This is a genomic window from Haloferula sp. A504, assembly GCF_044385805.1.
Lineage (GTDB): Bacteria > Verrucomicrobiota > Verrucomicrobiia > Verrucomicrobiales > Akkermansiaceae > Haloferula.
This window is the reverse complement of record NZ_JBISBU010000005.1, coordinates 1-54,869: the sequence shown is the minus strand read 5'-3', so window position 1 is coordinate 54,869 and position 54,869 is coordinate 1. Positions and strand designations below refer to the sequence as shown.

At 65.5% G+C, this 54,869-nt stretch carries 56 protein-coding genes and 1 tRNA gene (1 of these 57 running past the window's edge); 20 read left to right on the top strand and 37 right to left on the bottom strand.

What is annotated here, in order from left to right; translation table 11 throughout:
• Positions 1 to 956 carry the 3' portion of an NADH-quinone oxidoreductase subunit N gene (locus tag ACG2LG_RS03990; protein WP_396256522.1) on the top strand. Its footprint begins 529 nt before the window's first position, so the window shows 956 of its 1,485 coding nt (coding positions 530-1,485); its start codon lies beyond the left edge, outside the window; its stop codon occupies positions 954 to 956.
• A 22-nt stretch (positions 957 to 978) separates the two neighbouring features.
• Here the strand turns inward: ACG2LG_RS03990 and trpD are convergent, their stop codons facing one another.
• Positions 979 to 2,022 (bottom strand): anthranilate phosphoribosyltransferase, encoded by a 1,044-nt coding sequence (gene trpD, locus ACG2LG_RS03985; protein WP_396256521.1) that lies wholly within the window; start codon positions 2,020 to 2,022, stop codon positions 979 to 981.
• Positions 2,023 to 2,099: 77 nt separating this feature from the next.
• The gene (locus ACG2LG_RS03980) at positions 2,100 to 2,678 is read right to left on the bottom strand and encodes a thioredoxin family protein (RefSeq protein ID WP_396256519.1); all 579 of its coding nucleotides are present in this window, start codon (positions 2,676 to 2,678) and stop codon (positions 2,100 to 2,102) included.
• 83 nt (positions 2,679 to 2,761) lie between these two features.
• Between ACG2LG_RS03980 and moeB the strand changes: the two genes are divergently transcribed.
• On the top strand, positions 2,762 to 3,871 hold the full coding sequence (gene moeB, locus ACG2LG_RS03975) for a molybdopterin-synthase adenylyltransferase MoeB (protein WP_396256517.1): 1,110 nt from the start codon (positions 2,762 to 2,764) through the stop codon (positions 3,869 to 3,871).
• Positions 3,872 to 3,890: 19 nt separating this feature from the next.
• Here the strand turns inward: moeB and ACG2LG_RS03970 are convergent, their stop codons facing one another.
• From ACG2LG_RS03970 to ACG2LG_RS03950, 5 genes are read right to left on the bottom strand one after another with little or no spacing between them, the layout of a single operon-like run.
• Positions 3,891 to 4,877: a S1C family serine protease gene (locus ACG2LG_RS03970; RefSeq protein WP_396256515.1), complete on the bottom strand. Its 987-nt coding sequence runs from the start codon at positions 4,875 to 4,877 to the stop codon at positions 3,891 to 3,893.
• A gap of 7 nt (positions 4,878 to 4,884) precedes the next feature.
• Entirely contained in the window at positions 4,885 to 5,868 is a 984-nt protein-coding gene (locus ACG2LG_RS03965) for a S1C family serine protease (protein ID WP_396256513.1), read from the bottom strand.
• A gap of 57 nt (positions 5,869 to 5,925) precedes the next feature.
• The gene (locus ACG2LG_RS03960) at positions 5,926 to 6,531 is read right to left on the bottom strand and encodes a methyltransferase domain-containing protein (RefSeq protein ID WP_396256511.1); all 606 of its coding nucleotides are present in this window, start codon (positions 6,529 to 6,531) and stop codon (positions 5,926 to 5,928) included.
• A 24-nt stretch (positions 6,532 to 6,555) separates the two neighbouring features.
• Positions 6,556 to 7,416, bottom strand: coding sequence for a hypothetical protein (locus tag ACG2LG_RS03955; protein WP_396256509.1), 861 nt, complete (start codon positions 7,414 to 7,416; stop codon positions 6,556 to 6,558).
• A complete protein-coding gene (locus tag ACG2LG_RS03950; protein WP_396256507.1) occupies positions 7,413 to 7,955 on the bottom strand; it encodes a hypothetical protein in 543 nt (180 codons plus the stop codon). Before ACG2LG_RS03950 ends, ACG2LG_RS03955 begins: the two co-directional genes overlap by 4 nt.
• 196 nt (positions 7,956 to 8,151) lie before the next feature.
• Here ACG2LG_RS03950 and rpsP point away from each other — a divergent pair, with 196 nt between their 5' ends.
• From rpsP to ACG2LG_RS03925, 5 genes are all read left to right on the top strand, one after another.
• Entirely contained in the window at positions 8,152 to 8,406 is a 255-nt protein-coding gene (gene rpsP, locus ACG2LG_RS03945; protein ID WP_396256506.1) for a 30S ribosomal protein S16, read from the top strand.
• A 108-nt stretch (positions 8,407 to 8,514) separates the two neighbouring features.
• Positions 8,515 to 9,591: a peptide chain release factor 1 gene (prfA, locus tag ACG2LG_RS03940; RefSeq protein ID WP_396256504.1), complete on the top strand. Its 1,077-nt coding sequence runs from the start codon at positions 8,515 to 8,517 to the stop codon at positions 9,589 to 9,591.
• 94 nt (positions 9,592 to 9,685) lie between these two features.
• A complete protein-coding gene (locus ACG2LG_RS03935) occupies positions 9,686 to 9,934 on the top strand; it encodes a FitA-like ribbon-helix-helix domain-containing protein (protein ID WP_396256502.1) in 249 nt (82 codons plus the stop codon).
• Positions 9,931 to 10,356 carry a type II toxin-antitoxin system VapC family toxin gene (locus ACG2LG_RS03930; protein WP_396256501.1) on the top strand — a complete coding sequence of 142 codons (426 nt, stop codon included), beginning with the start codon at positions 9,931 to 9,933 and terminating at the stop codon, positions 10,354 to 10,356. Before ACG2LG_RS03935 ends, ACG2LG_RS03930 begins: the two co-directional genes overlap by 4 nt.
• A gap of 93 nt (positions 10,357 to 10,449) precedes the next feature.
• Positions 10,450 to 12,597, top strand: coding sequence for an AMP-binding protein (locus ACG2LG_RS03925; protein ID WP_396256499.1), 2,148 nt, complete (start codon positions 10,450 to 10,452; stop codon positions 12,595 to 12,597).
• Between the two features lie 20 nt (positions 12,598 to 12,617).
• On the opposite strand, the gene ACG2LG_RS03920 is transcribed toward ACG2LG_RS03925, so the two are convergent.
• Genes ACG2LG_RS03920 through ACG2LG_RS03910 form a run of 3 tightly spaced genes read right to left on the bottom strand, consistent with a single transcriptional unit; the run spans position 12,618 to position 16,022 of the window.
• Entirely contained in the window at positions 12,618 to 12,989 is a 372-nt protein-coding gene (locus ACG2LG_RS03920) for a hypothetical protein (protein ID WP_396256498.1), read from the bottom strand.
• 48 nt (positions 12,990 to 13,037) lie between these two features.
• The gene (locus ACG2LG_RS03915; protein WP_396256496.1) at positions 13,038 to 14,306 is read right to left on the bottom strand and encodes a type II secretion system F family protein; all 1,269 of its coding nucleotides are present in this window, start codon (positions 14,304 to 14,306) and stop codon (positions 13,038 to 13,040) included.
• A 6-nt stretch (positions 14,307 to 14,312) separates the two neighbouring features.
• Positions 14,313 to 16,022 (bottom strand): GspE/PulE family protein, encoded by a 1,710-nt coding sequence (locus tag ACG2LG_RS03910; protein ID WP_396256494.1) that lies wholly within the window; start codon positions 16,020 to 16,022, stop codon positions 14,313 to 14,315.
• 153 nt (positions 16,023 to 16,175) lie between these two features.
• On the opposite strand from ACG2LG_RS03910, the gene ACG2LG_RS03905 reads away from it, so the two are divergent.
• Positions 16,176 to 17,090 (top strand): hypothetical protein, encoded by a 915-nt coding sequence (locus tag ACG2LG_RS03905; RefSeq protein WP_396256493.1) that lies wholly within the window; start codon positions 16,176 to 16,178, stop codon positions 17,088 to 17,090.
• A 283-nt stretch (positions 17,091 to 17,373) separates the two neighbouring features.
• Here ACG2LG_RS03905 and ACG2LG_RS03900 read toward each other — a convergent pair whose 3' ends face one another.
• The 19 genes from ACG2LG_RS03900 to ACG2LG_RS03810 all read right to left on the bottom strand — a co-directional run bounded on the left by ACG2LG_RS03900 (position 17,374) and on the right by ACG2LG_RS03810 (position 35,012).
• On the bottom strand, positions 17,374 to 17,724 hold the full coding sequence (locus ACG2LG_RS03900; protein WP_396256491.1) for a nucleotide pyrophosphohydrolase: 351 nt from the start codon (positions 17,722 to 17,724) through the stop codon (positions 17,374 to 17,376).
• A gap of 56 nt (positions 17,725 to 17,780) precedes the next feature.
• Entirely contained in the window at positions 17,781 to 19,016 is a 1,236-nt protein-coding gene (locus ACG2LG_RS03895; RefSeq protein ID WP_396256489.1) for a von Willebrand factor type A domain-containing protein, read from the bottom strand.
• Positions 19,017 to 19,018: 2 nt separating this feature from the next.
• Positions 19,019 to 19,624: an RNA polymerase sigma factor gene (locus ACG2LG_RS03890; protein WP_396256487.1), complete on the bottom strand. Its 606-nt coding sequence runs from the start codon at positions 19,622 to 19,624 to the stop codon at positions 19,019 to 19,021.
• Positions 19,621 to 20,247 carry a redox-sensing transcriptional repressor Rex gene (locus ACG2LG_RS03885; protein WP_396256485.1) on the bottom strand — a complete coding sequence of 209 codons (627 nt, stop codon included), beginning with the start codon at positions 20,245 to 20,247 and terminating at the stop codon, positions 19,621 to 19,623. The genes ACG2LG_RS03890 and ACG2LG_RS03885 overlap by 4 nt, the downstream gene beginning before the upstream one ends.
• 152 nt (positions 20,248 to 20,399) lie before the next feature.
• Positions 20,400 to 21,314 (bottom strand): phytoene/squalene synthase family protein, encoded by a 915-nt coding sequence (locus ACG2LG_RS03880; protein ID WP_396256483.1) that lies wholly within the window; start codon positions 21,312 to 21,314, stop codon positions 20,400 to 20,402.
• The gene (locus tag ACG2LG_RS03875) at positions 21,314 to 23,842 is read right to left on the bottom strand and encodes a hypothetical protein (RefSeq protein WP_396256481.1); all 2,529 of its coding nucleotides are present in this window, start codon (positions 23,840 to 23,842) and stop codon (positions 21,314 to 21,316) included. Before ACG2LG_RS03875 ends, ACG2LG_RS03880 begins: the two co-directional genes overlap by 1 nt.
• Positions 23,843 to 24,075: 233 nt before the next feature.
• Positions 24,076 to 24,151: transfer RNA gene (locus ACG2LG_RS03870), tRNA-Ala, on the bottom strand.
• A 75-nt stretch (positions 24,152 to 24,226) separates the two neighbouring features.
• Positions 24,227 to 25,129 (bottom strand): M28 family peptidase, encoded by a 903-nt coding sequence (locus tag ACG2LG_RS03865; protein ID WP_396256723.1) that lies wholly within the window; start codon positions 25,127 to 25,129, stop codon positions 24,227 to 24,229.
• Positions 25,130 to 25,217: 88 nt separating this feature from the next.
• Positions 25,218 to 26,462 carry a tetratricopeptide repeat protein gene (locus ACG2LG_RS03860; protein ID WP_396256479.1) on the bottom strand — a complete coding sequence of 415 codons (1,245 nt, stop codon included), beginning with the start codon at positions 26,460 to 26,462 and terminating at the stop codon, positions 25,218 to 25,220.
• 107 nt (positions 26,463 to 26,569) lie between these two features.
• A complete protein-coding gene (locus ACG2LG_RS03855; RefSeq protein ID WP_396256477.1) occupies positions 26,570 to 26,944 on the bottom strand; it encodes a four helix bundle protein in 375 nt (124 codons plus the stop codon).
• Positions 26,945 to 26,982: 38 nt separating this feature from the next.
• Positions 26,983 to 27,678 carry an energy transducer TonB gene (locus ACG2LG_RS03850; RefSeq protein WP_396256475.1) on the bottom strand — a complete coding sequence of 232 codons (696 nt, stop codon included), beginning with the start codon at positions 27,676 to 27,678 and terminating at the stop codon, positions 26,983 to 26,985.
• Complete coding sequence (locus ACG2LG_RS03845; RefSeq protein ID WP_396256473.1) at positions 27,675 to 28,079, bottom strand: ExbD/TolR family protein; 405 nt, start codon at positions 28,077 to 28,079, stop codon at positions 27,675 to 27,677. Before ACG2LG_RS03845 ends, ACG2LG_RS03850 begins: the two co-directional genes overlap by 4 nt.
• Positions 28,076 to 28,591 carry a MotA/TolQ/ExbB proton channel family protein gene (locus ACG2LG_RS03840; protein WP_396256471.1) on the bottom strand — a complete coding sequence of 172 codons (516 nt, stop codon included), beginning with the start codon at positions 28,589 to 28,591 and terminating at the stop codon, positions 28,076 to 28,078. The genes ACG2LG_RS03845 and ACG2LG_RS03840 overlap by 4 nt, the downstream gene beginning before the upstream one ends.
• Positions 28,588 to 29,907 (bottom strand): MotA/TolQ/ExbB proton channel family protein, encoded by a 1,320-nt coding sequence (locus ACG2LG_RS03835; protein WP_396256469.1) that lies wholly within the window; start codon positions 29,905 to 29,907, stop codon positions 28,588 to 28,590. The genes ACG2LG_RS03840 and ACG2LG_RS03835 overlap by 4 nt, the downstream gene beginning before the upstream one ends.
• Positions 29,908 to 29,921: 14 nt before the next feature.
• Entirely contained in the window at positions 29,922 to 30,677 is a 756-nt protein-coding gene (locus tag ACG2LG_RS03830) for a DUF3450 family protein (RefSeq protein ID WP_396256467.1), read from the bottom strand.
• A gap of 163 nt (positions 30,678 to 30,840) precedes the next feature.
• The gene (locus ACG2LG_RS03825; protein ID WP_396256465.1) at positions 30,841 to 31,767 is read right to left on the bottom strand and encodes a metal ABC transporter permease; all 927 of its coding nucleotides are present in this window, start codon (positions 31,765 to 31,767) and stop codon (positions 30,841 to 30,843) included.
• 14 nt (positions 31,768 to 31,781) lie between these two features.
• Positions 31,782 to 33,146: an iron chelate uptake ABC transporter family permease subunit gene (locus tag ACG2LG_RS03820; protein ID WP_396256463.1), complete on the bottom strand. Its 1,365-nt coding sequence runs from the start codon at positions 33,144 to 33,146 to the stop codon at positions 31,782 to 31,784.
• Between the two features lie 28 nt (positions 33,147 to 33,174).
• Positions 33,175 to 33,981, bottom strand: coding sequence for a metal ABC transporter ATP-binding protein (locus ACG2LG_RS03815; protein WP_396256721.1), 807 nt, complete (start codon positions 33,979 to 33,981; stop codon positions 33,175 to 33,177).
• A gap of 32 nt (positions 33,982 to 34,013) precedes the next feature.
• A complete protein-coding gene (locus tag ACG2LG_RS03810) occupies positions 34,014 to 35,012 on the bottom strand; it encodes a metal ABC transporter solute-binding protein, Zn/Mn family (protein WP_396256461.1) in 999 nt (332 codons plus the stop codon).
• Positions 35,013 to 35,115: 103 nt separating this feature from the next.
• Here ACG2LG_RS03810 and mntR point away from each other — a divergent pair, with 103 nt between their 5' ends.
• The 3 genes from mntR (at position 35,116) to ACG2LG_RS03795 (ending at position 38,247) form a co-directional block, all read left to right on the top strand.
• Positions 35,116 to 35,544 (top strand): transcriptional regulator MntR, encoded by a 429-nt coding sequence (gene mntR, locus ACG2LG_RS03805; RefSeq protein ID WP_396256460.1) that lies wholly within the window; start codon positions 35,116 to 35,118, stop codon positions 35,542 to 35,544.
• A 102-nt stretch (positions 35,545 to 35,646) separates the two neighbouring features.
• The gene (locus tag ACG2LG_RS03800) at positions 35,647 to 36,966 is read left to right on the top strand and encodes an NAD(P)/FAD-dependent oxidoreductase (RefSeq protein WP_396256458.1); all 1,320 of its coding nucleotides are present in this window, start codon (positions 35,647 to 35,649) and stop codon (positions 36,964 to 36,966) included.
• Positions 36,967 to 36,978: 12 nt separating this feature from the next.
• Positions 36,979 to 38,247, top strand: a complete 1,269-nt coding sequence (locus ACG2LG_RS03795) for a hypothetical protein (protein WP_396256456.1) — start codon at positions 36,979 to 36,981, stop codon at positions 38,245 to 38,247.
• 12 nt (positions 38,248 to 38,259) lie between these two features.
• On the opposite strand, the gene ACG2LG_RS03790 is transcribed toward ACG2LG_RS03795, so the two are convergent.
• Entirely contained in the window at positions 38,260 to 39,489 is a 1,230-nt protein-coding gene (locus tag ACG2LG_RS03790) for an MFS transporter (RefSeq protein ID WP_396256454.1), read from the bottom strand.
• A 226-nt stretch (positions 39,490 to 39,715) separates the two neighbouring features.
• Here ACG2LG_RS03790 and ACG2LG_RS03785 point away from each other — a divergent pair, with 226 nt between their 5' ends.
• The 4 genes from ACG2LG_RS03785 to ACG2LG_RS03770 all read left to right on the top strand — a co-directional run bounded on the left by ACG2LG_RS03785 (position 39,716) and on the right by ACG2LG_RS03770 (position 42,014).
• Positions 39,716 to 40,072, top strand: coding sequence for an Hsp20/alpha crystallin family protein (locus ACG2LG_RS03785; RefSeq protein WP_396256453.1), 357 nt, complete (start codon positions 39,716 to 39,718; stop codon positions 40,070 to 40,072).
• Positions 40,073 to 40,085: 13 nt separating this feature from the next.
• Positions 40,086 to 40,484 carry an Hsp20/alpha crystallin family protein gene (locus ACG2LG_RS03780; protein ID WP_396256451.1) on the top strand — a complete coding sequence of 133 codons (399 nt, stop codon included), beginning with the start codon at positions 40,086 to 40,088 and terminating at the stop codon, positions 40,482 to 40,484.
• A 249-nt stretch (positions 40,485 to 40,733) separates the two neighbouring features.
• On the top strand, positions 40,734 to 41,033 hold the full coding sequence (locus ACG2LG_RS03775; protein WP_396256449.1) for a KH domain-containing protein: 300 nt from the start codon (positions 40,734 to 40,736) through the stop codon (positions 41,031 to 41,033).
• 3 nt (positions 41,034 to 41,036) lie between these two features.
• A complete protein-coding gene (locus ACG2LG_RS03770; RefSeq protein WP_396256448.1) occupies positions 41,037 to 42,014 on the top strand; it encodes a glycoside hydrolase family 3 N-terminal domain-containing protein in 978 nt (325 codons plus the stop codon).
• 98 nt (positions 42,015 to 42,112) lie between these two features.
• Here ACG2LG_RS03770 and ACG2LG_RS03765 read toward each other — a convergent pair whose 3' ends face one another.
• Genes ACG2LG_RS03765 through ACG2LG_RS03750 form a run of 4 tightly spaced genes read right to left on the bottom strand, consistent with a single transcriptional unit; the run spans position 42,113 to position 44,107 of the window.
• A complete protein-coding gene (locus ACG2LG_RS03765; protein ID WP_396256446.1) occupies positions 42,113 to 42,460 on the bottom strand; it encodes a dihydroneopterin aldolase in 348 nt (115 codons plus the stop codon).
• A complete protein-coding gene (locus ACG2LG_RS03760) occupies positions 42,457 to 43,497 on the bottom strand; it encodes an HAD hydrolase-like protein (protein WP_396256445.1) in 1,041 nt (346 codons plus the stop codon). Before ACG2LG_RS03760 ends, ACG2LG_RS03765 begins: the two co-directional genes overlap by 4 nt.
• On the bottom strand, positions 43,497 to 43,868 hold the full coding sequence (locus ACG2LG_RS03755) for a DUF721 domain-containing protein (protein WP_396256443.1): 372 nt from the start codon (positions 43,866 to 43,868) through the stop codon (positions 43,497 to 43,499). Before ACG2LG_RS03755 ends, ACG2LG_RS03760 begins: the two co-directional genes overlap by 1 nt.
• A 2-nt stretch (positions 43,869 to 43,870) precedes the next feature.
• Positions 43,871 to 44,107, bottom strand: a complete 237-nt coding sequence (locus ACG2LG_RS03750; RefSeq protein ID WP_396256442.1) for a ferredoxin — start codon at positions 44,105 to 44,107, stop codon at positions 43,871 to 43,873.
• 130 nt (positions 44,108 to 44,237) lie between these two features.
• Between ACG2LG_RS03750 and ACG2LG_RS03745 the strand changes: the two genes are divergently transcribed.
• The gene (locus tag ACG2LG_RS03745; RefSeq protein WP_396256440.1) at positions 44,238 to 45,164 is read left to right on the top strand and encodes a hypothetical protein; all 927 of its coding nucleotides are present in this window, start codon (positions 44,238 to 44,240) and stop codon (positions 45,162 to 45,164) included.
• A 9-nt stretch (positions 45,165 to 45,173) separates the two neighbouring features.
• Positions 45,174 to 46,004 carry a hydrogen peroxide-dependent heme synthase gene (gene hemQ, locus ACG2LG_RS03740; protein ID WP_396256438.1) on the top strand — a complete coding sequence of 277 codons (831 nt, stop codon included), beginning with the start codon at positions 45,174 to 45,176 and terminating at the stop codon, positions 46,002 to 46,004.
• A gap of 2 nt (positions 46,005 to 46,006) precedes the next feature.
• On the opposite strand, the gene ACG2LG_RS03735 is transcribed toward hemQ, so the two are convergent.
• Together ACG2LG_RS03735 and ACG2LG_RS03730 are read right to left on the bottom strand one after the other, a co-directional pair.
• A complete protein-coding gene (locus tag ACG2LG_RS03735) occupies positions 46,007 to 47,191 on the bottom strand; it encodes a PDZ domain-containing protein (RefSeq protein WP_396256437.1) in 1,185 nt (394 codons plus the stop codon).
• Complete coding sequence (locus ACG2LG_RS03730) at positions 47,188 to 48,186, bottom strand: S1C family serine protease (protein ID WP_396256435.1); 999 nt, start codon at positions 48,184 to 48,186, stop codon at positions 47,188 to 47,190. Before ACG2LG_RS03730 ends, ACG2LG_RS03735 begins: the two co-directional genes overlap by 4 nt.
• Positions 48,187 to 48,287: 101 nt before the next feature.
• Here ACG2LG_RS03730 and ACG2LG_RS03725 point away from each other — a divergent pair, with 101 nt between their 5' ends.
• Together ACG2LG_RS03725 and ACG2LG_RS03720 are read left to right on the top strand one after the other, a co-directional pair.
• Positions 48,288 to 50,681: a transglycosylase domain-containing protein gene (locus ACG2LG_RS03725; protein WP_396256433.1), complete on the top strand. Its 2,394-nt coding sequence runs from the start codon at positions 48,288 to 48,290 to the stop codon at positions 50,679 to 50,681.
• A gap of 22 nt (positions 50,682 to 50,703) precedes the next feature.
• The gene (locus ACG2LG_RS03720; RefSeq protein ID WP_396256431.1) at positions 50,704 to 52,413 is read left to right on the top strand and encodes a transglycosylase domain-containing protein; all 1,710 of its coding nucleotides are present in this window, start codon (positions 50,704 to 50,706) and stop codon (positions 52,411 to 52,413) included.
• A 179-nt stretch (positions 52,414 to 52,592) separates the two neighbouring features.
• On the opposite strand, the gene ACG2LG_RS03715 is transcribed toward ACG2LG_RS03720, so the two are convergent.
• On the bottom strand, positions 52,593 to 53,666 hold the full coding sequence (locus ACG2LG_RS03715) for an integron integrase (protein WP_396256429.1): 1,074 nt from the start codon (positions 53,664 to 53,666) through the stop codon (positions 52,593 to 52,595).
• Positions 53,667 to 54,060: 394 nt separating this feature from the next.
• On the opposite strand from ACG2LG_RS03715, the gene ACG2LG_RS03710 reads away from it, so the two are divergent.
• Entirely contained in the window at positions 54,061 to 54,651 is a 591-nt protein-coding gene (locus tag ACG2LG_RS03710) for a hypothetical protein (RefSeq protein ID WP_396256427.1), read from the top strand.
• Positions 54,652 to 54,869 lie beyond the last annotated feature (218 nt).

Genomic DNA, 54,869 nt, shown 5'->3' with positions numbered 1-54,869 from the left:
GTGCCTTGAGCACCGGATTCCTCGTCTATGGCATCGCCTGGGTTTACGGCATGACCGGGACGATGAGCTTCGAGCAGATCGCCAGCGACGCCCCTACCATGGGGCGGTCCTTCGGCCTCCTTTTCGGCATCGGCCTCGTGTTGGTCGGCCTGGCATTCAAGATCGGCGCGGTGCCGATGCAGATGTGGATTCCCGATGTCTATCAGGGCGCGCCCACACCCACGACCGCCTTCCTTTCGGTGGGTTCCAAGGCGGCCGGCTTCGTCCTCCTGATCCGCTTCCTCGAGCCCTTCATGCAGGCGGAGGCACTCAAGGGCCACATCCTCGGCCTGCTGCTGATCATGGCGGTGGCCACCCTGCTCTTCGGGAATCTCGCGGCGCTCGGCCAGACCAACTTCAAGCGGTTGCTCGCCTACTCCTCCATCGCCAATGCCGGCTTCATCCTGCTGGCGCTGGCGGCGTGGAGCGAGCCCGCATCCGCCACCGATCCCGGCTCGAAGGGCACCGTGGGCTTCTATCTGGCGACCTACCTGGTGATGACGCTGGCGGCCTTCTTCATTCTCGGGCAGGTGCGCATCGCGCGGGACTCCGAAGACATCGATGCCTTCGATGGCCTCGGCAAGCGATCGCCCCAGCTTGCGGGAATGATGACCGTGATCATGGCATCGCTGGTCGGCATCCCCCTCACGGCCGGCTTCGTCGGCAAGTTCTTCGTCTTTTCGGTGGCCGTCCGACAGGGCCTGTGGTGGGGCGTCGGCGTCGCGTTCATCGGTGCCGCCGCGGGTTTCTACTACTACTTCAAGGTGATCCGCGCGATGTGGTGGGACGACGGTCCCAGCGATGCTCCGGCAATCGAGCTCCCGCAGATCTCCCGCATCAGCGTCTATGCGCTGACCGGCGCCATCCTTCTCCTCGGTGTCTGGCCGCAGCCGATCCTGTGGGTGATGGGCGGATAGGAGGCGGCGGGCGAATCACCCTCTAGGCCGAAGCCGCCTGGAGCTTCCGCAGCCGGTCGAGCGCCGATCCATCGTCGATCACCTCGCGGGCCAAATCGATGCCGCCGCCCACGTCGTCGGCGAGGCCGCAGCAGGCCAGCGCGGCCCCCGCATTCAGCAGCACCATGTCACGCCTGGGCCCGGTCTCGCGTCCGTCGAGGATGGCCTCGAGGATGGCGGCATTGGTCTTCGCGTCGCCCCCTTCCAGATCGTTCACCTCGGCATGCTTCATGTCGAAGTCGCGCGGCCGGATTTCCTCATCCTCCATCTCCTGCATGCTGCCCGCCTTGAAGATGCGCGTGGAGCCCATCAGGCTGACCTCGTCCACCGAGCGGCCGTCGCCCGTCGTGCCGTGCACCACCCAGGCACTCTCGCGACCGAGTCGCTGGAGGATTTCGGCGAAGGCCGGGCACCATTCCCGGGAAAACACCCCCACCAGCTGGCACTGCGGACGGGCGGGGTTGAGCAGAGGGCCGATGAGGTTGAAGATGGTGCGGACACCCTTGGCGGCGAGTTGCTTGCGCACCCCGACCACGGCCTTGAATGCCGGGTGGTAGGCGGGCGCGAACAGGAATCCGACTCCCGCCTCCTCGAGACAGCGCCGAAAGCCCTCGGCCGGCAGATCGATGCGGACCCCAAGAGCCTCCAGGACGTCCGCGCCCCCGCTCTTCGAGGTGATGCCGCGGTTGCCGTGCTTGACCACCACGCCGCCCGCCGCCGCCACCGGGAACATGGCCGTGGTCGAGACGTTGAAGAGGTTCAACTGGTCGCCGCCGGTACCGCAGACATCGATGGTCGGGCCATCGACCTCCGCGAGGCCTGCATGCGGATCCACCGCATGCTCGAGGAAGGCTTGAACAAACTCGGCAATCTCCTGCGCCGTCTCGCCCTTACGGGAAAGCGACTCGAGGAACCGGAACTTGGTTGAGTCCGGGGCCGATTCATTGAGAAGCAGCTCCGCCCCCGCCCTGACCTCCCGGTCGGTGAGGTCCTCCCCTGCATCGAGTTTCTGAATCAGCGCGTCCATTGACCAGAGCCTATGCCGGAGGCCGCCTGTCGGGCAACGCCGGATGTCCGCAATCAGTCGACCCGGAAGGCCGGCAATCAGCCGAAATAGGGAGGAGCCCCGCCCGGCTTCCACTTGATGTTGCAGCCGGTGCTCGGCAGCGCGGCGGGCGCTGGATTACCCTGAAGCAGAGCCTCGACGGCGGCGGCGAGGCTCGATCCATCCGCCGACTGCCCGTTGCGGGGCCGGGAATCGTCGAATTGTCCGGCGTAGAAGAGTTTCAGTTCCGCATTGAAGAGGAAAAAGTCCGGGGTGCAGGCAGCTCCGTAAGCCTTGGCCACCTCCTGCGACTCGTCGTAGAGGTAGGGGAAATCCCAGCCATACCTCGTGGCGAACTCCGCCATCAGGTCCGGCGCGTCCTGCGGGTAGTTCTCCACGTCGTTGGAGGAAATGGCCACGGTGGCGATGCCTTGCTCCTTCCACTGGGCGGCCAGTTCACCGAGCTGGTCCGCCAGATGGATCACGTAGGGGCAGTGATTGCAGGCGAAGACGACCAGCAACCCCTTGGGACCTGCGAGGGAGGCCAGGGCATGATCCCGCCCGGACGGATCGGGCAATCGGAACGCCGGCGCAAGGTCGCCCGGCTTCAGCATGAAGGTGGAGGGGGTTTCAGCCATGCCCATCCCATCCGCCCGCACGACGATGGCGTCAAGACGCGATTCCGTTGCCAATCTCGGGCGGGCCGGTAGGCTCGCGCCCGATGCCAGCCTTGTCCGATGCCGAACGCGAGCGCTACGCCCGCCACCTGGAAATCCCGGGAGTGGGCGAGGAGGGACAGCGCCGCCTGCGCGACAGTTCGGTGCTCCTGATCGGCACCGGGGGTCTCGGCTCCCCGGCCGCCATGTATCTCGCGGCCGCCGGCGTGGGCCGCATCGGCCTCGTCGACGACGATCGTGTTGAACGCTCGAACCTGCAGCGGCAGATCCTTCACGGCGAGTCCTCCGTCGGGCAGCCGAAACTCGACAGTGCGATCCGCACGCTGCGGGAGATCAACCCCCATGTCGACTACGTCGGCCACCCGGTGCGCTTCACTCCTGAAAATGCGGCCGGCTTGGTCGCGGACTACGACCTGGTGGTCGACGGCTCCGACAATTTTCCGACACGGTTCCTGAGCAATGACGCCTGCTATTTCGCGGGGAAGCCACTGGTTTACGGGTCGATCTTCCGCTTCGAGGGCCAGGTCGGGGTGTTTGCGCCGCATCGGGGCGGACCCTGCTACCGCTGCATGCTTCCCGAGTTGCCACCCCCGGGCGCGGCACCAAGTTGCGCCGAGGCCGGGGTGCTGGGCGTCCTGCCGGGGGTGATCGGTTCGCTCCAGGCGATGGAGGCGATCAAGCTGCTGGCGGGCCTGGGAAGCCCTCCGCTGGGAAAGCTCGTTTGCTACGACGCACTTCGTACTTCGTTCCGCGACGTGAGGATCGACCGCGATCCCCGCTGCCGGCTGTGCGGCGACCCGGCCAGCATCCGTTCCCTTTCGAATCCGGAAACCGGGGCGCCGCAGGGATGCGGGCTGGAGTGTCCGTCCGTTTCCGTCGCCGAACTCCGCGCGATCCTTTCGGCGAATCCCGCGACCGTCCTCGTCGACGTCCGCCAGCCCGAGGAGCACGCCCGTGCGGCGATTCCCGGAAGCCGCCTGATCCCCCTCGCCGAACTCCCCGCCAGACTTCGCGAGCTTCCCGGCGACGGTCCCGTCTATCTCCATTGCAAGTCGGGCAGGCGGTCGGCCCAGGCGGTCGAATTTCTCCGACGCCAGGGCATCGATCAGGCCGTCAATGTCGCTGGCGGCATCGATGCCTGGCTGGCCGAATGACGGCACGGATCCCCGCCGGTCATTCCTTCACTTCCTGCGCCATCATGTCCTGCGCCAACTGCCGGAGTTCGGCGGCGGGGATGGCGTAGGTCTCACAGCGACTGAAGCGGGCGATGTTCATGCCGACGCAATGGCCGTCGAGGTCGAAGACCGGACCGCCCATGAAGTGGCGGTTGCCCATGATGTCGTGCTGCATGATCCGGGGAAAGCCCGTGCGACGCTCGGAATACTCACCGCTCATCGCATCGTTGCGGGTGGTTTCCTCGCCGAAGACGTCCACCCGGCCGGAAAGCTCGACCTCGACCTCCAGGGTTTCGTCGCCGCGCCTGATCCCGATCTTCACCACTTCGCCCACGCGGCGTTTCTTGAGCAACTCGAGCAGGGCCTCACGCTTGGAGACCTCCTCGCCATCGAAGGAAACGATGCGGTCGCCTTCTTCGAGGCCGGCCTTCGCGGCCCCCGTGCCCTCCTCCACGGCATCCACGATGATCGCCTCGTCGTCATTCTTCAAGGCGACCCCGAGCACCGTTCCTCCCTTCGAGAAGACTTCACGGGAATTCGCGGCGACGACCCCGACCTGGACCCGCCGCTTGCTCCGGGTGGTGGCCCCGTTGGCCACCACCCAGGTGCCGTGTGCAGGATCGGTCGCCTCCGACAGATCCACCGGAACCAGCCCCTCGGCCTCGATCTTCACCAGCGCGAGGTCCCAGGTCGGATCCTCGGCGATCAGAACCGGATCGTCGTAGCTCTCCCGGTCCACCGTCACGGTCAGATCCGAGAGGTCGCCCAGCTCACTGGCCTTGGTCAGGATGTGACCCTCGGGCGAGACCACCGTGCCGAAAATGATCTCGGTCCGTCCGCGCCGAAAGACGGCGCTGCTGGCTTGCAGGAACTCGCGGGCATCCTCGAAGGCGGCATGAACCGCCGGCCCCGCCGTCCGGTAGGTGGTCTCGAGTGAATTCGCGGCCGGTGCCGCCGGGGCGGCTGCCAGCAGCAGGCAGAACATGGAAAATCTAGCTGTCACGGTCTCCGAGATTAAACGTGATCGTCTCCGGCTTTCCATCACGGAGGATGTCGAACGCGACCTCGTCGTCCGGAGCCAGCTCCTTGAGAAGCTCTTTGATGTCATCGAAGCTGGAGAGGTCGGTTCCGTTCATCTTCAGCAGCACATCGCCCTTGCGGATGCCGGCGACCTCGGCGGGAGACTCCCTGCCCACCTTTTTGACCAGCACCCCATCGCCCTCATGCTCCTCGGCGAGCAGTCCGAGGAAGCCCTTCCCCTTCCTCGGCTTCTTGGCAAAGGGACCTTCGCCGATGAACTCCTTTCCCATCATGTCATCCCAGCTCTCCAGGAACGCACTTATCGGGACGTGCATGTTCTCCGGCAGGCGCTGACCCACCCGGGAATGGATCCCGATCAATGTCCCCGTCAGGTCGAAGAGCGGCCCGCCCGAATCGCCGCCGATCAGATTGCAGTCGGACTGGTAGGTGGAATCGGAAATGCGCACCAAGCGGCCGAGCCGCACGACGCTTCCGCGGTCCTTGTCGAATCCCCCGGAGTGCCCGAGGGCGAACACCCAGTCGGCCAACCGGGTCCGATCCTCGCGATCAATCGGCACGAAGGGATAGGTCCCCTCATCGATGATTTTCGCGATGGCCGCGTCGTTCTCCGAGTTCAACCCGAGGGACTCCGCCTCGACCTTCCGGCCATCTTCGAATCGCACGGTGAACTTCTTCCCCACACCGCCGGTCACGTGCGCGGCGGTCAGGATCAGTCCCTCCTTGCTGATCACGACCCCGCTTCCCGAGCCCTGGCCGAGCTCGATGCAGACGGTGGCGGCCCGCGCCGCCGGCAAGGCCGACCGCAGCAGGCCCTGGATCTTCTCGAGATCCTCTCGGCCGACAGGTGCCCTCTTGTCGTTGATCGCTGGCCGCTCCGCATGCAGCGGGAGCAGACTCAAGAGCGCTGCGAGGCAGGTCGGGAACCATTTCTTCATCATTTCAACAGGTGGAAATTACCCACGAGAGCGCGGGTCCGCAACCCTGTGGTGAGTTCAGCCGTGCCGAACAAATTGGGCCAGCCATTCCCGCCCCAGTCTCGAGGGGAAGGCCCGGTCCGGCACCTTTCCCCTTTCTAGCGAAAACGATGGTGCCAAATGTCTCTCGATCTCCGCCTTGCTGCTCGGGTGGGGCGGACTGCCGTCGGGGTTGTCCGGATCCAGGTAAAAAACTCCGATCAGGCGTCCGCCGGGCCTGATCCAGCGGGCGACCGCCTCGGCATAACGCGAACGGTCTTCCGGCTCGATGGCGCAGAAACAGGTGTGCTCCCACACGGCGTCGAAGCTGGAGTCGTCCGACCAGTCGAAGAGATCCCCTTGCACGTATGCCTCGCCGTTGATGGCGGGGTGCGAGCGCGCGACCTCGACGGCAGTCGGCGAGAGGTCGAGGCCCGTGACCCGCGCCCCCGCCGCCGCCAGCGCCCGGACGTCGTGACCGGATCCACACCCCGGCACGAGGATTCTCGCGCCGTCGACAAAGCCGTCGTCCCACTCGTCCAGATACTCAAGCAAGGGCGGGGCCGCCTCGCCCTTGTCCCACGGGGTGTCGCCCGCCATCCAGTGGTCTTCCCAATTCCGGCTCACGGCACAGCAGTCGTTCACACTCTCCCGCGAGGCAAGCCGCGATCACAGCCCGCCAAGCGAGTCGTTGGGGTCCCCCTTCTGCCGCGAAGGCGATTGGGTGCTGCTCCGAAAATCGATCACCGCCCCCACCCCGGCCCCGCATTTACCCCCCAGTCGGGGTGGCGGGAGTCTTTCGGGAAAGCGGTATCGGGCGCGCCGACGGAGCACGAAAGTTGCGAGCGAGGCGGCGAGAATGCCACCGGCGACGACTCCGATCGGCACGCCCCAGTCGGTGACCCACTGATCGAGAAGCGCCATGAGGCTGTTCTCCGGCTGCCGCCCCGGCGTCCCGTCGCCCCGTTTCTCGCCCGGCCCGGCACCCGAGGGCCCGCCTTCCAGACCCGCCTCCTGCTCGATCCAGAAAATGCCGATCGCGAGCTGAATGCAGAACTCCTCGAGTTGCTCGGCGGCGACCGTCTTCGCCTCCGCCGCCTGGACCGCCTGGCGTCGCAAGCGCTCAAGTTCGGCGGGTTGGAGCACCTCGGCAATCCGCGGGCTGAGGATGAGTTTCACGCGATCCGGCTGGCCGAGGAAATACAGTGCGATCAGCGACGGCCGGCCTTCGCCGAAGAACCGCTCACCGAGTTCCTCGACCCGGACGTCGGGGGGAATCGTCTGTTCCTTGTCAAACAGCAGAAGATAAAAATCGATCTCCGAGTCCTCGGAATGATAGGCGAGGAATTCCTCCCGCTGCCGCCGGTCGCTGTTGGAAAGCAGCCGCTGGGGATCCGCGAGGAAGGTGTCCGGCTTGCGCCCGAAGTAGGTTTCCAGGTGCTGGTCGGGCACCATGAGATCCACCTGGGCCGGCGCGGTTTGCGCCGCCAGCCATCCGAGGGCGATCGAAACCAGCAGCGCCCCTCTCACGCGCCTCCCCCTTTCCGCTCGAGGCGGCGTGCCTTCCTCGATCGCCGGACCAGCACGAAGGCCAGCTGCTCGATCACCCGCTCGACCCCCTCGCCGTAGCGCTCCTCGACCCAGTAGGCATGCGCCCGGCTGAGGATCTGAAACGTGTCGGACTCGGAGAGATGGCCGTCGATCCGGTAGCCCCAGCAAAGCGTCGCCATGTGGGCATCGGCATCAATCGCGAGCAGCACCAGCCCCGAAGCGTCCCGATCCTCCGGCAAATCCTCGAAACTGGCCCGGTTGATGAGCCAGAAGCCGAACTCCCGAAGATCCTTCCCCGCGCCACTGCCGGTGTGCAGGGCGAACGACAGTTGGGGGAAGCGGGCGGAAAAGCCGGACATCAACCGCATCACCCGCTTGCGCTCCGCACTCCGGATCAAGCCCGCCCGGTCCTCCAGCAGGCGGCACGACCGGGGAAAATCGCTGAAACGCTCGTCCGATCGCGCGAGGTCGAATCCGCAATGCGGGCATGACGACGCCCCCGCATGGATCGCTTGCACGCAACTCGGACACCTCATCACTGCCGTCAACGCTAGAAAGCGTCGATTTCCCGGTCAAAGCCAATCCCTCACCCCGTCCGCCCGAATGTTTCAGGATCCCGATATTTGTGAGGATTCTGCTTGGCAAGCGGGGTCGTCCCATGCATTTTCCGCGCCCGCCGTCGGCCTGACGGTCCGGTCCAATTCCAGATTCGCTATGGTTTCTCTCCGTCTCAACCGCAAGGGCACGAAAGATCGTCCCTACTACAAGATCGTTGCTGTCGACAGCCGCAAGCGCCGTGACGGCCGCTACATCGAGCAATTCGGCACCTACGATCCGATGCAGGACGGCGAGAACTACACCATCGACCTGGAGAAGGCCGACAAGTGGCTCGCCGTGGGCGCCAAGCCCTCCGACACGGTCAAGAGCATCATCCGCAAGGCGCGCACCGCGGCCAAGGCGGAGGCCTGATCCGGGTCCCACGCATTCTTTCGATCGGCCGCGCTCCCTCCGGGTCCGCGGCCGATTTCTTTTCCGGGATTGCGGGTTGGATCCGCGCTCCGCAAGCTCCTCCCGTCCATGGATTTCGCCGCGCTCATCGAACAACGCCGACGCCGCTTCGCCGAGCTTTCGGAAGCGATCGAGGACCCTTCCCTTTTCGCCGATTCGAAACGCGCGGGTGAGGTAATGCGCGAACACCGCCGCGTAAAGGAATCGCTCGACCTGTGGGAGGAATTCAACCGCGTGAAGGAGGAACTCGCCGACCATCAGGAAGTCGCCCGGGGCGAGGATGAGGAACTGGCGGAACTCGCGCGCGAGGAGATCCCGGAGCTGGAAACGAGAGTGCCGCAGCTCGAAGAAAAGCTCCAGTATGCCCTGCTGCCGGCGGATCCCGACGAAGACCGCGACGCCATCGTCGAGATCCGTGCCGGGGCCGGAGGTGACGAGGCCTCCCTCTTCGCCGCCGAACTCATGCGGATGTACCAGCGCCATGCCGAGAACCGCGGCTGGAAGGCCGAGCATCTTGGCAGCAGCCCGTCCGAAGTCGGAGGATTCAAGGAGGTCGCCCTGCGCGTCAGCGGCGAGGAGGTCTTCCGCTTCCTCAAGTACGAGAGTGGCGTGCACCGGGTGCAACGGGTCCCGGCGACCGAGACCCAGGGCCGCATTCACACCTCGACGGTGACGGTCGCGGTCCTCCCCGAGGCCGAGGAGGTCGACGTGCATATCCGTCCGGATGAACTCCGCATCGAGGTCTGCCGTGCCGGTGGCGCCGGCGGCCAGCACGTCAACCGGACCGAATCCGCCGTCCAAGTCTTCCACCTTCCCACCGGAATCATGATCCGCTGCGAGGACGGCCGCTCGCAGACGCAGAACAAGGAGCGGGCACTCCAGATCCTGCGCAGCCGGCTCTACGAGCAAAAGGTCCGCGAGGAGCAGGAAAAATACTCGGCCGAGCGCCGCAAGCTGATCGGATCCGGAGACCGCTCGGAAAAGATCCGCACCTACAATTTTCCGCAGAGCCGCATCACCGACCACCGGATCGGGCTCACGACCCACAACCTCGACGGCATCCTCGATGGTGCCCTCGAGGAGATCACCGAGGCGCTCCAGCGTGCGGAAATGGCGGAGCGCCTCGCCGAGGCCGGAAGCCGCTGAAGGCCCCGGCCTCTCAGAGCAACCCGTGGCGAAATGGTCGGCTGGCGGAAATTTGACATCATTGATTGCATCCACTAATCTCCGGCAGATCACCATGGCCAGCATCACCATCCGCGACCTGCCCGACAGCACCAAGGAAGGGCTCCGCCGCCGAGCCGCCCAAGCGGGGATTTCGCTCGAAGCCTACGCGCGGCAAATCCTCCGAGCGGCCTCCACGGCAAGTGTCGCCCCGTCATCCACTCTGGCGGACATCAGCCGGGAGTGCTTCGGCCCGGACCACGGGGTGGACCTGGAAATGGCCCCTCGCGCGACCAAGCGCCCGCCGGTTGATTTCGCGCCATGATCGTGCTCGACACGAACGTCATTTCCGAAGCGATGCGCGCCACTCCCGATTCCCGGGTGCATGCCTGGCTGCAGGGAAAGAAGCTCTTCGATCTCGCCCTCTCCACCATCACCATCGCCGAGATCCAGCGCGGCCTGAAGCGCCTTCCCGCCGGTCGCCGCCGAGCGGATCTTGAGCAGCGGTTCGGCGATTTTGTCGGACGAGGCTTCGGAGGACGCATCCTCACCTTCGACGAAGACTGCGCCACGCTCTACGGCGACTTGTGCCGACTGCGGGAAGCCAAGGGCCTCCACGCCGATCCCATTGACATGATGATCGCTGCGGTGGCCCGCAACGCGAACGCCGCTCTTGCCACGCGCAACATCGCCGACTTCGAGTCCTGCGGGCTTCGCCTGATCAATCCATGGATGGAAAGCGCCTGACCCCGCCCTCCGGCGAATTTTCCCGCCCGAAGTCGCTTTTCCCGTGATTCCAACGCAAGGACGGTCAGAATCCGCCCGTCACCCACCCACTCGATGAGCCAGGCCGTCAAAATACTGCACGCCGACCGGATCCCAACCACCGGATGCCTGGTGGTGCCGGGTCGTGTGGCCTTCCACGAACTGCTGCATCTGGAGCAGCTCTTCGCCGGCCGGACGATCACCTGGCTGATCGAAGAAGAGACCACCCTGGATGCACCGATCGAGGCCTTTCTTGCAAAGTCCGGATCGGGGGCGGTCTTTTCGGCTGACGACGCCGATCCCGCGACCGCCGGCCTTCAGCTCCGGGAGTCGATCGACGATGGCGGGGTGCTGATCTTCGTTCACGGAAGAAGCGTTGCGAGGGCTTCGACCCCCTGCCACATCCCGGGCCCCGTGTTGACCACCCTCGGCAAGTTCGGACTCCCCACGCTGCCGCTGGCCGTCGAATACCCGCGCGAGTCGACCCTGAGCATCGAGCACGATGCCAACCTTCCCGGTGCGATCATCTCGGTCGGTCAGCCGATCGCCGCCGACCGCGTGTCCGCGGCCCGCATCCAGGAGTCGCTCTTCACCGCCGCCGAGGAAGCCTTCTCGCAGCGCCCGCTGCTCGGTTCTTCGCTCGGCACGGCCCTGCTCAATGGCCTCAAGCGCCACACGCGGACAAAGATCCGCGACGGGGCGGATGACTCGTCGCTCGGCTTCGACCGCCTGCTGGCGGCCGCCCTGGTCTTTTCGCGCTACATCCGCGAGGAGACCGACAACCCCCGCGTCGGCATCATCCTTCCTCCGGGCAAGGCGGGCATGGTCGCCAACCTCGCGGTGATCTTCGCCGGCAAGGTTCCGGTGAACCTGAACTTTACCGCCAGCCACGAGGCGATCCGGTCGGCCATGCGTCAGGCCAAGCTCGACCGCTTCATCACGGCGGATCCCTTCGTCCGGAAAGTTCCCTCCTTCCCGTGGCCACCGAACCGCGACCTCATCTTCGTTGAGCGGGTGCTGCCCAAGCTGAAGAAGAAGATCATCACGTGGGCCATCCTTTCGCGCCTGCTCCCGGCCGGCGTGATCCGCACTTTGTTCCGGATCGGCAAACAACGAGGTGACGACGAGGCGGTGCTCCTCTTCACCTCGGGCTCTTCCGGAGAACCCAAGGGCGTGCCCCTTTCCCATCGCAACGTGCTCGGCAACGTTTGTCAGTTCGCCACCCGGCTTCAGGCCCCGTCCAGCTCGAAGATCCTCGGCTGTCTGCCATTGTTCCACTCCTTCGGCTGCACCGTTACCCTCTGGTATCCGGTCATCGAGGGCCTCGACCTCGTGACCTACCCGAACCCGCTCGACACGAAGCGGCTCGGCGAGCTGATCCAGAAACACGGCGTCACCTTCCTGCTCGCCACCCCGACCTTCCTCCGCGGCTACATGCGGCGGGTGAAACCCGAGCAGCTGAAGTCGCTGGAACTGGTGGTCACCGGGGCGGAGAAGCTGCCGCGCAACCTTGCCGAGTCCTTCGAGGAACGCTTCGGCCTCGCCCCGCAGGAAGGCTACGGACTCACCGAGACCTCGCCGGCCACCAACGTCAACCTCCCCTCGCCCACGGGCGGCGAAGGCGAAACGGTCGTGCCTTCCTCGCGTCCCGGATCGGTGGGCCACCTGTTGCCGGGCATCGCCGTGCGCCTGACCAATCCGGCGACCGACGAACCCTGCCCGCTGGACCAGCAGGGCATCATCTGGCTCAAGGGCGCGAACATCTTTCCCGGCTACCTCGACGACCCCAAGAAGTCCGCCCAGGTGCTCGACGGCGACGGCTGGTTCCGCACCGGGGATGTCGGCCGTGTCGACGCCGACGGCTTCCTTTACATCGAGGGCCGCATTTCCCGCTTCTCGAAAATCGGGGGTGAAATGGTCCCCCACGAGACCGTCGAAGCCGCGGTCAACAAGGCCCTCGGCCTCGACTCGGAAGCCGAGCGGAAAATCGCCATCGTCGGCGTGCCCGACGAAAAGAAAGGCGAGGCGATCATCCTCCTTTCCACCGTGGCCGGGCGGGCCCTCGAGCAGGAATGCATCGATCTGCGCTACAAGCTCATGGATGCCGGCCTGCCGAGCTTGTGGTGCCCCCGGGCGATCCTTCCGGTCAGCGAGATCCCGGTGCTCGCCTCCGGCAAGCTCGACCTCAAGGGCTGCCAGGAACTGGCCGAGGCGGAGTCCTGAGAAGGGCGCCCGGCCTGACCTCAGCGCACGATCACCCGGCCTTCGTTTTCACTCCAGATCCAGACTTCTTCCCCGCCGCGCGACTCGCGGATCTCCTGATGGAACCACCCGTAGCGGGGTGAGTGCGTGAAGTCGTAGCACCGGACCCGGCGACCCAGTCCCTTGTCTCCTATCACCGGATGCACCGCCGTGACCCGGATCACGGTGCGGGCCTCGAAGCCATCCTCGCTCTTCTTCGAGCCCTCGACGATGCTGGCGATGCGGATCCCGCTTTCGCGGATCTCGATTGCCTCGGCGATGAGCGAGCGGGCCATCGCCTCGGAGAATTCCTCGCCCCGGGCCTTGCCCATCCACAGCAGCACCAGCACCAGCATCAGCCACATCGCTTTCATCATAACGATGAAACGGGCAACCGGCCGGATCTATTCGGTCAATTCCGCTCAGGATCGCGAGTTCAAGTTCGAGATCGTCTGGAAGATCGCGCTGATCATCAGGTAAACGACCGAGCCGATGACCATGGCCATCACGATGAGGATCACCGGCATGATCAGGGCCATGATCCGGCTCAAGTCATTGTTGAGCTCCTTGTCGTAGCGCTCCGCCGCGCGACGCAGCGACTGGTCGATTTTTCCGGTTTGCTCGCCCACCGACACCATGTCGATCAGCAGCGCCGGGAAGTTGCCGGTCCGGATCATCGCCTTCGAAAGCGACCGACCATCGCCGACCTGCTCGATCACCTCATTGAGCGCGACCCGCAACGAATGGTTCTGGGTCGCGTCGCGCGAGAGTTCGAGTGCCCGGAGGAGAGTCAGACCGTTCCCCACCAGGTTGGCCATCGTTTCCAGGAACTGGACGTAGAAGCGGCTCGAAATCACCCGGCCGACGAGAGGGATCTTGAGCTTCATCCCGTCCCATGTCGGGCGGTTCTCCTCGTTGTCCTTCCACGCCTTGAAGAACAATCCCCCGGCCACGAGAAGAATCAGGTAGACGTACCAGAACTGCCCGAAGTGATCGGTCACCGCGACCAGTGCGACGATCGGACCGGGGAGCTTGCCACCCGACGTGGTCTCAATGAGCTGGGTGAGCTGCGGGATGAGGATGGTGACGAAAATCACGATCACCCCGACCACCGCAAGGATCAGGAAAGCCGGATAGATCATCGCGAGGATGAGCCGTGACCGAAGTTCCGAGAGCGTCTTGAGGTAGTGGGCCTGGCGGTTGAGGATCGTGTCCAGCGCCCCCGATGCCTCGCCCGCCGCCGCCAGCGAACAGTAGAGCGGCCCGAAGCTCGGGCTGGTCCGCTTGAGCGCGACCGAGAAGTTGGTTCCGTCGCGCACCATGTGGCGGATGCTTTGGGCGACCTCCTTGAGCGATCCCAGCTCCTGCCGGTTCTCCATGGCCCGAAGCGCCGGCTCCAACTGGAGGCCGGCCGCCAGCATGTCGGCCAGTTCCTCGGTGAAGAGAACGACCTCCGGTTGCTTCAGCCGGATCAGCCCGTCGGCGCCGGTGGTCGCCGAGGATTCCTTGTTCGCCTTCGCCTTGCGCGGCGCGGGACGGTTGGACATTTCGGCGGATGCCTGCTTGATCGAAACCGGCTGCAGGCCCTTGCGGTCGAGCAGGCGCAGCGCCTCGTTGCGGTCGCCGGCATCCAGCTTGCCGGTCTGCACGCCTCCGCCGGGGCCGAGAGCTTTGTAGGTGAACGCGGGCATGAACTCTTACTCTCCGCCGGTATCAGTCGCCGTCACCGAGATCACTTCCTCGATCGTCGTCGTCCCCTGCATCACCTTGTACCATCCGTATCCGCGCATCGGGACGTAGCCGTCCTTGACCGCCTGCATCCGAATCTCCGGGGCGGGCGCACTGTGGGCCACCAGTTCCTGCATCGCATTGCTCAGGACCACGACCTCGTAGATCGCGAGTCGACCGGAAAAGCCGGTGTCACGGCAACGGTCGCAGCCGTTCGCGGAATACGCCTGGCCCTCGAGGTTGAGGGGGATGCCGAGATCGCGCCGATCCTGCTCACTCAACTCGCGGGGGGTCTTGCAGTGATCGCACAGACGACGCACGAGGCGCTGGGCCAGGAAGGCACGGACGGCGGCCGACACCAGGAAAGGCTCGACCCCCATGTCGGTCAGACGGCTGATGCCGCCGAGCGCGTCGTTCGTGTGCAGGGTGGAAAAGACCAGGTGACCGGTGAGCGAGGCGCGGATCGCAATCTCGGCCGTTTCCAGGTCCCGGATCTCACCTATCATCACGATGTTCGGGTCGGCACGGAGGATGGACCGCAGGCCGGCGGCAAAGGTCAGGCCGATGTCCGACTTCACGGCGATCTGCATCACGCCCGGCAACTTGTTCTCGACCGGATCCTCGATCGTCACGATCCGCTGGTCGGGCCGGTTGATCTCGCTGAGGAAGGAGTAGAGGCTGGTCGACTTGCCGGAACCCGTCGGACCGGTGATGAGAATGATGCCGTTCGGCAGATCCAGCAGCTGCTCGATCTTGTGCCGGACGAAGGGCTCCATGCCGAGGCGGTCGACATTGAAACGCTGCTGGTTGAGGAGACGCAGCGAGACGCTCTCGCCCTCGACGGTCGGCACGGTCGCGACCCGGACGTCGATCGTGGTGCCCTCGAAGGACAGGTTGATCCGGCCGTCCTGCGGAAGCCGGCGCTCGGCAATGTCGAGGCGCGACATGATCTTGAGTCGCGCGATCACCGAGCTTTGCAGGGCCTTGATGTTCTCGGGAACCGCGACCTCGACCAGACCACCGTCGATGCGGTAGCGGATGCGCAGGTTGTCGGCCAGCGGCTCGACGTGGATGTCCGTCGCCTGCTGGTCGAGCGCCTCGCGGATGATCTGGTTGACGAACTTCACGACGCTGGCCTCCTCATCCTCGTCATCGTCGATGACGTTCGCCTCGTCGGCATTCTCGAGGTTGGCGAAATCCATCTCCCGTCCCTCGAGAATCTGCTCGAAAGTATCGGCACCCACCCCGTAGAGGCGACGCACGGCTTCGTGCACCCGCCGGCGGGAGGCCATGCACCACTCGACCGGGATCTCGATTTCCTGCGCCACGGCCTGGCGCGCGACCAGGTTGAAGGGATCGAAGGTGGCAAGCTTGAGCCGTGGGTTCTCCTCGTCGCCGAGGATCTCGACCGGCAGCAGGCGGTACTTCAGCGCGACCCGCGGTCCGCAGGCCTCGCGCAATGGCAGCGGTGCCTCGGGCTGGGGAATGCTGCTCAGCCACTCCATCCCGATCGCCTCCGCCAGTTCGCGCATGTAGGCCTCCTCGTCCACGACGCCCGCATCGAGCAGGTCGTCGATGGGCGAGCGCTGTCGCTGAGATGCCGATTCCAGCACCTCCTCGACCTTTCCGAGGTCCTGGCAGCCGCTGCGGCGGGCGGGTTCGATCAGAAGTTCGGTCATTCGGCTGGACGTCTTCTCCTTTAAAACCACCCGGCCTGCAACCTTGTCTCTGGAAAATCCGCCCATCGATCCGAGCCCCCCGAGATCGGTGCTCGCGGTCGCGAGACGGATTTCTCAAGCCTTCCCGCGGAATCCGCGGTAGTCTGCGCCGTGATGAAGGGCTTCCTCCTCATGGCCGCCGCCGGCTTCCTGACGACGGTCAGCGGTCTCGAGGTGCTCCGCCCCACGCCGCTGCGGTGCGAGCCGGTGAAAGGTGAGACCCGCACCTGGGACACCCGCCATTTCCGCATCGTCTCGGAAGTCGACCTGCCCGAGTTCGACCTCCACCGGCTCGCGGTGGTTGCCGACTCGACGGCCCGTGCGGTCGGGGCCCACCCGATCGCGTGGTTTGATCCGCCCCGGCATCACCGGCCCGAGCTGCGGATCTTTCGCGACGCGGAGAGCTACGAGAACGGCGGCGGGGCTCCGGGCAGTGCGGGATCCTACGTCTGGGGCGAAGCGGCGGTCGCACTCGACGCCGGGCACCTGTTTCCACCGGTCGATCCCCAAAGTCGGCTCCGGCCGATGCCCGACGAAGCCACCGTCGTTCATGAAATCGTGCATCTTTGCATGCACGGATCGCAGGGGCAACTGTCCCAGTGGTTCAGCGAGGGGATTTGCGAATACTACGCCGCCGCTCACCTCGGCGGTGGCCGCTTCGATTTCCGCGACATGGACCGCCAGATCCGCCGACACGTCCGCAGGCGCTTCGGCGACGAGGTCGAGGTCATTCCAGCCCTGCCGCTCGACCAGATCGTCGGCCTCGACCACAGGGCCTGGCTGAGGCTGATGTTCCGGATTCCGGCGGAAATTCGCTACCATGGCTACATGTCCGCGCTGCTCCTCACCCACTACCACCTGCATGGCACCGAGCGCAGGAAAGCACTTGAGGAATGCTTCTCCGCCAGGCCCGTCGAGAATCCTCAAAGCTTTGACCGTCTGGGAGATACAACGAGCGATCTCGAGAAGTCACTGGCCGCGTACTGGCGGTCCCGCGGGCTGGGAATTTCCTTCGAGAAAGGCCCCTGAACCCGCCCGGCGAGCTTGATTGTCTCGCTTAGGTAGAAGTTCGTATCATTTTATGCTTTATTTTTCTAAAATAATTGGCATCTTTCCAGCGTGCTTCGGCACCGGTCCACCAGATCGGGCATGCAACCAGCCGCTTATTCGGACTCCGGGGGGAGGTCGCTGAGCGGTGCAGCTCGTTCGGGATTGGGCTCAGAAAAGGCGCGAGTTGCGAATCCGGGGGGAATCCAGCTCGCGTCTTTCTTTTTGCCCGGCGGCCTCGCTCCCCCGCGTCTGAAGCGCAGGCTTACAGTTCGTTGTATTTGAGGTTGTTCCCTTTGGCTTTCTCGACGGGGTAACGTTTCTCGTTGCGGTCGATCTTGGCCGCCATTTCGGCACCGAGGTCGAAGCCGAGCCGATCCGCCATTTCCAACAACAGAATCCCGACATCGGCCATCTCCGAACCAATTTCAGCCCGCTTCGCCGCGACCCGGGCATCGATCTGCTCCGGTTGCTGCCAGACGAAGTGCTGCATCAATTCCCCCGCCTCCGCCGCGATCGCGACGGCCATGTCCTTGGCGTTGTGGTAGGCGTCCCAGTCGCGGGCGGCGGAAAACTCACGGATGCGGCCGGTCAGCTCGCGGATCGAATCGGACATGCCACCGGAGATCGCAGCCGACCCGCTTTCTGCCAAGCGGATTCCCGCGGCCTTCCTCAATCATCCGAAACGGACAATTCGAGCGCCCGCCGCATCAAGCGGTGGTCTTCGCGGTGGATGGGATCCACCTCGCCCCGGCCCGCGAGGGCGAGCGCCTGCCGAAGCTGATCCTCATCGGCCTCGGCGCGCAGCCAGCGCCCGAAGACGGCAGTGGCCACGGCGTGGTGCATTCCGGGATTCCCCATCGTGCAAGCCTCCGCCAGTTCGAAGGACTGCATCGCGGATCCCATCAGCACAGTCAGTTGCCCGGGGTCGGCCGTCTCGTCATCGAACTCGACGAGGATCAGCGTCGAGCGACCAGCGGACAACCCGACCTCGAGGGCATCGTCGTCGCGGGTTCCGAACGACCCGACCACCCGGCGGTTGCTCCTGCTTTCGGAAAGCACCTTCAGGTCGTCGACGGCCTCGTCGCCCGTGGCAAGCTGAACCCCGATCCAGCGCGACCCGCCCCAGTCGAGACGGTACAGCCCCAATTTCAGGCCGCCCACCTCGCGATCGGTTGGCAGCGTCACCGAGTTGACCATCTCTTCGACCCTGACGGCGCCCGCCGGTGGCAGTTCCCCCTTCTCCTCGATCCAGCGGCGAACCCAGGTCGGGCTTGCCGTTCCCACCGCCACCGGAAGGCGCAGCACCGCGGAGTTGCTGAACGAACTCTGGTTGGTGGTTGCCGGGAGTTCGGTCGCCTCCGGCAAGGGACCCTGCGAAAGCTCGCGCGCGACGGATTCCAGAAAATCGCCACTCGCCGTGGAAGCGCCACCACCGCCGGTGGTCGCATGGGCCCCACCTGCCGCAGCGCCGGTGACGCCTCGTCCGGGAGTCGGTCCGGGCTGGGGAAGCAGCGCGACCTCGCGCGCCGTCGGCCCCTCGACCCGCCCGGGCCCGTCCCCGAGCCGGCTCATCAACACCGCGGTGAAAGCCACCACCGCCGCCGCACCCAGACCGGTGAGCCAGGGCAGACGCGACCGCTTCGCCGAACGAAGTTCGACGATCTTCCCGGAAGTTTCCTCCCGGCCCGCACGGAGCACTGCCTCCCGCTGTGCCGGACGCAGCTCCACGGCCCCTTCCGGCCCCAGCGTGTCCTTGAGAAAACCGGTCATCACACCCGCCTCGCGCAGGGCCATGCCCACCGCCGGGTCCGAGGCACCGGCGCGCTCGATCTGCCGCGCCTCCTCACTCGACAACTCGCCGAGGTGGTAGGCTGTGATCCGGGGATCGTCGGGTCGAATGTTCATCATCATTGGGAGTCGAAAAGGTCCGGTGGAAGGATCGACCGCAGCCGTTTCAGCCCGGCATGGATCAGGAAGCCGACGTTGCCGTTGCTGAGGCCGGTCTGCTCGCAGATCTCGTGGTAGCTCAGTCCGTCGCGGAATTTCATCAGGATCACGGTCTTCTGGTTTTCGGAGAGGCGGTCGAGGTAGCGCATGACCTCGGCCACGCGCTCGTTGCGGTCGGCCTCGTCGTCGGGGCCGATCGCCTCCGACGGCAGCCCGCCGCGTTCGTCTTCATTGAGCTCCCCCATCCGGGATTCCTTGCGCAGGACATCGAGGGCGCGGTTCCTGCAGACCGTGAAGAGCCAGCTCTTCAGGCCATCCCGGACCTTCTCGACATCCTGGCGGCAGAGCCGGATGAAGGTGTCCTGAACGACGTCCCGCGCGCGGTCGAGATCGCGGACGAAGCCGTAGGCGTAGCCGATCAGCGGTGACTCATACTCGGCCAGCGCTCGTTCGATGAACTGCTCACGGGTTTCGACCATCTCGGTTCCGGGCCGCGGAGGCGGCGTTCCTGGCACCGGAACGCCCGACTCCGGGGATTCCTTGGGGAAATTTTCATCCCGATTCATTCCTGCCGGACGAAAAAGCTCAGATGTTCGAGCTCCAGGGCCAGGTCGACGTTGTTCACCTGGATCTCCGACGGCACTTCAAGCACCACCGGGGAGAAGTTCAGGATGCCGGTCACGCCCACCGCCACCAGCCGGTTCGCAATCGTCTGGGCCACCCCGGCCGGCACGCACAGGATCACCAGGCGGATTCCCTCGGCCTGAATGAACTCCTCCAGCTTCGATTCATGGTGAATCGGTACGCCGAGACCCCGCTCCCGGACCGCGTCCGGTTCGGCGTCGAACGCCGCGATGACCTCGAAGCCTTCCTTTCCGAAGCCCTGGTAACGCAGCAGCGCCGAACCCAGGTTTCCCGCCCCGACAAGCACCACGGGCTGCAGCCGCTCGCGCCCGAGCACGTCCCGGATCATCGACGCCAGCGTTTCGACCGGATAACCCAGCCCCCGCGTTCCAAACTGCCCGAAGTAGGCCAGGTCCTTGCGCAATTGCGAGGGCTTCACTCCCGCCGCCTTCGCCAGAGTCGAGGAGCTGACCGTTTCCTGACCGTTCTCCACCAACCGCTGCAGGCAGCGGTTGTAGATCGAAAGCCGGTAAATCGCCTTCTTGGGTATGTCGATCCGCTCCACGGGCGGCGGTAGCAAACGTTCGGGCGGGTGCCGGGTCAAGGGTGGAGCCGCTTCGGCGTGCCACTCAAAGTAGGCGGACGCGGCCAATCCCCGAATTCAAGCAGGGCCACCCAATCGGAACATGCCGGCTGACGGCCCCGATCCCGCTGAATTCATGCTCCGGTGCCCCGCCTGGAAAGCCCGAGTGCCTTCCAGAAACACATCCGCACCGTGCGTCGAGTCACCTTGACCCCCCGCTGAAGCATCGACCAATCGGCGGCGTCGAGACGGTCGAGGGTTTCGATCCCCAACAGCGCCGGAAGAGCGACGGCAATCCTCAGCCGGCGCGTGCGCAGGCGGCGGGCATAGTTCAGGCCATCGTCCATCCTCGCGCGCGCCACCTCTCGCCAGCGCGCGGATTCCACCAGGATCGCATCCGGCTTGGGCTCGGCCGGCAGGTAGCATCGCCCCTGCTCGAGGTCGCCGGGCAGGTCGCGAAGGATGTTCACCAACTGCAGGCCCCGCCCGAACCGCTCCCCCATGGCTTCGAGCTCTCCCGGATCGGAGCGGGAAAAGCGCGCGCCGAGCGTGGCAAAGCCGATCCGCGTCCAGAACAGGCCGACGCACCCCGCCACCCGGTGGCAGTAGTCCTCGAGGGAATCGGCATCCGGCATCCGGTGCTGGCCGGATGCCGATCGCTCGACGTCGAGCCGCTGGCCCGAAATGATCGTCGTCGCGACCGCCGTGACGTGCGTCCGCTCCTCGTCGGGCAAGCCGGCCAGTTGATCGAAGAGCGATACCATCCGTCCGATCAACGCGCGTTCCCCGGCATGCTCCTGGCGTTCACGGAATTCACCCAGATCGTCCCGCCATGCTTGATCCCCACCTCCGAGTTCTCCGGCGAAGCCCTCGAGCAGCGACCGCTTGAGCGCTGGTGCCACTCCCGGAGTATCGGCCAGGGTGTCGCTTGCCCGGGCCAGCAGGTACGCGAGCGCCACCGCCCCCCGCATCGGACGTGGCAGCACCCGGATCGAAAGATAGAACGATCGCGAGACCTCGCGCAGCAGCCGGAGATCCGGACGGCTCATCATTCAAAGCTGGCCAGCCTCTGCCGGTTCCAGGCGAGCGCCTCCTCGTACTCGTCACTGCCCGGCCGCTCACGCGAAAGGCCCTCCCAAACCTTCACCGCACGGGTGAAGGCGCTGGCCGAGAGCTCCTCCTTTTCGGCGATCTGGGCGGCGTGCCCGAGATCCCCGAGGACGTAGCCGAGCGAGCGCCGGATCTGCTCGCCACGGGCAATGCCGTACGGCGTGTCCAGTAGTCCCTCGAGCATGGTCACCGCCCGCTCCTCGGCGACGATCTCCCCTTCCCGGTCACCGGAAAAGCCGAGCATCCGCCCTTTTTCCCAAGTCAGCAGCGCGTAGCGGTAGCGGGCCATCGGGTCGCCATCCTCACCGACCGCCAAATCCTCCAGCAGCCGCAGCCCCTCCTCGTAGAGCGCCATCGCCTCCTCCGATTCGCCCCGGTCGCGCAGGATGCCGGCCATCAGGCCTCGCTGGGCGGCCAGGCGCGAGCGCGCGACCGCACTGTCCGGTCGCTGGGGGAGAATCTCGGTCAGCAGCTTCACCGCGCCCTTCGACATGGCCTCCGCATTGGAAACATCCCCGGCGAGGATCGCCGACTCGGCGATCGCGCCGTAGCAACCCGCCAGGTCCAGCCTCAGGCCGATGTTTTCCGGGTGCTCCTTGATCATTTCCAGCAGCGCGTCGGCCGCCAGCTTGCGAAGCGAGCGGGCATCCCCCATCTCGCCCATCCCGTCCAGGATGTCGGCCGAGGAAAGATAGCAGTCCACCAGCTCCGAGCGCAGGATGGCCGCATCCGGTCGCGAGTCGGCCAGCATGTTGAGCGACTCGGTCGCGCGGTGGAGCTGTTCCAGCGCACGGCCCTCTTCGCCCCCGTCGGCGAGCAGCATCGATTCGTGGAGATCCAGCGTGGCCAGCAGATAGGCCACCCGGTCACCGTCGATCTCGGACTGCGGCAAGGCCTCGAGCTCCGCCCGCGCCTCCGCGAAGGCGCGACCGGCATCCGCATCATTCCGCTCCTGCATCAGCAGGGCGAGCACCAGCCGATCCGTCGCCAGCCGGAGATCCAGCTCCGGCCCTTCGTCCAGAACCTGCGCCGATTCGATCGCCGACTCGATGCGCTCCGAGGCCTCGTCGGGCTCGCCCTTTGCGAGGGAAATCTCGGCAAGCTGCAGCCGGGCTCTCGCCCGCTCCGGTTCGAGTTCCTCCACGTCCGCCGTCCTTTCGATGAAACGCTCGAAGTAGTCCTCCAACCGCGACAGCCTCAGCTCCCGCCCGTCGAGCGGCGGCAACTGCCGATGACCCTCGGCCATGGCCCAGGAAAACAGCCGGTCGCCGATTTCCCGCGACTCCTCGATCCGGGCAAGCCAGGTCGAGCGCTCCGTGGTCAGCACGCGTCGCGCCTCGGCGGCATCCGTTTCCGCTGCTTCTCTTGCCGACACGGCGGTGCCGAGTTCCTGCTGCAGGCCCGCGATTTCGGAGGCCCGCTCCGTCACCTCGCGGGTGAGCTGGCTCTTCACCAACTGCCAGAGGAACACCATCGTCACCAGCGCCGCCGCCAGCAACCCGGCTGCGATGCTCGCCCGCCAGGCGGCCCGCTGGGAGCGCCGGCGCTGGTCGAGCACGGCGTCGCGCCGTTCCTCCTCGTCGATCGCCACCTCGGCCTCGCGCATCGAACGCCGGACTTCCAACGCATTCGCCGGGCGCGCCTGGGCGTCGAGCGAAAGGCAGGCATCGATGATCTCGCGGTAGCGTCGGTCGAGTTCGTTGGCCGGCTCGTCCGGCCACTCGATCGCCGCGTGCCCCTCGAGGGTCGTGGCAATCCTGCCCAGATCCGCGGCGATCCCGTCGCGGCTGATCTCCCCCTCCAGCGGAGCGACCTGTTGGAAGGTCTCGTCGCAGCGCGGAAATGATCCGGTGAGCAGCCGGAAGGCCAGCACGCCGAAACTGAAAACGTCCCAGCGGTAACCCTCCTCTTCCAGGTATCCCTGCGGGTGCCGCAGCTGTTCCGGCGGTTGATAGAGACAGGCATCCGTGAAATCGAGAGTCGCGATTCCCGGCATGTTGCCGAGAGCCCAATCGATCAGCAGCACCTGGCCCTGCTCGTCGAAGAACACATTGCCGGGCTTGAGGTTGCCGTGGGCCACCTGGCAGGCGTGAAGCGACGCCAGCCCGTCGAGGATGCCCAGCACCACGTCCCATGAATCATCACCCGGGAATTCCCCGATCCGGTGCTGCAGACTGCGCGGCCGCCAATTGCCGTCTTCGGTGGGATCCGCCAGGCATTCGGTCACCCGCACCGCCGGCCTCGAGTGGAAATCTCCTTCGAGAATCGGCAGGATCCCGTCGGGCCATCCGGCCTTTTCCAAGCGCTCGGAGGCCTGCTGCAGGAGCGAGCGGTTGACGGCCATGCCGTCGAGCAGCTTGACGGCCGTCACGGTGCCGTCGGGCTTGACGGCACGAAAGACCGCACCGCTGCTGCCGGAGGCCAGCAGTTCCCTTTCGCCAAAGGCCTCGAGTTTCGGGGCTTGCATCGGCAAAACTCTAGCGCCCGAAGTCAGGAGGCCAACCCTTCAATTCCGGGAAAATCCGGGGCCTCCGGGACGCCTCGCATCACTGCCAAGCAGAGATCCAAAGCGCTGGCTCATCTGCACCCTGTGGTGGCCTGCCACCCGTAGCTCCGGGCCTCGAAGCCCCCCGACGCTCTGCGAGCTATGGGGGGCACCACCCTCCGCTCCGGCCGCGCTTCGCTTGCCGGAGCGGAGGGTGGTGGAGCGTAGCGGATTCGAACCGCTGACCCCCTGCATGCCATGCAGGTGCTCTACCAACTGAGCTAACGCCCCTGAACCCGGACTTTCCCCCGGCGAGGTGGCGGTTGATAGGAGTATCCCCCCACCGGCGCAAGAAGAATTTCCCGGCTACCGCGCGCCTGCCAGAATCCGCACCAGCGTGGCAAGATGGGCGGTGGCCTGCGCATGCACGCCGGGGCCCGGAAGAACGTCGTCCTGCTCGCTGGGGAGGACCATCGCCCGGGTCGAAAGCCTCACGGCGGGGGCTCCCAGTTCTTCAAGCAAGGAGGCGGGATCGTGATCCTCACCAAGACAGATGGTTTCCGCCCCGGCAATCCGCACCCGGTTCTCGAAGCTCTCCAGCAGCGCCGTGTTCCTGGCCGACACGATCAGGTCGGCCGCCGTTCCGGTCGCCTCGACCACGATGATCAGTTCGACATCGCCGAGTTGATCCATCAATTGCCGGCCGACCTCCCGCACAGGTGCGTCCAGATCGTAGGCGTGGGGTACGAAGGCGAAGGTCACCGGGCGACCAAGGGTCTCGCCGGCCATGGCCTGGGCAATCGCGAGCACCGACGCCAACCCGGTGCCATTGGCCTCGACTCCCGGACTGCCCTCACGGGAATCGTAGCCGGCGACCACCGCCAGAGGCTTGCCCTCGCCCGGCAAGCGGGCAAGGACCAGCGGCCAGGTTCCCTCCGGCGTGGTCGGTCCCGGATGCATCTCCAGCGCGTAGCCGGCATTCTCGGGACCGAGCGAACTCCGGATCATCGCCGAGACCCGCTTCAGGCCGATGTGGCCGCGGTCGGACCCCAGATGACGGGGGCCGGCGATCTCGACGATCTTGCGCAGGTCGCTTTCGAGTCCCTCGGCAGAGATCGGCGTCTTGAACTTCGCCTGCTCGGGCTGGTTCTCCCCGCCGCGGTTCCACAGCCACAGACCGATCCCCGTCGAGATCACCAGCCACAGGGGCAGCAGGCTCAGAAAAATCACCACGCCGCGCCGCGGCCGCCGGTTTTCACTGCCATCCATCTCGGTCACGTCCATCCCTCACCGCAGCGCTCGTCCGGCGCAAGCGCGATTTTCAAGGGACGGACGGCAGCAATTCCCCGGTCGCGGGTCAGCGGGCGGCGTCCACCAGGCGGGCCAGGCTCTCGCGGTAGGCTTGCAGCTCGGTGGAGGTCTCGATCTCGAGCGCGGCATCCACGGCCTCAAGGGCACCTGCATAGCGGTCCCCGGACACCCGCAGACGGGCGAGTTCGATCCAGGCGTCGAAGGCGGAGAGCGAATCGGCGGTCGCCCGCTGCAGCAGGGTCTCGGCAAGCTCGGGATTGCCGGCCGCAAGCTCGTGCTTTCCGAGAACCAGTGAGGACGTCCCGTCGCTCGGGTCCCTGGCAAGCAGCTCGCGCAGGATCTCCGCGCCGGCTTCCGCATCGGTTTCCGATTCGATCATCCATTGGGCCGAGAGCCGGGTGAGCGCCACCGGGACGTCCCCCTCTTCCGGCGTCGCCTTGCCGATGAGGTCTCCTGCGAGCTTCCACTCGGCCTGGCTCATCGCGACGGCGACGAGCCCCAGCGTCCGGTCGAGCGCGGGCTTCCGTTCACCGGCGAAGGCCGCCTCGACCATCTCCGTCGCGTTCTCAACACGCCCCGCCCTCAGGTGAAGATCCGCGAGCAGCAGATGGCCATCGGGATCGAGCACTCCGAGGCGCCGGGGCAGTTCGAGGGTCTTGACCGCATCCTCCGGGCGATCGAGATCCATCAGCAGGGATGCTTGCAGGACGGCGTATCCCGCCTCCGTCGGACGCTGGCGAATCACTTCGTCGAGCAGCGCCACCGCTTCGGCGCGGGCATCCAGGTTCTGAAGGCACTGGGCCACTCCGGCTTTCCATTCCGCTGACTCCGGCTGGCCGAGCTGCGCCATCCGGTAGGCCTGCAAGGCACTCGCATACTCCCCCCGTTGCAGCCGGCAGAAGCCGAGCATGCCGTAGGTCGTGCCGTCGGAGTCACCGAGGCGCACGGCCTCCAGCAGCGATTCCAGCCCCTTCTCGATGTCCCCTTCCCTCACCCGGACCAGGCCGAGGTTGCGATGGGCCCGCCGGAACGCCGGATACTTCTCGATCGCCGCGGCGTAGGCCTCCCCGGCCTTTTCGAGTTCGCCCTCCTCGAACCGGAGGTTTCCGAGATTGAAGAGCAACGCCGCCGAATCCGACGTCAGCTTGCTGTCCTCGACCTTCTTCAACGCCCCATCGCGGTTTCCCGCCGCCATCAGCTTCTGCACCTCCAACAGCAGCCCCCTCTCCTCGGTGGAAACCACCGGTTCGATCCGCGCCTCGATCCGGTAGCTGCCGTTGAATGATTTCACGAAGGCATCGTCCTGCCAAAACGACTTCGAAACCGGCAAAGGCTCATCCGCATTGACCCAATAGCCAATGATCAACAAGAAATATCCAATAACCAAGGCGGCACGCGTCATGATTCCTCCTGATTGTTTTGGGCAGTGCGGATCGATGCGAAAATGATGGCGATCAACTCGTCGGTTTCATCGATCAGGGGTTCGATGCGCGAAACGGGGCTGACCATTTCCCACTTCCGGATGACCTTCAGCCAGATGTTGGTTTCACGAAGTTCCTTGAGTGCGATCTTTAGTTTGTGGATGAAGTCCTTCCGCGACTCCGCCGCTTGAGCCTCACCATAGTTCGGTGCCGGCGAGGTGCCACTACGGAGCATTTGTCCGCCGACATGACGTCCCGCCCGTGAGTCAGGCAGCGCTTCGGACAACCGAATCACCCTGACCGAATAGTCGATCAACCTCTCCTCAAGATCATAGCCTCGCTCCTTGGACATTGGATATTTCTTGTTGGCTGTTGGATATTGATTCCCCCTCATTTCCGGATCGTGATCGGCCAGCGCATCACGGCCTTGACCGGTTTGCCGTTGCGCGTCGGTGCGGTGAACCTTGCCGAACCCGCAATCCGCCGGGCCGGCGAAACCAACTCCGAATGGGTGGCGGAAACGACCCGCCGGACGTTCACCCGTCCGCTGGTGCTCAGCTCGACCTCGAAGTTCACCGTGCCCTGCGTGACCCCGCGCCGCGCGAGCGATGATGGGAAGGCCGCGGATCCGTGGCGCAGCAAGCGCGGCTTCGAGTCGAGTTCGTTGATCGAGTAGATCGACTTGGTCACCGCCGGCGGAGGCGAGGGCCGCGAAGGCCTCGCGGTCGGCCTTGGCTTCGGCGCCACCCGGCGGACGACCGGTTGCGGCAGCGGCGCCGGTTCGATGTCGGTGAAAAAGGTGTCCACCGGCATTTCCAGGTCGAGCGGGACATCGACCTTGGGAATGGCCACTCGGGTGGGGTCCGGCACCTCGGTGATGTTGGCGAGGGCCGGTGGTGGCGGCGGCTGTTCGGGTGGCGGATCCTCCGGTGGCGGTGGCGGCGGTTCGGGCAGGGCCGCGATCTCAACCTCCCTCAATTCCAAGTCGGTGGTGGGGACCTGCGGCATGACCAGACGCGTCAGGCCCAGCAGCGCGAGCAACGCCGCCGCCATCGCCAGGCCCAGCACTGTGGTCGTGAACTTCATTTCTCCGTGGCGAGGGATACCGATATCGCACCCGCGAGCTTCGCGGCATCGACGACCGCGACGGTGTCCTCGGTCGCGGCGGCGGCATCCGCCCGGATCACCACGGGAAGCTCGGAATCCTCTTCAAGCAAGGCCGAGACGACCGACCTCACACCGTCCATGCCGATCTCGCGTCCGCCGTGCCAGACCCGTCCCTCGTCGGTCACCGCCAGCAGGATCGCCCGCTTCTGAAGATCCTCCGCACTTGCCGCCCGGGGTTTCGAAACCTCGATCCCCGTCTCCTTCACGAAGACGGTCGTGACAATGAAGAAGATCAGCAGCAGGAACACGACGTCGATGAGCGGCGAGATGTCGAGACTCGTCGCCGACACTTCCGCGGTCGAATGTCGATAGCGTCTCATGCCCGGGGTGTCCCCGCCGCCAGGCCGCGATGGAGAAGCTTGTGGAGTTCGAGGTGGGTCGACTGCGCCTGGCGCTTCAGGAGTGCCAGCAGAAACGCCGCCGGAATCGCGATCACCAATCCCGCCTGGGTCGTCACCAGGGCCTTGGAAATCCCGGTCGAAATCGTGTCGATGGGCTCCCCTCCGGAAGAGCCCGCGAGCCCGTCGAAACTGATCAGCATTCCCGCCACGGTTCCGAGCAGGCCCAGCAGGGGTGCCATGGCCACCAGCACCGCAAGGAACGGCAGGCGCCGCTCGACCCAAGCGATCCGGTCGAGCTCGAAGGCGGCCACCCGCCGCTGCACCTCGCGCGGATCGCTCCGCTCGAGATCCAGTCCAGCCAGCTCGCGGCGGAGCCCGCGCCCGCGCCACCACACCGCCGCCACCAGTGAGTAGATCATCACCGCGACCACCAGAAGCGCCCACAAGGTGAGCCCTCCCTCGTCCAGGGTGGTGAGGATCGCGTTCTTCATTCCTTCCTCAGCGAGTTGATGAACGACAGTCCGAGTCGCTCGGTGGTCTGGACGATGCCCTGGCTCCGCCGGGCGAGGAAGGCGTGAAGGATCAGCGCCGGAATCGCCACAATCAGGCCGAAGAGCGTGGTCACCAGCGCTTCGGAAATCCCCCCGGCCAGGGGTTTCGGATCCCCGGAGCCGAACAGGGTGATCAGGTTGAAGGTGCGGATCATTCCCGAGACGGTTCCCAACAGGCCCAGCAGAGGAGCCGTCGCCGCGGTCACGGCGATCACCGGCAGCAGCGAACCCGCCTTCTGCTGCACGCCCATGAGTTTTTCGTAGAGCGTCTCCTCGACCAGCTCGACCGGCGATGAGGCGCGCTCCACCAGCGTCGTCATCACCTCCGCGGCCGGATGCGATGGCCGGGAGGCAAGCTCGGCGGCCTTGGCGGCATCACCCCCGCGCAGGGCACCCGAGATCGCGCCGACCCACGCCTCGCCGGGGTCGCGGTAGCGGGCGAAGCCGATCAGTTTCACCACACCGAAGGCAAAACTCAGCACCGCGAGGAAAAGGATCGGCCAGATCCACAGCCCTCCCTTGCGGATGAGCGCGAGCGGTCCCCCACCCACCTCCTCAAGCGCCCGTGCCTTGCCCCCGGTGACGTCGAGACCCAGCACCACCTCCTTGCCGGCGACCAGGTCGGCCACCGACCCGGGACTCTCGGAAATCACCCGCGGTCTGGCGCCGGCCCGGTCACGGACGACCGCTCCGGCGACGCCTTCGCCGGTGAACCACATCGAGGGTCCCGCCGCCGCGAAGGTCCCGCCCACCACCGCACCGGTCGGGGACGCCGCTTCACCGGGTGCCGTCGAGCCCCCCATCAATGCCTCGAGCCTATCGAGGCTTGCCTCGAGCACGACCAGCCGCTCCTGCACCGCGGCCGCCGGATCGTCGGCCTCGCCCGCCATCACCTCCGGGGCCACCCGCAACTCGGGCTCGCCGGGTCCGGACACGGTTTGAATTCTCAGTGCATGATCCTTGAGCAGCCCGGCCAGGTAGCCGGCATCACGCTCCCGGGTCGCCCGGTCGCGCTCGAGCTCGCGCATCTCCATCTCCCGATCCTCGCGGCTGGTGCGTGCGATGCGAACCAGCCGGCGCTGCTGTCGCAGCTCCAGCTCGACTTCCTCGAATTCCCTGGCCAGCAGTGGCTTCTCCTCGGCGATCGCCTGCCGCACTTCAGCAAGGCGCTCGAGCGCGCCCTTAAGGTCCGACCTGGCGTTCTCCAGCGCCGCGTCCATGTCGACGGCCCCGTGTGCGAACGAGATCGTGAGCAATGCCGCAAGCCACCTCATCGGCCGCCTCCTTCCCGCTCGATCGCAACCGGTAGCTCGACCAGTTCCGGCGGGCGCTTGCGATCCAGTTGGTCGAAGGCGCTGACGATCTCGGTCGCAAGCTCCGCCCGCTCCGTCCACTGCCAGCCATCGGTCGACGGAACCCCCACGCCCGCATTGCCTCGACGATCGGCGTAGTAGCCGCGGGCGAGGCCGAGATAGAGCACCTCCACCTCGCGATTCTCGCGGACTTCGATCGATCGGGTGATCCGCCGGTTGAACTGCTCCGCCGCACCGACCATCGCGAGGATGGCTTGCAGCGCCGGGCGGGGCTCCTCCTCCGAGCGCCATGTTTCCAATCTCAGACGATCTCCTTCGACCTCCTCGGCCAGCGGTTTCGGGAACCGCTGCGCGAGCCTCAGCATCCGCGGCCGGACGCCCGCCACCGCCTCGCGAACCTTCTCACGCGCAGCCTTGAGCCTCTCGATCTCATTGAGTCCGGCATCCCTCCGCGCCTGATACTCGTCGGCCGATCCGCCGGACTTGTCCAACTCCTCCGCCAGCAATTCCAGCTCCCGACGGTGCAGGGCCAGCAGCTCCGTCATCGACGCCTTGCGCGCCTCCCAGTCGGACTTTTCCTCCGAGATCCGGGCCTCCGTGTCGACCACCTTCGAGATCGTCTCCCGCAGCTCCACCACCGCCGCCTCTTCGGCAGCATGCACCACGGAAATCGCGAGCAGAAGGGCTCCGGTGCACGGGGTGATCAGTCTCACGGCGGCAAGCTACCTAATTGAGATTGGGGTGCAATAAGCAATCCCCGGTCAAAATCCTCGAGCCGACCCGCAGGATCGGCCAAAGAAGCACAGCGAGATCACGCTACGCTTCCATCGTTTCCAGATCTTGCAAACTTCACAAGCGGCTTCACAAGCGGCGGCGTCAGGTTTCGTTGTTGGTGATGGAGCGCCCGTCAGGCGGGCGGTGAAAAATGCCGGCCAGGAGTCCCCCGGCTGGCCCGAACAGCCACGCCAGGGCGAAGATCAGGCCCGAAGCCACCGCCATCATCCCGGAGGAGCTGGTCGCATCGGCCCCGAACCAGGCCGGCACCGCGACCGCCATCCAGTGGCCCGCCGCCGCCGCCAACACTCCCGCACCGCAGGCAATGACCAGCATCGGAACCAGACGCCGCGTCACCAGCAGGGCCGTCGCCGCCGGAACAATCAGCATCGCGATCACGATAATGCTCCCGACCGCCTCGAAGGCCGCGACCGTGGTGACGGCCACCATGGTCATCAGGAGATAATGAATGAGTTGCGATGAAAACCCCAGGGTATCCGAGAGGCCGGGATCGAAGGTGCTGAGCCGCAGTTCCTTGAACAGGATGGCGATGACTCCGAGGTTGAGGGCGGTGATGACGGCCATCACGCCGACCACTCTGGGGAACTCGAGGCCCGCCACGCGCCAGGTGTCGAGCGGCGTCAATTCCAGTGCCCCGTAGAGCACGCATCCCGGGTCGAGGTCGACCCGGTCCGCCGCCTGGACGATCATGATCAGCCCCACGGCGAACATGGTCGTGAAGACGATTCCCATGGCAGCCCCCCGGTCGACGTTTCCGAAACGGCTGATCCATTGCGTGAACACCGCCGTGAGCACGCCCACGATCGCGGCACCGACAAACATGACCAGGCTCGTCCGCGAGCCGGTCAGCAGGAATGCCGCCGCGAGGCCCGGCAGGACCGCATGGCTGATGGCATCCCCCATCATGCTCATCCGCCGCAGCACGAGGAAGCATCCCGGCAACGCGCAGGCGACGGCGCACAGGGCGCCGGCCACCACGATCCATGTGTCAAATGTGCTCCAGGACATCGTGCCTTCTCCAATCAGATTCGGTGCGGACTGCGGGGTTGCGGCACCCAGACCCCGTCGGCCCGCAGGGCCGTCTCAAGCCGCTGCACGAGATCCGCCTCCAGCACGTGCTCGACCATGTCCGCATCGCGGTCGACGTGGCTCGGGGCGATGTCGGCATGGGTCACCAGATACATTTCCCACAGGCGGTGATTGCGGGTGATCCGCGCGGCCTCGCCAAAGCCCTCCTCGGTCAGACGCAGCCGGGAACCGGGCAGCATCTCCAGATGACCCGTCCGGCGCTCGCGCCGGAGAATTCGCTCCAGTCCCCGCGAGGTCCAGGTGCGCTTCTCCGCCAGCTCGCGGCGGGAAAACGGACGGTTGTCCGGCACGGCATGCCCCGCCTCGAGAATCTCGTAGGCACCCCGGAGCACGTGCTGACGTCCGATCTTTCGACGAAGTCGACGGTGCCGGAGCCAACGCCCGAGCACCCCCCGCCTCGGCGCGAGGAACATGCTGAGAAGAAAGATCACAGCGGCCACGACCACGATCACCGCCCCCGCCGGCAGCCGGGGCGCCAGCGCGCTCACGGCCGAGCCGAGCCAGCCGCTGATTCCCCCGATCACGCCCGACAGCACCATCATCACCAGCAGGTCGTTGGTCCAGAAACGGGCAGCCGCCGGTGGCGTGATCAGAAAGGCGATAATCAGAATCAAGCCGACCGACTGCAGTCCGATCACCGTCACCGCCGTCACCATGCCCAGCAGCAGGATGTCCAGCGCCAGCACCGGCCATCCCTGCGAGGCCGCGAAGCCGTCGTCGAAACACAGCAGCTTGAACTCCTTGAAAAGGACCACGGCCAGCACCGCCACCACCGCGGCAAGCCACTGGGTCATGACAAAGTCGGCTTCGACGATCGACGCGGGTTTGCCGTAGATGAAGTCCTCCAGTCCGGCCGCGTTCGGAAGCCGTTGGACGACGCCAAGGACCGCCACGCCGAGGCCGAAGAACACGCTGAGTACCAGGCCCATCGACACGTCGTCCCGCAGGCGGGTCGTGCGCTGGATTGCAAGCATCACGAGCAGGCCGATGACCCCCGAGATGGTGGCCCCGAGCAGGAGCCCCGGCAGCCATTTCCCCTCGCCGCCCATGGCCACCATCAGGCCGAACGCGATGCCGATCCCCGGCAGGGTTGCATGCGACAGGGCATCGCCCATCAGGGAACGCTTCCGCAGCAGCAGAAACGATCCGATGATTCCCGAAGCCACCCCCAGCAACGCCGTCGAAAGCACCACCCACCGCGTGTTCTGGTTGCGCAGCAGCGGCACGTCCAGCCAATGGAACCCCGCCCCGCCCTCCGCAGACCCGGACGCCGCGAGGGCCGGAACGATCAGGCACAAGGCAAACAGGCACCCGCACCGGATTGGATCAATCCGTCGCATTTCTCAAGGCGCGCACCGCATCGTCGATCAGGTTCAGTTGCCCGCCGTAGGTCTTCTCGAGATTGGCGGCGGTGAAGGTTTCGCGGGTCGGCCCGCTCGCCACCACCCGCATGTTGAGCAGCACCAGCCAGTCGAAGTAGCTCGATACCGTCGCCAGGTCGTGGTGCACCACCAGGCAGGTCTTGCCCCGCTCGTTGAGTGCCTGCAGCAGGCGGACGATCGCCTCCTCGGTCGCGGCGTCCACGGCGGCGAAGGGCTCGTCCATGAAATAGACCCGCGCGTCCTGGGCCAGCGCCCGGGCCAGGAAGACCCGCTGCTGTTGGCCGCCCGAAAGCTGGCGGATCTGGCGCTTGGCCAGATGCGCGATGCCGACCTGATCCAGCGCCTCCATCGCCGCCTCGCGCTGCTTGCGGCCGACGGGCTTGAACCAACCCAGCTGGCGGTAGGTTCCCATCGCCACCACGTCCAGCGCGCTGACCGGAAAGTCCCAGTCGACACTTTCCCGCTGCGGCACGTATCCCACCATGCGCCGCTGGCTGCGGTAGCTTTTCCCGTAAATCGCCACTTCGCCGGAAGTCTTGGGGATCAGGTCGAGGCAGGCCTTGATCAGCGTGCTCTTGCCCGCGCCGTTCGGTCCGACGATGCCGACCAGTTTCCCCTCGGGGATGTTGAGGTCCACATCCCAGATCACCGGCTTGCGGTGATAGGCCACGGTCAGGTCGTGGATCGCCAGCGGCACGTTCGAAGGGTGTGCGGAAAGCCCCTCGCCCGCCGCGTCACCGCGGGGCGACATGGTTCGGATCAAAGTCTTCATGCCGGCGAAATTCAGTGGGAAAGTTTGCCGTTCAAGCCCCGCTCGGGGGCCTCGCCGCCCAGGGCGCGGGTGATGGTCGTCACGTTGTGGTCGATCATGCCGATGTAGGTGCCCTCATAGCTGCCCGCCTTGCCCATGGCATCGGAAAACAACTCGCCGCCAATCACCAGGTCGTGATCCTTCGCCCGCGCCCCCTCGATAAGGGCGCGAACGTTCCGGTGGGATACCGAACTCTCGACGAAGACCGCCGGGATCTTGCGCTCGACGAGAAAGGCGACCAACTCCTCGATGTCGCGGACGCCGGCTTCGGACTCGGTGCTGAGTCCCTGGATCCCACGCACCTCGATCCCGTAGGCCCTCGCCATGTAGCCGAAGGCATCGTGCGCGGTCACCAGCACCCGCTGCCCCTCGGGAATCGAGGCCAGCGAACGCCGGGCGTAGTCATCCAGCTTCTCCAACTGCTCGAGATACGCGTCCGCCCTGTCCGAATACTCCCCGGCGTTGTCCGGATCGAATTGCGAGAGGGCCCTCTCGATCACCTCGACACCCTTCATCCATCCCCGCACGTCCATCCAGACGTGGGGGTCGTGATGACTTTCGGAGTCGACGATCACGTAGTCCCCCTGTTCCGCGATCGTCTCGGTCACGGCGAAGACCGGCCTCCCCCGCCGGGCCACGCTGACCAGCACGTCGCCCATCTTCCCCTCGAGCCTCAGGCCGTTGTAGAATACCACGTCCGCCGACTGCAGGCGTTTCACATCCGTGCTGGTCGGCTTGTAGAGGTGGGGATCGACCCCCTCCCCAATGATTCCCGTCACGTCGGCCCGCGGTCCGGCCAACTCGCGCGCGACGTCGGCCACCATTCCCACCGTCGTCACGATCCGATAGGGATAGCCCGCGGGACCGCCCGAAGCCGCCGATGCCTGCTCACTTTCGCAACCCGCGGTGAACAGCACACCGGGCACCGCCAAGCCGAGCCCGAGCCGCGTGAACTTGCTTTTCTTAGTCATGGCTAATTTCCGTAGGTGCTACCAGTCTTGCTGGCAAACCAAAATTTCTGAAGACACAAAAAGTTTTTGCAGGACGAGCGATCTTCGGTCAGGCTCCCGCGTCATGACGGAGGCACAAGTGGCAACCCCGGCAGTGGAGGACTACCTCGAGCAGATCCACCAACTCATCGAGGGCAAGGGCTACGCCCGGGCGGTCGAGATCGCCGAGAATCTCGGCGTGGCCCAGGCCAGCGTGTCGAACATGCTCCAGAAGCTCGACCAGGACGGCTTCGTGGTGCGCGAGAAATACCGCGGCATCACCCTCACCGACCACGGCCGCAAGGTCGCCGAGCGCATCGTCGTCCGGCACGACCTGCTCACCCGCCTGCTGCGCGCCTTCGAGTTGCCGGAGGACATCATCTATCGCGACGTCGAGGGCATGGAGCACCACATCAGCCGGCCGACCCTCAAGGTCCTCACCGCCATCTGCGAGGAACTGGAAGGCGACCCCGCCCTCCGGCGCAAACTGCGCCGGCGCGTCCAGAAGGCGTGATCCCCGGCACGCCATCGGTGCGTCGTCAATCACCCGGGTTCGCAGCCATGGCGTCCCCCACCCCTACTTGCGGATGCGGAGGCCCATGCGAGGATGCGGCGCATGGAACCGAAACGCGTCCTCATTCTCGGCGGTGGATTTGCCGGCCTCTCGTGTGCCCGGAAGCTCGCCAACGACAAGCGCTTCGGGGTGACGTTGATCGACCGCACCAACCACCACCTGTTTCAGCCCCTGCTCTATCAGGTCGCCACCGCCTCGCTCGCCGCCCCCGACATCGCCCGGTCGCTGCGGCAGATCCTCGAGAAGGCCTCCAACGTCACGGCCTTCATGGACGAGATCGATGCCATCGACACCGGGGCGAAGACGGCGACGGGAAAATCAGGGCGACAGTATGAATGGGACTATCTGGTCCTCGCGACCGGCGCGCAGACCTCCTTTTTCGGCAACGACGACTGGGAAAGGAACACGCTCGGCCTCAAGACTCTGGAGGAAGCGCAACGGATCCGGCGCACGGTCTTGTCCAACCTCGAACAGGCCGAGCTGACCGGTGATCCGGCGGAGCGCCGCCGCCTGATGACCGTCGCCATCGTCGGCGGCGGACCGACCGGGGTCGAACTGTCGGGAGCCTTCGCCGATCTGGTCCACCGCTCCATGCGCAGCGAATTCCGTCAGATCGACACCTCCACGCTCCGGATCATCCTCATCGAGGGATCGTCGCGGATCCTCGAGGCCTACGACGAGGACCAGAGCGAGTATGCCCGGGTACGCCTGAAATCCCTCGGAGTCGACGTCTGGACCGGTCGCAGGGTCTGCGGCGTGGAGCACGAGAAGCTGGTCTTCACCGACGGACGGACGCTGGAGGCATCGGCCATCATCTGGGCCGCCGGGGTGCAGGCGAGCCCGCTGACCCGTCAGTTCGACGTCGAACCGGCGGATCGCGGGGGACGCCTCGAGCCGCTCCCGGATCTTTCGCTCCCCGGCCACCCCGATGTCTTCGTGGTCGGCGACCTGGTGCGCATGAAGGACATCGACGGAGTTCCGGTCCCCGGGGTGGCACCCGCCGCGGTGCAGATGGGGGATCACGTGGCGAAGGTGTTGAAGGAAGAACTGCGGCTGGAAAAGACGCGTTTCGCGGATCGGAAGCACGAACTCCGCCCCGGGTTCCGCTATCGGGACAAGGGACTGATGGCAATCATCGGCAAGAACCACGCGGTCGTGAAATCGGGCAAGCTCCGCCTGCGCGGCTATGCCGCATGGATGGCGTGGCTGCTCGTTCACATCCTCTTCCTCATCGGCTTCCGCAACAAACTCGCCGTGCTTCTGAGCTGGGCCTTCGCCTACCTGCGCAACAGCCCGGGGGCGCGCATCATCGTCCATCCCCCGGGAACCGAACCGAAACATTCGGCACCCACTCCTCCGTAGTATCCCTGACCCATGAAACCATCACTCATGCTCCCCGCCGTCGCCATCGGTGCGGCGACCATCGCCTTCATCGTCGGCCGCATGACGGCTCCCAGCGCTTCCAATGCCGCTGGCTCCGGTTCCGACGGCATCCCGCCCCGGCCCGATCGACCCACCGCGGCCGCGGTGCAGGAATCGGCGAAAGGCAGCACGCGTAGCCGCCCCGAGGCCCTGCCGCGGGTCGACCGCGAGTCGGCAGCCGAGGAAATGGTGCGCATCCTCAACGGATCGGATCCGCTGTCCCGCACCCAGGCGTGGCTTGATTTCGTCAACTCGCTGGGAGCCGACGAGTTCGAGGCGGTGATCGCCGACATGCGCGCGAAGGGTCTGCAAACCGCCAACATGGAAGCCTACGCGCTGGTCCTCACCGCCTGGGCGAAAGTCGATCCCTACGCCGCCCTCGACTACGCCAAGGAAAACACGGGCTCGCCTTTCGCCCGCAACACGATCCTCGCCGCATGGGCCCAGACCGATGCCGAGGGCGCGATCCTCTGGGCGAAGACGAATCACGACGGCGACGGGGCCAATCCGTGGATGGTCGGCGTGATCAAGGGACTCGCCACCACCGACCCCACCCGCGCCACGCAACTGATGAGCGAGATGCCCTACTCTGAAGAGCGAGGACGCGCGCTCGCCGCCATCATGCCGCAGATGATGGCGCAAGGGCCGGACGCCGCCAAGGCATGGATCGCGGGCATCACCGACGAACAACTCCGCGACGGCGCGGTCCGCCGAGCCGCCGAGGATCTCGCGCGTCTCGACCCCGCCGGCACCGCCGATTGGCTGGTGGCCAATCCCGGCAACGGCGCGATGCGCTCGATGGATGACGTCATCTCGATCTGGGCCAGGGAGGACGAAGCGGCCGCGCAGAGCTACTTCCAGAGCCTGCCGAGCGGCGATCTCCGGACCAGTGCCCTGCGCGGACTGACCAACCAGATGGCCCTCGAGGATCCGGCCGCCGCCGCCAGCTTCCTCGACCGGCACGCGGCCGATGCCGACGACAACGTCTACCGCCAGTTCGCCTGGCATTCCTTCAGCCAGGATCCCGCCGTCGGTGCCGACTACATCGCCATGATCCAGGACCCCAACGATCGTGACCGCACCTACCGGAGGATGCTCGATGGCTGGCTGCGACGCGACTACGATGCCGCCAGTAATTGGATTTCCGGTGCCCAACTCCCCGAGAAGGTCGACGGCTATCTCCAGCGACGGATGACCGAGCTCGGCCAGCGGGAGAACTGAGTCTCCGGATGGTCACGATCCCGGACTGCCTCGCCCTCCGGCCGGCAGCCCGCGATAGAACCAGGCGAAGGCGAGGGTCAATACCGCGATGAAAGCCCCAAGCCACGCCCAGTAGGACAGCCAGCTCCCCCCATCCGTGCCGGCGGTCTGGTCATACCAGACCCGCACCATGATCGTCCCGGCCAGCGAGCCGATGCCATTCGAGACCAGCGAAAGCAGGCCCTGCGCCTGACCCCGCAACTCCGGTGCCACCCGGCGGTCGAGGAAAAGCTGGGCGGTGATGAAATACAGCGTGTAGCACAGTCCGTGCAAGGCGATGCCCGTCAGCAGCCCGGTCCGCTCCCCCGAATATCCGGACCAGGCGAAAAGCGCGTAGCGCAGGACTGATAGAAGCAAGGCGGTCAGCAGCAGGGTCTTGACCCGGAAGCGGCTCATCAGGGCCGCCATGAGCAGCATCGCCGCAATCTCGCTCCACTGCCCCATCGCCATCGTTGCCGCGACCCGCGTGTCGCCCGTTTCCTCGAGATGCCGCGGCAACCACATGTAGAAGGCAACCAGGGGCATCGAAAGCAGCGCGGTGGTCGCGAAGAACACCAGATGGTCCCTTTCGCGGAGCAGGCGGAACGCATCGAAGCCCATCAAGGTCCGCCACGAACGGGAGCGTCCCGGAGGGGGCGTGTCGGGGAGTGTGAAAGCGAGAAGACCTCCCAGCAACCGCACAACCGCGGCGGCATAGCCCGCCACCGGTGAGGCGTCGGCATTGAGCACCAGACTCGTCACGTAGCCCGCCGCAAGCCAGCCGAGGGTCCCGCCGAGCCGCACCACGGGAAAGTCGCGCTCGCTGTGCCGCAGGTGCCGCATGCAGATCACCGCGAGCGTGCTCCACATCGATGCCCCGATCACCGAGCTGGCAAAGAACAGGCCCAGAAACCACCACGGACCCATGCCCGCGTCCAAGGTGACGAACCCGGCTCCCAGCAGCAGTGCGCTGACCAGCCCGGCCCATCCCAGCAGTCGCTGGGCCGAGAACCGGTTGTCTGCCAGCGCCCCGATCCACAGCGGCGAGATCATCGACGCCAGCGGGAACGCCAGCCAGGCCCACTGCAATTCGCTGCTGTCCAGCCCGGCCTTGAGCAGGATGTTGGTGAGCACCGGCACGTAGAAGCCCGGCGACATCCCGATCAGGAAAAACATCGCCGACAGCCGCCCCATCATCCCCGCCGGACTCCGTTCCGTTGCCACCGCGCCACGCTAGCCACCTTCACGCGGCCCGCAAGCCCGGGGGAGAGCGGCGCGACAGCCCGACCCGACAAGCTGTCGCAGCCGCGTCAATTTGTTCCAAGTGAGTGCAATGATCGTCGCGAGCAACAAACCTTTTACTCCGTTCATTTTCAGCGACTTGCACCAAACCAAAAGCGTCTGGCATTCCGCCTGCCTAGTAACTTCCCGACAACCAAACCAACACACCATGATCCTTGCCCAACACTTGAGAAACACGAGCCCCTGGCTCAGCGACTTCGGTCGCCTGTTCGATGCCGCCCTGCGCGGCGTGGTCACCACTCCGGCCGACCTTCGCGTCCATGAGGACGACGATGGCTGGAGTCTCGAAGTCGACTTCCCCGGTGTCAGCCGCGACGAACTCGACCTCGAGTTGAAGGAAAAGGCCCTCCACCTCCGCGTGAAGGACGACACCCGCTACCGGTTGCCGCTTGGCGACAAGGTCGATGTCGGTGCCGTCGCGGCCCGCTTCGAGGACGGCGTGCTGGCGATCCGGCTTCCGAAGGCCGACGCCACCCGTGACACCCATCGAATCGAAATCCACTAACCTGAAATCCATCATGAACAACGAAACCAATTGCTGCGAATCTCCGGCGACGGAGAACACCGCCATCACCACCCGCGAGGAGCGGCCCACCCGCCTTGCCGAGCCGGCATGGAACGCCACCCGGCGTGAAGACGGCGCCGACATCGAGGTGGCCCTGCCGGGCGTCCGCAAGGAGGACCTCAACGTCGAGGTCAGCGGCTCCCGCCTCGTGGTCGAGGCCAAGCGCGGATCCGCGAATTCCCCGGGTCGGCTCATCCACGGCGAACCGGCACCCGACGGCTACCGGCTCGAACTTCGCCTCGGAAACTCGCTCGACGGGAGTGCGCTCAGCGCCCGACTGGAGTCGGGCCTGCTCCGCCTCGCCATCCCCCTGGTCGAGGCGGCGAAGCCAAAGCGCATCGAAATTGTCTGAGTTGGAGCGCGGTTGCTCCCATCCCAGGCCCGCTCCCTTCGGGGGGCGGGCCTTTTCTGTTTGTCGAGCGTTCCGCCGACCCTCCGGGACGGAATCGATTGCCGCATCCCCACCGGCTAATCTCCGAAGGCCCTCCGGGCCATGCTGACCAACTCCGCAACAGCTCCAGAGTTTCATGGAACGGCGTCACTCGCATCCACGTTCCGATTCTCGGTTGATCCGGAACGCGCAAGGATCCAGAGTGTCTCCATGCAGGCCGTCACGGATCAGATTCGGAACTTTCTCCAATACATCGCGGTCCAGTTCATCGAGCACCCGGAGCGCGCGCAGCTCAAGGTTGCCGAACTCGGTCCCAAGCGACTTCGCTTCAAGCTGGTCCTGGAGAGTTCCGACGTCGCCCTGCTGATCGGTCGCAACGGCTTCAGCGCCTCCGCGATCCGCGGCGTGCTCAAGGCCGCCGCCGAACGCGCCGACGTGCAGGTGAACCTTCAGGTCCACTCCCACGAGGAGGAGGCAGAGATGCTGGCCCGCGAGGAAGCCGGCTCCTGAGTCATGGCCGCGGCACCGTTGATCATCGGTCTGGAGTCGACCTCCCTGACCGACACCGACCGGCGGCGGATCGAGCACCTTCAACCTGCCGGGTTCCTGCTGCTCGAGCGGAACCTCGAAACGCCCGGGCAGATTCGCTCGCTGACCGATTCGTTGCGTGAGCTTGACCCCGGGCTGCCTCCCATCATCGCGGTTGAGGAGGAAAGCGGTCGCTTTTCCCATCTTGGCCGACTGGTGCACCCGACCCCCACCCCGGCGCATCTCGGGGCCCGGGAAACGCCGCGATCCATCGCTGAACACGGCGCCGCCACCGGCGTCCTGCTGTCGCTTCTGGGCATCAACCTGAACCTGGCCCCGGTGCTCGATCACGATCCGTCCAACCCCACCGAAGAACGTTGCTGGCACCGCGACGTGCAGCGGATCATCGATCATGCCGGCATGTGGAACCGCTGGCTGCGCAAGCAAGAGATCCGCTCGGCGGCCAAGCACTTCCCGGCAGGCGGACGCAGCTCGGGGTCACCGGTCACGCTCCGCGACTTGCTGGCCGGGGACCTGATCCCCTTCACGGCGCTGATGACCGAACTCGACGCCATCGTCGTCGGCCACCAATCCCTGCCCGCCCTCGACCCCGAGCGACCGGCATCCCTGTCGAAGCGAATCGTTTCCGCCTTGCTGCGCGACCAACTCGGCTTCGACCGACACCTGGTCCTCTCCGACGACCTCAGTCACGACGCGTTTCGATCGCAGTTTCCACTGGATCAAGCCCTGCCGGCTGCGCTGGCCGCAGGAAACGACCTCGCCATCGTCGCCCGCGATTCAACGGAGCTCGAGCAGGCCGCCGCCTGCCTTGCGAAAACTCTCGCACCCCAGCGTCAGGACGCCGAGATCCGGATCGAACGCTTCCGCAAGAAGCTGGCCTTCCCACCTCCGTGGTCCGAAGATCGCTGGAAGACCACCGCCGGAAAGCTTCTCAAGGCATGACTCCGACGATTCCGTAAAATGCCTTCACAGACGGACCGCGAGCTTCAGCTCGCTCCAGTGGCGGAATAGCGGCTCTAGCCCGCGGTCCGTTTCCAAGCTCAGGCCTCTCTCACGCACTCGACTCCCACCCATTCGGTCTCGGGCAGGATGAACTTGCGGATGCGCACCCGGACCCGGACCGCGCCGAAGCGGTCGATAACGAGATCGGCGATCTCCGATGCCAGCGTCTCGATCAGCTTTCGCTCCCCTTCCCCGGCGAGACGGCAGACCTCGAGGCACACCTGGTGGTAGTCGATCGTCGCCGAGACCTCGTCCCCCATGGCGGCGAAGTCCGCGGCCGGGGTCATTTCCAGATCGACCTTGAGAAGTTGGACTTCGGCCCGCTCCTCATCGGGCACGCCGATGCGGGTTTCAACTTCGAGACCGCGAACGTGGATCCGGTTCATGCTGTCGGTCGGGTTGCGACCACCGCCTCCAGAAGAACACGGGTGGGACGGTTCAAATCCATCGAAGCCGCTTCATCCGCCGTCACCCAGCGGAACTCCTCGGCCTCGTCGTTGAGAATCACTTCACCCGATCGCCGCCGAGCGTGGTAGTTCAACAGCAGGAAGTGCTCGGGGCGCTGGAACTCTTCGGAATCGATGCAGTCCTGGACCATCACGAAGCGGAACTCCCCGATCTCGAGTCCGGTCTCCTCGCGAATCTCGCGGCGCAGGGCGTCCTCGGAGCTTTCCCCCCGCTCGATCTTGCCGCCCGGGATCCCCCACCGGTGCCCCCACTTGTGAGTCCGCACCATCAGGTAGCGGCCCTCCCCGTCTTCAATCAGGGCACCGACGGTCGCCACCGGTGCGCGACGGTCCAGCGGCCGCTCCATCAGCTTCTGCAGGCCCCGGATGTCCTTGAGGGTGATGTCGGGCGACGACGCGGCCAGCGGCTCCGCCCGCGTGTATCCGCTGAGCACGGCGACCGAGGTCACCTGCGCATGGCGGGCGGTATCGACGTCGTGGACCATGTCGCCGACAAACGCGGTGTCGGCCGGATCGAGTCCGTGGGTTTCGAGGATCTCCAAGATCCGCTCCCGCTTGTCGAGCACGCCGGAATAAGTGGCTTCAAAAAAGGCACCGAGACCGAAGGCCTCGAGTTGCTGGCGAAAGGCATCGGCATCCATGCTGGTGAGCACGAAACTCCGGATGCCATGACGCCGGCACCATTCAAGCTTCTCGCGGGTGTGCGGCAGGACGGTGACGGGTGCCTCCGAGGCCGAAAACGCCGCCCGGAAGTGCTTCTCCAATTCCTCCAGGGGAACGCCGGGCAGGACCTCCTCGTAGAACTCCCGATAGGGCAGCCGGAAGCGGTCGCGGAACTCTTCGCGATCCAGCGGAGGCTTGCCATAGACCTCCAGCACCCGGTTGGTGGCATCAAGCACCGGCGGCAGGTCGTCCACCAGCGTCCCCGACCAGTCGAAGATGAGGTTGCGAAACATCAGCCGAGGGAAAAGCGGATCGACTTCACCACTCCCTTGCCGGCCACCCTTTCAAGGTTTGCCAGCAGGCGGGGCTTCATCTGCTCGAGCTGGAAGCGCATCGCGGGCTGCAGCACCTTCAAGGTCAGACACCCCCCGCGAAGTGAATCCGGGGAGGCATGGCGGGAGATGAAATCACCGGCGATCTCGACCCACATTTCGCGCAGCCGCTCCTCGTCGATGCCCTCGGAGACCTGTGCCTCCCTGAGGATGGCACCGAGAAAATCGGTGGCCCGATGAAGGTGGTCGTCCAGCTCAACCGGATCGTCCCCGCCCCGCCATTCCCGCAGGATCGAGCGACGGATCCGCTCCAGCCGTCCGTCGCGGGCCATGCCTACGCGTCGCCGTCGTCGCCAATGGCTTCGACCGGGCAGCCCTCCATGGCCTCACGGCACTGTTCCTCCTCCTCGTCGTTCTCCGGTTGCTTGAAGACGTAGGAATACCCCTCGTCGTCCGAGCGCTGGAAATTGTTCGGCGCGGTCTCCCGGCACAGGTCGCAGTCGATGCACTGGGCGTCGACGTAAAACTTGCCCGCAACGTTCTCTTCGTTCTTGTCTTCTCGATCAGCCATGGCGTCAGAATTCGGTCCGCCGTTCAAATCGCCCGAACGGCCGTGGCTTGCAACTCCTTTTCCCGCATGCATGCAGCGTGATTTGCTCTGGCCAAGCCCTCGGGTGCTTCCCTATGAACGGTCGACGCCGATGCCCGACGATTCCACCCCCCCTCCTTCCCAGCCGCGCAGCAGCCGACCGCGCCTGAGCGAATTGTCGCGCGAAACGACCGAGGACGACCTTTGGGACCTCGACGACGAGCCCGCCGAAGCAGTCGAAGAACCCGCTGTCGATGAGGAAACCCCCGAGTCCCCCGGGTCGCCAACCGAGACGATTGCGGACGAAGAACCGGCTTCCGAGGCGCCCGACGAGTCGCCTGCCACCGCGGAGCCCGCACCCGAGAGCTCGGCCGAGATCGCTCCCACGGAAATCTCGGTGCCGGAAGCTTCCGCTGCTCCTGCCGACACGGAGTCGCCGAAGCCATCGCCCAAACCCAAAGACCCGGCCACTCCTCCCGCAACCAAACTCGAGCTTCCGGGCCGCCGCGACCTGATCAATCTCGGCATCGTCGCGGCGGTGTTCCTCGGCCTCGCCATCTGGTGGATCGCCGGCCTTTTCTCCGACATCCCGACGACCCGCATCGGCGGCGATGAACCCGACCTCCCGATCAAGGGCGACTACGCCGAGGTCGAGGCCGCGACCACCTACTGGCGCGAACCCGTCCGGGAGGGCGAAAACCGCGATGTGGCCCGTCCCGAGGTCTCCTACATTCCGGTCGTTTCCGTGAAGCTGTCCGGCGGCACCGGGGCGCTGCGGGCGGTTTTCCGCACCCACACCGGGGACTTCGTCGGCGACACGATCACCCAGGCCTTCGAGAACGGGAAATTCGTGGCCAACCGCTCCGACACCATCGAATTTCCCGCGACCGACGGCTACGAGACGGAGGGAGACATGAATGGCTACCGCGTCGGCAGAGACCGCTGGAAGATCGAGATCTTCGAAAGCCCGGGGGCCGATGCATCGGGAAGCCGGTTCAAGTCGATGTTCACCATCCCAGTTTCCCCCGCACAGCGCTGATTTCTTTCCATGACCGAAGCGAACCCCATCTCCCCCCTCGTGCCCCGCGAGGGCTGGCATGTCATCCACCTGTTCTATCAGATCGACCACGCGCAGTGGAGTCTCCTAACCGAGGAGGACCAGCGGGCCGCCAAGACGAGGTTGACCGAACTCGTGCAGCAGATCCGCAGCACGCCCGACACGCACCTGCTCGTCTTCGCCGTCGCCACGCCGAAGGCGGATGTCGGCTTCATGCTCCTCACCCCCGACCTGCAGGTCGCGACCGCCTACGAGAAGCAGCTCACCCTTTCGCTCGGACCAGAGATCCTGTCGCCGGTGTATTCCTACCTATCACAGACCGAGAGCTCCGAATACACGACCACCCCGGAACAGTATGCCGAGGACACGCTGAAGGGTGAGCGCGGCCTGTCCGAGGACAGCCCGGAGTTCGCCGAGGCGATGAAGGAGTTCAAGGAGCGGATGGAGAAATACCTCCATCACCGCCTCTATCCGGTCCTGCCCGACTGGCCGGCCATCTGCTTCTACCCGATGAGCAAGCGCCGCGAGGGAAAGGACAACTGGTACAGCCTGCCCTTCGAGGAGCGCAAGAAGCTGATGGGTGGCCATGCCCGCACCGGACGCACCTACTCGGGAAGGATCCTCCAACTCATCACCGGCTCCACCGGCCTCGACGAGCACGAGTGGGGAGTCACGCTGCTCGCCAAGGACACCATCGACATCAAGGCGATCGTTTACGAAATGCGCTTTGACGAGGTCTCCGCCCGCTTCGGTGAGTTCGGCGACTTCTACATCGGCATGCAGCTTCCGCTGGCCGAGCTGTTCAAGCGGGTCTGCCTCTGACCCTATTCGCCGATCCGGCTCGTCTCGCGATCGAGGCGGTCGAGAAAGCGGCTCATTTCCTCGAGGTGACGGCGAAGGCGCCCGGCCGCGCGGGGATTCATCGGAACCGCGCCGCCGCGGCCGGCACGAGCCTGGGGCCGGGATGCCTGACGCGGCAACTGCGCCAGCGTCGGGTCCATGGGATCTTCGTTCAGGATCTGGTCGATCCTCGAGGCCGGGAGAATGAAGCTCCGGGTCCGGTCCGTGCGGGAGATGCTCATCCCGACCACCTCACCGTTGAGATCGACCACGGGTCCGCCGCACTGGTGGGGCTTGAGCTGCATGTCGGTCTGGATGGCGGTGGGAAATCCACGGCCCACGAGACTGATCGGTCCGCCCATCTGCCGCATCGTCCGCAGGCGGCCCTCGGGAACGCCGGGAAACTCGGGGCGTCCGGTCAGCTCGACGGAGACCTTCGATTCGGAACCGTCGCGGATGAAAGTGATCGCCGCCTCATCGCCGGGGGAGAAATCGAGCAGGGCGTTCCGCAACTCGAACGGGCTGGAAACGCCTTTCCCGTCGATCTTCAGCACCACATCCCCGCGTCGAAGTCCTGCCTTGGCCGCTCCGCCGCCCTCGGCGGTATCGAGCACCCGGATCCCCTCGCCCTCGTAGGAGGGATCGAGGGTGATGCCGATGAATGCCTGGTCGGAGTCGCGGAGCGGGCGCTCCTCGACGGCGACCACCCCGATGTTCAACGCCGAACCGTCCGCTCCCGCGGCGATCAGGAATCGACCGAGCTTGGGAGACGGCTGGTCGCTCCACTGGACCGGCGTGAACCTGGCGCCTTCGAGTTGCAGCAGCGCCACGTCGTCATCCTGATAGACCCCGAGCACCGTCGCGGTGGCCGTCCGGCCGTCGCCCCCAACGACCTGCACCGGTGTCCGGGAAAAGGCGATCTCGCTCCACTTGGTGAGCACCTTGTCCCCCTGCCCGACCACGGTTCCCATGGCGACCTGACGGCGGTTTGCCCAGACCCAGACGGTCGAGCCGGAAACCGCCTGCACCGCCGGCTGGATCGCATCGTAAACCTCCTGCGACTGCTGCCGCGTGGCACGGCGCTCTTCCGCGCGCTGCAGCGGAACGTCCTGGGCGACGACCGCCGTGGTCAGCACCCCTGCCAATAATCCGATTACCGCTTTCCTCATCGCTTCAATTCTTCTGCAAGTTGATCCATTCTCATCAGCTCGAGCGAGAACTTCGTCGTCTCGCGTCCGCGCTGCACGCCGATCTCGACCACGTCTCCCGCCGAGTATTTCGCGAGCAGCATGCCAAGGCTGCGACCGCCCCTGACGCGCTCTCCATCGACGCTTCGAATGATGTCACCGGGCCGGATGCCCGCCTTGGCCGCCGGCGATCGCGGCGTGACCTGCTCGACCGGAACCCCGCCGTCGCGAAGTTCGAGGCCCATCATGATGCCGATCACCGGGCGCTCGGGATTGGCCAGCGGGTTGAGCTGGAGTTCTCCCCAACTCTCGCCCGCAAGCATCCGCTTCCAGTCCTCACGGAAGCCGTCGATGCCGGCGTGGTTGTTGTTGTCGAGCGCCTCGCCGATCGAGGAATTGATGCCGACCAGTCTCCCATCGAGATCGAACAAGGGCCCCCCGGAATCGCCGCCGATCAGCGTGCAGTCGGTGGTCAGGAAATTGCCCGGACCTTCGGAGACCACGCGCCCGAACCGCACCGGGGGCGTCCTCGCCGGATCGTAGCCCTCGCTGTGACCGAGGGCCACCACCCAGTCCCCCGCCTTCAGCGCCCCGGATTCTCCGAGCTCGACGAAGGGCCACGGGCCCGGATCGACGATCTGCGCCATCCCGGCATCCTTGGAGTAGTTCGAACCGAGCACCTTCGCCTTGGTCTGCTTGCCGTCGGGAAAGACGATGTCGACCTCCTCGGCGCCGTCGGTCACGTGGGCCGCGGTCAGGATCAGGCCGTCCTTATCAACGATCACGCCGGAGCCCGACGCCCCGCTCGAGGGCGAAAGAATTGCCACTGTGGCGGGCATCGTCCGCTTGACCAACGCCGCCGTGCGGGTTTCGAGTGCCGCCAGATCCTTCAGCGAAGTCACCGGCTCCCGCGCTAGCGCGGAGACCGTCAGCAGCGCGAAAATCGCGATCCCATGGAAAATTTCGGATATCTTCATCGCTTTCTCACACGTCCTAGCGACGCATTCGGGCCGCTTCGTCTTCAATCGGAGTTCATCGTGGCCCCCGGGCCCGCTTCCCCCTAGCCTCTACCACGTCCATGGCGAAACGCAATTCGAAGGCCAATTCCAGGAAGGGGAAACGCAGCACCACGCGGCGCAAGAAGCGGGGGCTGGGCACGATCCTGCTGTTCTGGCCGATGCTGCTCTTCGGCCGCCTGACCGAGCCGCTTCCGGGTGCGGCCCGCTGGATCTCGCGGATCTTCGGCTATCCGGCGATCTTGGCGCTCTACGCCATCCTGCCGCTGGCCGCCATCTACCACGCGCGGGCCCGCGGCTACGACATGGCGAAGGTCGAGGAAATGCCCGAGCGCAGCGTGATCCTCGATCGCCGCGGCCGGGAACTCGGCCGCATCCATGGCGAAAAGCGCGACATCATCGATTTCTCCCAGATCGACCAGGACTTCATCTACGCGATCCTGGCGCGCGAGGACGAGCGCTTCTTCCGCCACCGCGGCGTCGACTGGATCGGCTTCGGCCGCGCGACCCTGCGCAACCTCAAGGACCGCGACATGACCCAGGGCGCCTCGACCCTGACGATGCAGCTCGCCCGCAACAGCTACGACCTCTACGCGCCGTGGCTGTCGTTCTCCGACACACTGCGCGAGCTCGACCGCAAGTTTCTCGAAATCGCCGTCGCCTTCCGCATCGAGCGCAACTACTCCAAGGAGGAGGTGCTCGAGCACTACGTGAACCGCATCTTCTGGGGGCACACGATCCGGGGCATCGAGGAGGCCGCCCGCACCTACTACGAGAAGTCGGCGAGCGACCTGACGCTGTCCGAGGCTGCGCTGCTGGCGGGCATCGTCCGCGGGCCGAATGCCTTCTCGCCCTTCAAGGACCTGTCGGATGCGCTGAGGGAGCGCGACGCGACCCTGGACCGCATGGTGATCGCCGATTTCATCACGCCGAAACAGGCCGCGGCCGCGAAAGCGGAGGAGATCAACGTCCGGCCCGAGTGGCGGCGCGTCTTCCACGACAGCTGGGCGATGGATGCCGTGCGGCGCGAACTCGAACGGATCCTCGAGGACGAAGACATCGAGTTCGGCGGACTGCAGATCACGACGACCATCGATTCGCTTCTCCAGAAACGCGCGGAGGAGGCGCTGAACTCCCACCTCCGGAGTATCGAGCGCCGCCGCGGCTACCCGCACCAGACCCGCGCGGCCTGGCAGGAACTCCCGGAGCCGCGACCGGTTCCCGAATACCTGCAGGGCAGCGTGGTCGTGATCGAGAACCTGACCGGGGCGATCGTCGCCACCGTCGGCGGACGCGACCCCGACGAATCGAAGTTCAACCGCTCGACCCAGGCCAAGCGCCAGGTGGGATCGACCTTCAAGCCCTTCGTGTATCTCGCCGCCTTCGATGCCGGGCTGCGGCCCGACATGCTGGTCAGCGACGACCCGCTGCGGCGCGGTGAAATCCGCCGCGCCGGCAGTTGGTCGCCGGCGAACTCCGACGGCACCTTCAACGGCTACCAGACGGTCTCCTACGGCCTGATCCGCTCGCGCAACACGATGACGGTGAGGGTCGGCAACTACGCCGGACTCGAAAAGGTCACCGAGCTGGCCAAGCAGGTCGGCTTCAAGAACGAGGTCCAGCCCTACCCGACCTCCTTTCTCGGCACCCTCGACGCCTCACCCGAGGAGGTGGCCTCGGCCTACACGATCTTTCCCAATGGCGGCCAGCGCTTTCCACCGCGGATCATCTCGGAAATCCGCGACCGCAGCGGCGAGGTCCAGTACAGCAACCCGCGGCTTTCCTATCAGGCCTGCGGACACGGCGCCGCCTGGACCACCTCGCAGATCCTCAGCGACGTGATCGACAGCGGCACCGGGGCCTCGGTTCGCCGCCTCGGTTTCACCAAGCCGTGCGGCGGCAAGACCGGCACCACCGACAACTACAAGGACGCGTGGTTCACGGGATTCACCTCCAGCCTGTCCTGCGCGGTGTGGGTCGGGTTCGACCAGCCGAAGAAGATCATCGACCGCGGATACGGCTCGGTGCTGGCGCTGCCGGTGTGGACCGAGGTGATGAAGACCGCCGACCGCCTCGACTACAAGGCCGAGGGCCTGCGCTCGAAGCTGTCGTTCTCCGACGTGCGGCTCTGCCGGATTTCGGGAAAGCGCGCCACCGAGGGCTGCGAGATCGCCGGCGAGGCCTACACCGACAGCGTACCCCACGACCTGCTGCCACCGGCCAATGCCCTCTGCCCGGACCACGCCGGAACCCCCTCGGATTCCGGCGGACCGCCGCCCAAAGCCAGGCCGGTCGAGGAGGCGCCCAAGGCCCAACCGGTGAACTCGACGCCGCGCGCCGTGCCGGTCGAGCCACCCGCACCCCGTCCCCCGAGGGCGCAACCCGTGAACCCCTCCCGCCCTCCGCGCGCGGTGCCGATCGACGAGCCCGTGCCGCGGGCGGTCCCGGTCGATTGATCCCTCCTACCCCCCCTTCTTCGTGTCGACCTGGCGTCCCGTCTCACGCTTTCCCCGCTGGCTTTCTTGGCTGCCGGATTGGCTCTACGAGCCCCTGCGCTGGCTGATCCGGGCGCTGATCGTCTTCGCGGTGGTCTTCGCCGCGATCGCCTTCTACTACCTGATGAAGGCGGCGGACTACGACATCGAGAAGGTCGCCGAGCTTCCCTCGCGCACCACCATCGTCGACCGCAACGGCGTCCCCATCGAGGTCGGTTGGGGTGCCTCCCGCCACCTCGCCCGGCGGCAGGACCTTCCCGAATTCCTGGTCAGCTCGCTCGAGGCGCGGGAGGACGCCCGCTTCTTCACTCATCATGGTGTCGATTTCCGCGGACTGGCCCGGGCCACGCTGCGCAACATCAAGGACCGGGATTTCACCCAGGGGGCGTCGACCCTGACGATGCAGCTCGCGCGCAACACCTACGACATGCGCGCCAAGTCGATCCACCGCAAGCTGCTGGAGATCGCCCTCACTCTGCGGATTGAAAGCCGATACACCAAGGACGAGATCCTGACCCACTACCTCAACCGGATCTACTTCGGGGCCGGCTGCCACGGCATCGAGGAGGCGGCCCGGACCTATTTCGGGAAATCCGTGTCCGACCTCCACGAGGGCGAGTGCGCAATGCTCATCGGCATCATCCGCGGCCCCCACATCTTCTCGCCCTCCCGCAATCTGAAGGGTGCCCGCGACCAGCAGGACGAGGTCCTCCAGCGACTGATCGCCATGGGACGCATCGACGAGGCCGAAGGCAAACGGATCCGCGAGCTGCCGATCCGCATCATCCCGGACGAACAGCAGAGTCCCGATCGGTCATACGCGCTGCAGATGGTCCGGGACGAGCTGTCGACGATTCTCGAGGCCAACGACATTCGATCCGATGGGCTCATCGTCCACACCACCCTGGAACGGGGCTGGCAGCTCCGCCTCGAATCCGACCTCTCAAAAGTCCTGCTCGAAGCCGAGAAGAGCCGTTCCTGGGAACACCCGCGCCACGCCGAACATGAACCGGGCTCCGATCCGGCCTACGTCCAATGCGCGGCGGTCACGCTCGATTCCGACAGCGGCGAGGTCCTGGCCTGGATCGGTGGAAGAGACTTCCTCGACTCACGATTCGACCGGGCGACGGGTGCCCGGCGAGACCTGGGAACCGCCGTCGAACCGTGGATCGCCACCGCCGCCGCCGAACGGGACAAGCGGGTCCTCCCCGGACGCCCGCTGCTCACCGGGCGCCAGATCGGCCCGCTGGAAACCGCCCGCATCGCCCGCCGCTGCGGACTCGGCGGTCCCTTCCTCGAAACCGAGGACCTTTTCCGCGGCAGTGCCGCCGCCACCCCGGCCGAGACCGCCACCGCCCTCGCGACCCTTGCGAATGGAGGCAAACGCCCGGTGCCCTACTTCGTGAGCCTCGTCACCGATGCCGATGGCAAGGAACTCTACCGGCGCAAGCCCGACCTGTCGCAGGCCGTGACCCGTCACGCCGCCACCAATGCGCTGGAGCTCTTCCATGACCGCGGCAGCGGCCGCTGTTTCCAGGGATTCACCGGATCGGAGCGCGACGCCTGGCTGCTGCGTGTCGGTCCAAGCGGCTCCACCGCCATCTGGATCGGCTTCGACGACCCCGCCCCCATCGCATCCGGCGCCCGCGTCAAGAAACTGCTCGATGAGCTCGCGTCCAGGCTCGGGAGCTGAACTCAAAAGGAGCGCCGGTTATGAAACCGGCATCCGCCAAGGCGAAACCGCCGATGCGTCACCGCGAGGCTTCATGCTGCCGATCCGCGTCTGGCGTGCGCTTCGAAGCGACGGGCGGTAGTCTGCATTTCTCACGGGTGAGAAATGCAGGCAATGGGAGGTTCGGGTCTCCCCGCGGGTCACCCCGGCTCCATCCGGTCCAGCGGACTCGTCACCCCGCAGCCGTTCGCGCCCTTGGCGACGTGGGTGTAGATCTCCGTCGTCTTCACATCGGCATGCCCCAGCAAATCCTGGATGGTCCGCAGATCACATCCGGACTCCAGCAAATGCGTGGCGAACGCATGGCGCAGCCCGTGCGAAGTGATTCCCCGGTCCAGCTCCGCCGACTCGACCGCACGTTTCAGGGCCCTTCCGTAAACTTTTGGGTGGAGATGGTGCCTCCGGATGATTCCGCTCTCCGGATCCTTCGACTCACCCCTCGCTGGAAACAACCAAAACCACTCCCATTTCTCTCCCGCCCTCGGCCATTTGCGCGCAAGCGCATTCGGCAAGGCCACCCCCTGCCGACCCTCCTTGCGGTCGGCCTCCCATAGCATCCGGGCATGATCGATCTGTGCCAGAAGCGCCTCCCGCAAACTCTCGGGAATCACCGTCACCCGGTCACGGTCATGCTTGCCGCTCTTGATCGTGATGGTGCCACGCTCCAGATCGAGATTCCTCACCCGCAACGACACCAACTCATTCATCCTCAGGCCCGCCCCATACTGAAGTTGGGCCGCCGTCTTGTAGATGCCCTCAAGCTTGCCGATCAGCTCCAGAACCTCCTTCTTGTGGGGAACAATCGGAATTCTCGGTGTCCGCTTCCGCATCCTCACGTTCAACCTGACCTCGTCGCGACCACACACGTCCTTCAAGAAAAACACCAGGGCATTGAGAGCTTGCTTCTGGGTGGAAAACGCAATCTTCGACTCGCTGACCAGGCGCCCCAGCCAGTCCGACATCCGATCCTCATCCATCACTTCCTCCGGCGTGCTCACGCTGGCAGCGAACCGTGCCGCCCATGACCCGTAGGCCCGGCGGGTGGGGATCGCCAATCCCCGGCGGGCACCGGCCGACTCCACGGCATCACGAACCCGCTCGGCCAGCGACCGGTGATCCTCGCCTGTCTTTCGTGCCAGTTCCAACCAGCGGAGATACCACCGCATCGCCGCGGGCCACTGTTCCAACTGCCACGGTTGACGCGCCTTGCCCATCACCACCTCCCTCCAAAACGTTCGAGCCGTCTCAAGATCCGCCGTCCGCCGAAACCGAAGCCGCCAGCTTTCAAACCAGCCCAGAAAATAGCCGAACCCCCGCTTCTCGTGGTCGGACAGATCACGTGACGCCTCAAGATCCTCACGCCAATCCCATTGCCTTTTTGAAGTTCCATCACTCATAGCGTCCCCAAAAAACTCGCATGAACACTGTTCGCACGAACATTTTTAGTGCTTCGCTTTTCCTGATTTCCAAATATCGAAATCATCAACAAAGCCAAAATCACCTCTCCAAAAGCTACGGGGTTTGTGAATGTCAGAACGTATCAAGCTTCCTGATTCACTGCTTCAATTTCACTAATCCATTGACTGTCAACTGATAAGGTCCGAGTCAATGACCGCGATTGACACCCCAAAACCAGTTCTGATATTACCATCGAGTCCGAGAATAAAACTGTTCGCTCTGGAATACTCCTTCTTCGGTGCCGTGGCATTTCAACCATCGATACTCGACCCGATCGTCCTCGGCATCGGATTGGTGTCGACAGGGATCCTTTGGTGGCGACTGACCGGGTGGACGAAGTCGATCGTATCCATAGTTTTGCTTCTTACGGTGCTTCAATCCTTCTTGTTCGCCGGTTACCACAAGTGCTACGAGGGTAGCCCGCCTATGACCATCGGGTGGGTGTTTGGGCTTTCGGCGGCCTCGCTGCCTTGGCTCATCCATCAATGGAAGTTTGCAATCCCGTTAGTCTATTTCGTCCTGATTGCTACTGGCGCCCAGACCGCCAGGTCCTTGGCGCGTAGCTATCACGGCTCTGAGGTGACGGGGAATCCCGCGTTTAGTTCCGGCGAGTTCTGGCATTCACCGATTACAGGACTGCATCCACGAGACGCAGAGAAGACAGCTGCCCATCGCAATCGCTTCGATTTCAGATCCAATCTTGAACCAGATGAGGGCCCAGAAGGTGGGGAGAAACAATGAAGCGAACAAGGCACTGGAGGGCGACCCCTATCAGCGGCTTTGTTGCGTTCTTGCCGTCAGCATCGGGAGCTGATTGGATGCTCGTGGCTCTCTTGGTGCGGTTACCGGGATCGCCTCAGTTTTGACGTTCTGCTGAGAGATCATGCGTTGGATTCGGCGTCATCTGTGGCTGATTCTCATCTACGGGGTGTTCATCGTCTGCGGGATGCGATGGCTGG

What these genes read in the sequence shown, in the direction of transcription:
- trpD (WP_396256521.1), bottom strand. Translation starts at nt 2,022, where the DNA reads ATGGACGCGCTGATTCAGAAACTCGATGCAGGGGAGGACCTCACCGAC.
- ACG2LG_RS03980 (WP_396256519.1), bottom strand. Translation starts at nt 2,678, where the DNA reads ATGGCTGAAACCCCCTCCACCTTCATGCTGAAGCCGGGCGACCTTGCG.
- moeB (WP_396256517.1), top strand. Translation starts at nt 2,762, where the DNA reads ATGCCAGCCTTGTCCGATGCCGAACGCGAGCGCTACGCCCGCCACCTG.
- ACG2LG_RS03970 (WP_396256515.1), bottom strand. Translation starts at nt 4,877, where the DNA reads ATGTTCTGCCTGCTGCTGGCAGCCGCCCCGGCGGCACCGGCCGCGAAT.
- ACG2LG_RS03965 (WP_396256513.1), bottom strand. Translation starts at nt 5,868, where the DNA reads ATGAAGAAATGGTTCCCGACCTGCCTCGCAGCGCTCTTGAGTCTGCTC.
- rpsP (WP_396256506.1), top strand. Translation starts at nt 8,152, where the DNA reads ATGGTTTCTCTCCGTCTCAACCGCAAGGGCACGAAAGATCGTCCCTAC.
- prfA (WP_396256504.1), top strand. Translation starts at nt 8,515, where the DNA reads ATGGATTTCGCCGCGCTCATCGAACAACGCCGACGCCGCTTCGCCGAG.
- ACG2LG_RS03935 (WP_396256502.1), top strand. Translation starts at nt 9,686, where the DNA reads ATGGCCAGCATCACCATCCGCGACCTGCCCGACAGCACCAAGGAAGGG.
- ACG2LG_RS03930 (WP_396256501.1), top strand. Translation starts at nt 9,931, where the DNA reads ATGATCGTGCTCGACACGAACGTCATTTCCGAAGCGATGCGCGCCACT.
- ACG2LG_RS03925 (WP_396256499.1), top strand. Translation starts at nt 10,450, where the DNA reads ATGAGCCAGGCCGTCAAAATACTGCACGCCGACCGGATCCCAACCACC.
- ACG2LG_RS03920 (WP_396256498.1), bottom strand. Translation starts at nt 12,989, where the DNA reads ATGAAAGCGATGTGGCTGATGCTGGTGCTGGTGCTGCTGTGGATGGGC.
- ACG2LG_RS03915 (WP_396256496.1), bottom strand. Translation starts at nt 14,306, where the DNA reads ATGCCCGCGTTCACCTACAAAGCTCTCGGCCCCGGCGGAGGCGTGCAG.
- ACG2LG_RS03910 (WP_396256494.1), bottom strand. Translation starts at nt 16,022, where the DNA reads ATGACCGAACTTCTGATCGAACCCGCCCGCCGCAGCGGCTGCCAGGAC.
- ACG2LG_RS03905 (WP_396256493.1), top strand. Translation starts at nt 16,176, where the DNA reads ATGAAGGGCTTCCTCCTCATGGCCGCCGCCGGCTTCCTGACGACGGTC.
- ACG2LG_RS03900 (WP_396256491.1), bottom strand. Translation starts at nt 17,724, where the DNA reads ATGTCCGATTCGATCCGCGAGCTGACCGGCCGCATCCGTGAGTTTTCC.
- ACG2LG_RS03895 (WP_396256489.1), bottom strand. Translation starts at nt 19,016, where the DNA reads ATGAACATTCGACCCGACGATCCCCGGATCACAGCCTACCACCTCGGC.
- ACG2LG_RS03890 (WP_396256487.1), bottom strand. Translation starts at nt 19,624, where the DNA reads ATGAATCGGGATGAAAATTTCCCCAAGGAATCCCCGGAGTCGGGCGTT.
- ACG2LG_RS03880 (WP_396256483.1), bottom strand. Translation starts at nt 21,314, where the DNA reads ATGAGCCGTCCGGATCTCCGGCTGCTGCGCGAGGTCTCGCGATCGTTC.
- ACG2LG_RS03875 (WP_396256481.1), bottom strand. Translation starts at nt 23,842, where the DNA reads ATGCAAGCCCCGAAACTCGAGGCCTTTGGCGAAAGGGAACTGCTGGCC.
- ACG2LG_RS03865 (WP_396256723.1), bottom strand. Translation starts at nt 25,129, where the DNA reads ATGGATGGCAGTGAAAACCGGCGGCCGCGGCGCGGCGTGGTGATTTTT.
- ACG2LG_RS03855 (WP_396256477.1), bottom strand. Translation starts at nt 26,944, where the DNA reads ATGTCCAAGGAGCGAGGCTATGATCTTGAGGAGAGGTTGATCGACTAT.
- ACG2LG_RS03850 (WP_396256475.1), bottom strand. Translation starts at nt 27,678, where the DNA reads ATGAAGTTCACGACCACAGTGCTGGGCCTGGCGATGGCGGCGGCGTTG.
- ACG2LG_RS03845 (WP_396256473.1), bottom strand. Translation starts at nt 28,079, where the DNA reads ATGAGACGCTATCGACATTCGACCGCGGAAGTGTCGGCGACGAGTCTC.
- ACG2LG_RS03840 (WP_396256471.1), bottom strand. Translation starts at nt 28,591, where the DNA reads ATGAAGAACGCGATCCTCACCACCCTGGACGAGGGAGGGCTCACCTTG.
- ACG2LG_RS03825 (WP_396256465.1), bottom strand. Translation starts at nt 31,767, where the DNA reads ATGTCCTGGAGCACATTTGACACATGGATCGTGGTGGCCGGCGCCCTG.
- ACG2LG_RS03815 (WP_396256721.1), bottom strand. Translation starts at nt 33,981, where the DNA reads ATGTCGCCCCGCGGTGACGCGGCGGGCGAGGGGCTTTCCGCACACCCT.
- ACG2LG_RS03810 (WP_396256461.1), bottom strand. Translation starts at nt 35,012, where the DNA reads ATGACTAAGAAAAGCAAGTTCACGCGGCTCGGGCTCGGCTTGGCGGTG.
- mntR (WP_396256460.1), top strand. Translation starts at nt 35,116, where the DNA reads ATGACGGAGGCACAAGTGGCAACCCCGGCAGTGGAGGACTACCTCGAG.
- ACG2LG_RS03800 (WP_396256458.1), top strand. Translation starts at nt 35,647, where the DNA reads ATGGAACCGAAACGCGTCCTCATTCTCGGCGGTGGATTTGCCGGCCTC.
- ACG2LG_RS03795 (WP_396256456.1), top strand. Translation starts at nt 36,979, where the DNA reads ATGAAACCATCACTCATGCTCCCCGCCGTCGCCATCGGTGCGGCGACC.
- ACG2LG_RS03785 (WP_396256453.1), top strand. Translation starts at nt 39,716, where the DNA reads ATGATCCTTGCCCAACACTTGAGAAACACGAGCCCCTGGCTCAGCGAC.
- ACG2LG_RS03780 (WP_396256451.1), top strand. Translation starts at nt 40,086, where the DNA reads ATGAACAACGAAACCAATTGCTGCGAATCTCCGGCGACGGAGAACACC.
- ACG2LG_RS03775 (WP_396256449.1), top strand. Translation starts at nt 40,734, where the DNA reads ATGCAGGCCGTCACGGATCAGATTCGGAACTTTCTCCAATACATCGCG.
- ACG2LG_RS03770 (WP_396256448.1), top strand. Translation starts at nt 41,037, where the DNA reads ATGGCCGCGGCACCGTTGATCATCGGTCTGGAGTCGACCTCCCTGACC.
- ACG2LG_RS03765 (WP_396256446.1), bottom strand. Translation starts at nt 42,460, where the DNA reads ATGAACCGGATCCACGTTCGCGGTCTCGAAGTTGAAACCCGCATCGGC.
- ACG2LG_RS03760 (WP_396256445.1), bottom strand. Translation starts at nt 43,497, where the DNA reads ATGTTTCGCAACCTCATCTTCGACTGGTCGGGGACGCTGGTGGACGAC.
- ACG2LG_RS03755 (WP_396256443.1), bottom strand. Translation starts at nt 43,868, where the DNA reads ATGGCCCGCGACGGACGGCTGGAGCGGATCCGTCGCTCGATCCTGCGG.
- ACG2LG_RS03750 (WP_396256442.1), bottom strand. Translation starts at nt 44,107, where the DNA reads ATGGCTGATCGAGAAGACAAGAACGAAGAGAACGTTGCGGGCAAGTTT.
- ACG2LG_RS03745 (WP_396256440.1), top strand. Translation starts at nt 44,238, where the DNA reads ATGCCCGACGATTCCACCCCCCCTCCTTCCCAGCCGCGCAGCAGCCGA.
- hemQ (WP_396256438.1), top strand. Translation starts at nt 45,174, where the DNA reads ATGACCGAAGCGAACCCCATCTCCCCCCTCGTGCCCCGCGAGGGCTGG.
- ACG2LG_RS03735 (WP_396256437.1), bottom strand. Translation starts at nt 47,191, where the DNA reads ATGAGGAAAGCGGTAATCGGATTATTGGCAGGGGTGCTGACCACGGCG.
- ACG2LG_RS03730 (WP_396256435.1), bottom strand. Translation starts at nt 48,186, where the DNA reads ATGAAGATATCCGAAATTTTCCATGGGATCGCGATTTTCGCGCTGCTG.
- ACG2LG_RS03725 (WP_396256433.1), top strand. Translation starts at nt 48,288, where the DNA reads ATGGCGAAACGCAATTCGAAGGCCAATTCCAGGAAGGGGAAACGCAGC.
- ACG2LG_RS03715 (WP_396256429.1), bottom strand. Translation starts at nt 53,666, where the DNA reads ATGGGCAAGGCGCGTCAACCGTGGCAGTTGGAACAGTGGCCCGCGGCG.
- ACG2LG_RS03710 (WP_396256427.1), top strand. Translation starts at nt 54,061, where the DNA reads ATGACCGCGATTGACACCCCAAAACCAGTTCTGATATTACCATCGAGT.